Origin of the sequence: Streptomyces sp. NPDC002870, from assembly GCF_042888505.1 — a bacterium.
Lineage (GTDB): Bacteria > Actinomycetota > Actinomycetes > Streptomycetales > Streptomycetaceae > Streptomyces.
Map to the genome: position 1 here is coordinate 1 of NZ_JBIAPW010000042.1, position 48,856 is coordinate 48,856.

Consider the following 48,856-nt stretch of genomic DNA (forward strand, 5'->3'; position numbering starts at 1 on the left):
AGGAACCACGACCATCCGAAGATGGACGGGGTATCAACATATCTGGCGTTGACTTTTGGCACGCTGTTGAGTTCTCAAGGAACGGACGCTTCCTTGGGGCCCTTTTTTGGGGCCTTCCGGGCGCTTCCCTTCGGTGTTTCCAACTCTATCAGGATCTTTCGCTCATCCTGACCACCACCCTGCGGGCATGCAGAGGTTTAGACCAGTTAGGATCGCGGCTTGATAGGTGCTGCCAACCCCCGACTCAAAGTCGCGTTGGGGTCAGGCAGGGGTACGACAGTACCTGGCGCCGGGAGACGAGGCAAATCGTTTCCGGTGCCCCCTAGGTCCGCCAACTGGCAGCTCTCGTGCGGAACTAGGACTTCCTATGACTTACCCTTCTGAACAGCGCGCCGTCCGGGATCAGACAGGGACGGCGACGCGACGAATCTCCGCCCCTGGGAGGCTCCATGACCACAGTGACGTCCCCTCTTGCCGGACGTGCCATCGGACTCGCGGCCGTGCCGGACCCGGTGTTCTCCGGTGCGATGGTCGGTCCGGGGACCGCTATTGACCCCGTGCGTGAGCCGTCGGAGGCCGTCGCGCCCGTCGACGGCATCGTTGTCTCCCTGCACCCGCACGCCTTCGTCGTCGTCGACGACCAGGGGCACGGGGTGCTGACGCACCTCGGGATCGACACCGTGCAGCTCAACGGCGAGGGCTTCGAGTTGCTCGTCAACAAGGGCGACACTGTTCAGCGCGGACAGGCAGTGGTGCGCTGGGACCCATCGGCCGTAGAGGCCGCGGGCAAGTCCGCTGTGTGCCCCATCGTGGCCCTCGAGGCCTCGGCCGATTCCCTCTCCGACGTCCGCGAGGACGGCGACGTGAAGGCCGGCGACACGCTCTTCGGCTGGCAGTGACGTCGGCGTCGCAGTGACGGCGAGTTGGACATCCATCGCGGCGGCACAGACCGTCGCTCAATCGGAGACGGGTGAAATGGAGACAACGCTGCGAGGCGTCGGCGTGAGCCACGGTGTGGCGATCGGCGAGGTTCGGCATATGGGCACGGCGGTTCTGGAGCCGCCGGCCAAGCAGATTCCGACGGAGGACGCGGAGCGCGAACAGGGGCGCGCTCGCCAGGCCGTGGAAGCTGTGGCCGCCGACCTGATAGCGCGGGGCAACCTGGCTGGAGGCGAGGCACAGGCGGTGCTCGAGGCCCAGGCCATGATGGCGCAGGACCCGGAGCTCATGGCCGACGTGGAACGGCGCATCGCCGTCGGCAGTACTGCCGAGCGCGCGGTGTACGACGCGCTCGCCGCGTACCGGGCGCTGCTGGCCAGTGCCGGCGAGTACCTGGCCGGACGGGTCGCGGACCTGGACGACGTGCGGAACCGGATCGTGGCGCGGCTGCTGGGTGTGCCGATGCCGGGTGTGCCGGACAGCGACGAGCCGTATGTACTGATCGCCCGGGACCTCGCGCCCGCGGACACGGCACTGCTCGACCCCGCGCTGGTGCTCGGTTTCGTCACCGAGGAGGGCGGGCCGACCAGCCACAGCGCGATTCTGGCGCGGGCGCTCGGAGTGCCCGCCGTGGTGGCGCTGCCGGGTGCCCGGGAGCTGGCCGAGGGCACGCTCATCGCCGTCGACGGCAGCACCGGCGAAGTCTTCGTCGAGCCGGGCAAGGAGAAGCGCGCGGAGTTGGAGAAGGCCGCCGCGGAGCGCAAGGCCGCGCTGGCCGCTTCCAGTGGGCCCGGGGCGACGTCCGACGGCCACAAGGTCCCGCTGCTGGCGAATGTGGGCGGGCCCGCCGATGTGCCGGCCGCGGTCGAGGCCGGTGCCGAGGGCGTCGGTCTGTTCCGTACGGAATTCCTCTTCCTCGACGACAGCAAGCAGGCTCCGTCGGAGGAGAAGCAGGTCGAGGCCTACCGCAAGGTGCTCGAGGCGTTCCCCGAGGGCCGGGTTGTCGTGCGGGTGCTGGATGCCGGGGCCGACAAGCCGCTCGACTTCCTGACTCCGGCCGATGAGCCGAACCCGGCGCTGGGTGTGCGCGGGCTGCGCAGCCTGCTGGACCACCCCGAGGTGCTGCGGACCCAGCTGACGGCGCTGTCCAAGGCCGTCGCCGGGCTGCCCGTGTACCTCGAGGTCATGGCACCGATGGTGGCGGACCGTATCGACGCGAAGGCGTTCGCCGACGCGTGCCGTGAGGCCGGGCTGAAGGCGAAGTTCGGCGCGATGGTGGAGATTCCGTCCGCCGCGCTGCGGGCGCGCTCGATCCTGCAGGAGGTCGAGTTCCTGTCGCTGGGCACCAATGACCTCGCGCAGTACACCTTCGCCGCCGACCGGCAGGTGGGTGCGGTGTCCCGGCTGCAGGATCCGTGGCAGCCGGCGCTGCTGGATCTGGTGGCGCTGTCGGCCGAGGCCGCGAAGGCCGAGGGCAAGAGCTGTGGTGTGTGTGGTGAGGCTGCCTCCGATCCGTTGCTGGCGTGTGTGCTCACCGGTCTTGGGGTGACCTCGCTGTCGATGGGTGCGGCGTCGATTCCGTATGTCCGGGCGACGCTGGCGAAGTACACGCTCGCTCAGTGCGAGCGGGCTGCCGCCGCGGCGCGTGCCACGGACACCGCCGATGAGGCGCGGGTCGCCGCGCAGGCGGTGCTCTCCGGCGAGTAGTCGGTACGCAGTTGGTCTGTAGGTGATCGAAGGGGCTTCCCGCCGGGGACGGCGGGGAGCCCCTTCGGCGTTCAGTGGTGGCTCTCCGGATCGTCGGTGGTGACGTCGAAGCCCGCGCAGTACTCCACGCCGGGCTCGGGGGACAGGGGTTCGCCGGTGGCCGCATCTGTGCAGTAGGCGCTGAAAACCTCGCCCGCGGTGAGTGGGAGAAGGCGGCCCTGGTGGAGCCGCCAGCCGTGGAGGTGGTCCGGGGCGCCCTCGATGCTCGTGCGCAGCACCAGTCCCCCGGCGCTTTCGAGGGCGATGCCTGTCGCGAGGACGGTGACGAATTCGGCTGCCTCGGACGCGTCCAGTTCGGCGGGCTCATTCGCCGCCGCGTCGGCGTGGAGGACGGCGAGGAGCTGCTCGTCGGGGGCGGGGACGCTGCAGACGAGGTGGTGTCTGCCTGGTCCCGCCGCTTCGAGCAGTCGCATCAGGATGCGGGAGGCCCGGTCGAAGGCGGCCCGGCCGATGTCCTGGCCGCAGTCCGCGCACTCGCCGCGGTCGGCGAGGAGCATGGTCGCGTACTCCCAAGTGGCCTGGCGGACAGCCTTGTTGATCAGCTGGGGCAGCAGGCCGGCGAGAGGCTGTCCGGTGTACGGGATGCCCGCGCCGCGGCCGGCGACGTCGGCGGTGTAGCGGCTGCGGCTCGCGGCCGCGTCGGGGTCGATGCCCGCTTCGGCGCAGTACTCCGCGAAGTCTTCGGGGTCGAAGAGTGCGACGGCGGTGTGCAGTTGGCGGGAGGCGAGGGTTCTGAGCAGGGCTTCGATCTGCCGGAGGTAGCTCGGGTGGTCGTCGAAGGTGAAGGTGCGGTACTGGCGCATCGCCGTGAAGTCCTGTTCGTCGGCCAGGAGGCCGACGGTGCTGGGGACTTCGCGGCGCAGGCTTCGCTGCATGGCTGCGTTGCGCCTGGGCCGCTGCTGCCTCGAGCGCTTCGCCGGCTTGGGCTGCCCGGGCCGCTTGTGCTGCTTGGTGTACGCCATTTCTCTTTCCCCCTGAGCGCAGTTGACTACTGGTGACTCACCGTAGTCGACGGCACTGACAATGGGGTGTGACCTGCGAGTCAAGCGCCGGACGGGCTTGTTCGGGCCCGGCCGGCGCTTGGCGGCGGGCGGCGCTTGGAGGCGGCCGGCGCTACTTCCGGGTGCGGGCGAGCTCCTCGTAGAAACGCAGCAGTTCGAGGTTGTCGACCGAGCCGGGGTTGACCGCCTTGGCGAGCGCCGTGCCCTGGAGGAGGCGCTTCACCGGGACCTCGATGCGCTTGCCGGTGAGGGTGTGCGGGACGCCGGGGACCTCGATGATGTCGTCCGGAACATGGCGTGGGGAGAGCTGTTCGCGGATCGTCCGGGTGATCCGGTCGCGCAGGTCGTCGTCGAGGGCGGCGCCTTCGGCGAGGTGGACGAAGAGCGGCATCCAGTAGCCGCCGTCCGGCTCCTCCAGGCCGATGACCAGCGATTCGCGGATCTCGGGGAGGCGTTCGACGGCTTCGTAGATGTCGGCCGAGCCCATCCGTACGCCCTGGCGGTTGAGGGTGGAGTCGGAGCGGCCGTGGATGACGACGGAGCCGCGTTCGGTGATGGTGATCCAGTCGCCGTGCCGCCAGACGCCGGGGAACATCTCGAAGTAGCTGTCGCGGTAGCGGCTGCCGTCGGGGTCGTTCCAGAACCGGATCGGCATGGACGGCATGGGGTTCGTGACGACCAGTTCGCCGACCTCGCCGATGACCGGCTTGCCCTGCGGGTCCCAGGACTGGAGGTCGGTACCGAGGCAGGCGGCCTGTAGTTCGCCGATGTGCACGGGCAGGGTGGGCACGGCGCCGGCGAAGCAGCTGCAGACGTCCGTGCCACCGCTGACGGAGGCGATCCACAGGTCCTCCGCCACCTCGTCGTGCAGCCAGCGGAAGCCGTCGGGCGGCAGCGGGGAGCCGGTGGTGGACACGCACTTGATACGGGACAGGTCGTGGTCGCGGGCGGGGTGGACGCCTGCCTTCCGGCAGGCCATGACGTACGCCGCCGAGGTGCCGAAGAGGGTGGCTCCGGTGCGCTCGGCGATGCGCCACTGGGCGCCGGTGTCGGGATAGCCGGGGCTGCCGTCGTACAGAACGACCGTCGTGCCGGTGAGCAGGCCGGAGACGAGGAAGTTCCACATCATCCAGCCGGTCGATGTGTACCAGAAGAAACGGTCCTCGGGGCCGAGGTCACAGTGCAGGCCCAGCTGCTTGAAGTGCTCCAGCAGGATGCCGCCCTGCGACTGGACGATGGCCTTGGGCAGGCCTGTCGTACCGGAGGAGTAGAGCACCCAGAGCGGGTGGTCGAAGGGGACCTGCTCGAAGACCGGTTCGGTTTCGTGAGAGGTGACCGCCGACCAGTCGAGCGCGCCCTCGGGGGCCTCCGTGCCGAGCAGCGGGATGTGGATCACCGCGCGCAGGGTGGGGAGTTCGCGGCGGAGCTCGGCGACGGTCTCCGCGCGGTCGTGCACCTTGCCGCCGTAGCGGTAGCCGTCGACGGTGAACAGAACGACCGGCTCGACCTGCTGGAAGCGGTCGAGGACGCTGCGGGCGCCGAAGTCGGGTGCGCACGAGGTCCACACCGCGCCGACGGCCGCGGTCGCGAGGAGGGCGGTGACGGCCTGGGGGATGTTGGGCAGATAGCCGCTGGCGCGGTCGCCGGGGCGTACGCCGAGGGCGCGCAGTTCAGCTGCGAGAGCGCCTACCTGGCGGCGGAGCTCGGACCAGCTGATCGGGGTCGGCTCATGTGTCTCGTCCACATACAGGAGCGCCGCGTCATGGGCGCGGGCAGGGTCCTCGGCGGTGCGCAGCGCATGCTCCGCATAGTTGAGCGTGGCGCCGGGGAACCACTGGGCGCCGGGCATGGCGGAATTCGCGAGGACACGCTCGTACGGAGTGGAGAACCGCACGTCGAACCAGTCGGCGACCGCCTGCCAGAAGGTCTCGAGCTCGTCGACGGACCAGCGGTGCAGCGCCGCGTATCCGCCCTCCGCAGGGGCCCCGTGGCGCTCGGCGGCCCAGGCCTGGAAGCGGGTGATCCGGGCGGCGGCGATGCGGTCCGGGTCCGGCTGCCAGAGGGGGGCAGGGTTCGCTGCTGAGGTCATGGGGCGGCTCCCGGGTGGCTCTACGCGGTGTCTGCGTGCGTCGCGCGCACGTGCGGGGTGTGCGCGTGACGCGGCTGACAGGGACGATGCCATGTGATCGTCTTTCGCACCAGGGCTCCCCACCCATGTTCGGGCGTCGGAATATGTGCTCTCACCACGGGTGAACGGGAGTTGAACAAACCACACATCTGCTCGGCCGGATGGCAGGCTGAGCTGCATGGACGGTCGGGATCTGGTGCGTTCGGTAAGACATTTCGGAACGGTGCAGGGGCTGCGCGCCGCCCGCTCGGCCTGGCGGCAGCGGCGTACCGACGCCCGGGAGCTGCCGACGAGGGGGGCGGAACGGGCGCGGGTGCCCGGACCCGTGACCGGTGCCGAGCCGATGCCCGGGGGCGGCATCCTCCGGTTCGCACGTTCGGAGCTGCGCATCCGGGTCACGGCGGGCGGCACGGTCTTCTGGGGCTGGGACGGCGCGGGACCCGAGCCCTCGTACGCACTCGCCGGCGCGCCTCCCGAGCCGGATCCGCGTGCCGAGCTCGAGCCGGACAAGGACGGCGGCTGGCGAGTGGTGTCGGAACGGGTGACCGTGGAGATCTCCCGGAACGGCGCCGTGGAGATCCGTACCCCGGGCGGTGTCGTACTGCGCCGGGATCTGCCGCCGCGCTGGTGGGAGCCGGTGCGGGGCGGTCCGGCACGGTGGGTGCAGCGGACCGAAGTGCCCGCGGACGCACGCTTCTTCGGGCTCGGCGGGCGAGCCGGTGGGCCGCGGCTGCGGGGCGGCACATACCGGCTGTGGAACACCGACCCAAGGGGGACCTTCGGTCCCGGCGACGACCCGCTGTACATCACCATGCCCGTCCAGCTGGTGGTGGCCGACGCCGGCACCCATCTCGCCTTCCACGACAACTCGTGGGACGGCCGGGTCACCCTGCGCGAGGGCGAGGAGGGCGCGGGCTCGGGGCACGACCGGCCCGGCACCAGTGAGGTGCGCATAGACGGCGGGCCGCTGCGTTGCTGGGTGGTGGTCGGCACGCCCGCGCGCGTGCTGACCGGCTGGACCCAGCTGACGGGCGCGCCCGCGCTGCCGCCGTCCTGGGCGCTGGGGCCGCAGCACGCCCGGTGGGGTTTCGGCAGCGAGCGGGAGGTGCGCCGGATCGCCGCGGGCTACCGGGACCGGGAGCTGCCGCTGTCCGCCGTCCATCTCGACATCGACCACTACGACGCGCATCAGGTGTTCACCGTCGGCCGCGAGAAGTTCCCCGATCTGCCGGGCATGGCGAAGGATCTGCGCGAGGACGGGGTGCGGCTGGTCTCCATCGTCGATCCGGCGGTGAAGGCGGAGCCCGGGAACACGGTGTACGACAGCGGGTCGGCAGCCGGGGCGTTCGTACGCGATCCGCAGGGCAGGGAGGTTCGGGGCGTCGTCTGGCCGGGCGAATGCGTCTATCCGGACTTCACCGATCCAGCGGCCCGCCGGTGGTGGGGAGACCTCTATGAGGAGCGGCTGGCGCAGGGCTTCTCCGGGGTGTGGCACGACATGAACGAGCCGGTGTCCTTCGCGCCCTTCGGCGACATGACGCTGCCGCGCTCGGCCCGGCACGCGCTTGAGGGGAGGGGCGGCGATCATCGCGAGGCCCACAATGTGTACGGCCTCGCGATGGCCCAGGCCGGGTACGAGGGGCTGCTGCGACTGCGCCCGGAGGAACGGCCGTTTCTCTTCTCGCGCTCCGGCTGGGCGGGGATGCAGCGGTACGGGGGCACCTGGTCCGGCGATGTGTCCACCGGCTGGCCCGGACTGCGGGCCTCGCTCTCGCTGGTCCTTGGGCTCGGGCTGTGCGGTGTGCCGTACTCCGGACCTGATGTGGGCGGATTCGACGGGAGTCCGTCGCCCGAGCTGTATCTGCGCTGGTTCCAGCTGGGGGCGCAGCTGCCGCTGTTCCGTACGCATGCGGCGATCGACGCGGGGCGCAGGGAGCCGTGGGAGTTCGGGCCCGAGGTCCTCGCCCATGCGAAGGCGGCTCTCGACGAACGGGAGCGGCTGCGGCCCTACTTCGTCACGCTGGCGCATCTGGCGCGGCTTACGGGGGCGCCGTATGCACGGCCACTGTGGTGGAGCTCTCCGGAGGACCGGGTGCTGCGCGACTGCGAGGACGCCTTTCTGCTCGGTGACGCGCTGCTGGTCGCGCCGGTGCTGGAGAGCGGGACGGACCGGCGGGCGGTGCGGCTGCCGCGCGGCCGGTGGTACGACACTGCGACGGGGCGGGCATACGACGGGCCCGGGCAGGTGCTGGTGGACGCTCCCCTGTCGCGGATCCCGGTACTGGCGCGGGGTGGTGCGGTGATTCCGGTACGGGGCGCGGACGGCGGGATCGAGCTGGAGGTGTGGGCGCCGGCCGAGGGGCGCGGGGGCGGCGGGCTGGTGGTCCCCGACCCCGGGGGCGGCTGGGAGCAGGCGGAGGTGGAGCGGTACACGACGCGGCTGGTGGAAGGGCAGGTCGTGGTGAAGCAGATCAAGGGGAACAGATCAGGTCCGCCGAAGTGGCGGGTACGGGTGCGGGGGCTGGGGGCGCGGCCGTAGGGGTTCGGGGCGCGAGGCGCACACGACCGAAGCGGTACGAATCGCAAGGCGCACACGACCGAAGCCGTACGAGGCGCGAGACGCACACAGCCGAAGCGGTACGAGGCGCAAGGCGCACGCGACCGAAGCGGTTCCCGGGCGCCTTCTTCGGCTGCCCCGTCGTTCGGCGTTCGGTCGCCGGGCACTGAAGCAGACGCTGCGGAACGAGCGGCCGGGACCACCCCCGTAGGCTCCGGCGGCCATTCTCCGATATCGACGCGGCCAGGCCGTATCCGGTTCGCTGCCGAGGGATTACGGTGCGGCCATGACGCAGCAGACATTTGACTCGTACGAGGAGTTCTGGCCGTACTACGTCGCGATGCACTCCAAGGCGGCCACCCGGTGGGTCCATCTGACCGGCACGCTGACCGGTCTCGCGGTCAGCGCGTACGGGCTGGCGCGCGGCCGGAAGCGGTATGCGGCCGCCCTGCCGCTGATCGGTTACGGAACGGCGTGGCCCGCGCATTTCTTCATCGAGAAGAACAATCCCGCGACCTTCGGGCATCCGGCCTGGTCGCTGCGGGGTGACGTGCAGATGATCCGGATGATGCTGGCGGGCAGGGACCGGGAGCTGGCGGAGACCGCCGCCAAGTGGCTCGCCGAGAACCGCTGACCCGTGGCACACTTCTGACGTACCGTCAGATTGCTGTGCCCGGGAGGGATCTTGACGCGCACACCCGTGGTCGCCGGATGGTTCACACAGGACAGCGACGAGGAGGACTTCCGGCTGCTCGGCACCCGCTGTGCGGCGTGCGCGTCGGTCTTCTTCCCGCGCGAGGACTCCTTCTGCCGCAACCCCGCATGCGGCGGCGGGGAGTTGGCGCAGGTGCCCCTGTCCAAGCGGGGACGCGTGTGGTCGTACACGGACGGGCGCTATCGACCGCCCGCGCCATACGTCTTTGACCCCGATGCGGAGTGGGAGCCGTACACGCTCGTCGCCGTCGAGCTCGAGGCCGAGCGGATGGTCGTCCTCGGGCAGGCCGTGCCGGGCGTGAGAGTGACCGATCTCGCGGTGGGGATGGAGGTCGAGGTCGTGCCCGGCGTGCTGAACGAGGACGCGGACACGGTCTGGACGACCTGGCACTGGCGGCCCGTGGGGGTGGCGTCATGAGCGGCGAGGTGGCGGTCCTCGGGGCCGGAATGCATCCCTGGGGCAAATGGGGTCGCAGCTTCGTCCAGTACGGAACGGCCGCGGCCAGGGCCGCCCTGGCCGATGCGGGGATCGACTGGCGGCAGGTGCAGTCGGTGGTCGGCGCGGACACCATGCGCTGCGGCTACCCCGGGTATGTGGCGGGCGCGACTTTCGCGCAGGCGCTCGGCTGGCAGGGTGCACGCGTCAGCAGCGTCTACGCGGCCTGCGCGTCGGGCGCGCAGGCGATCAACACCGCACGATCCCAGATCCTGGCGGGCATGGCGGACGTGGTGCTCGTGGTGGGGGCGGACGCCGCGCCGAAGGGTTTCTTCGCACCAGCCGGGGGCGATCGGCCCGACGATCCTGACTGGCTGCGCTTCCGGGTTCTCGGGGCGACCAATCCGGCCTACTTCGCGCTCTACGCCCGCCGTCGCATCGCCCTGTACGGCGAATCCGCCGAGGACTTCGCGCTGGTCAAGGTGAAGAACGCGGCGGCCGGGGCGCTCAACCCCAACGCCCGCTACCGCAAGGCCGTCTCGGCCGAGGAGGTGGCCGCCTCCGCGGTGGTCGCCGATCCGCTGCGGCTGCTCGACATCTGCGCTACGTCCGACGGCGCGGCCGCGCTGGTGCTCTCCAGCATGGACTTCGCGCGCCGCCACGGGGCCGGCGAGCCGGTCCGTATCCGCGCGGTCTCCACCGTCTCGCCGACCTATCCGAGGGCCGTAATCGACCTCCCGGACATCGCGACAGACTCGGCCGCCGCCGTGGACCCGCTCCCGCAGTCGTTCCGGGCTTCGATCGCCCGGGCCGCGTACGAGGAGGCGGGCATCGGGCCCGAGGATCTCTCGCTCGCCGAGGTGTACGACCTCTCCACCGCCCTGGAGCTGGAGTGGTACGAGGACATCGGGCTGTGCGGGGCCGGCGAGGGCGCCAAGCTGGTGCGCGAGGGCGCGACCGCGCTCGGCGGGCGGATTCCCGTCAATGTCAGCGGCGGTCTCGCGTCTTTCGGCGAGGCGGTGCCCGCTCAGGCCATCGCCCAGGTCTGCGAGCTGACCTGGCAGCTTCGCGGCATGGCCGGGCCGCGCCAGGTGCCGGGGGCGCGCACCGGAATCACGGCGAACCAGGGGCTGTTCGGCCATGGCTCTGCGGTCGTCGCCGTCCGCTGAGCCGGCCCCGGGAGACGGCCTCCCGCTGCCTTACGTTCCCCGGTACCGTGTCAACACACCGGTCTTGAACTGCGCTTGCTGTCAACGACCTTGACGCCCCATCACGGCCGGTGAACACTGCCTCTTCGTCGGCATCGCCGCACTTCGGCACGCTCACCACGCTCGTCACGGACGCCGGGCCGGGTACGGGAGACTCCCCTGCCTCCGGCTCCGTCGCCATGGAACGCCATGGAGCACGCACCCTGCACGGAGGACCAGGGCCCCGTGGCCCCGGCCGAGGGCATAGGAGCCGCCATGAGCAATGGAGACATTCTTGTCGGTGAGGTCATCGGCACCGCGATACTCATCCTCTTCGGCGCGGGCGTCTGCGCCGCCGTCACGCTCCATCACTCCAAGGCAAGGGCCTCGGGCTGGGTCGTCATCGCATTCGGCTGGGGTTTCGGCGTGCTGGCGGGCGCGTACACCGCCGCGCCGCTGTCGGGTGGGCATCTCAATCCGGCCGTGACGCTGGGCGTCGCCGTCGACACCGGGGAGTGGAGCAAGGTGCCGCTCTACATCCTGGCGCAGATGGCCGGCGCGATCCTCGGCGCCGTGCTCGCCTATCTCGTCTACTTCGCGCAGTTCCAGGCCAACGCAGACAAGAAGAACGCACAGCCCACGCTCGGAATCTTCTCCACAGGGCCGGAGATCCGCAGTCCCGTCGCCAACGTGATGACCGAGATCATCGCGACGATCGGCCTGGTGCTGCCGATACTCGCCTTCGGCAAGAACGACGGCATCGGCATTGGGCAGATACCCGGGCAGGACGCCGGGATCTACGGCTCCGGCATCTCCATTCTGCTGGTGTCTCTGCTGGTCGTCGGCATCGGTCTGTCGCTGGGCGGGCCGACCGGTTACGCCATCAACCCCGCGCGTGATCTCGGACCGCGCATCACCCACGCACTGCTGCCGATCCCCAACAAGGGCACCTCCGACTGGGGTTACGCCTGGGTGCCGGTTGCCGGGCCCGTGATCGGCGGGCTGCTGGCCGGCCTCATCTTCAACGCAGCCTTCTAGGCCTTGTGGCCACTTCGACAAGAGGACGTCATGACGGACAAATTCGTCGCCGCAATTGACCAGGGCACCACGTCCAGCCGCTGCATCATCTTCAACCAGGACGGTGCGATCGTCGCCGTCGACCAGCGTGAGCACCGTCAGATCTTCCCCAAGCCGGGCTGGGTGGAGCACGACGCCACCGAGATCTGGTCCAAGGTGCAGGCGGTGGTGGCCGGGGCGATCGCCAAGGCGGGCCTGCGGGCCGACCAGCTCAGTGCCCTCGGCATCACCAACCAGCGGGAGACGACCGTCCTTTGGGACCGGTCGACCGGCAAGCCCGTACACAACGCGATCGTCTGGCAGGACACGCGTACCTCCGCGCTCTGTCACGAACTGGGCGGCACGGACGGGCAGGACCGCTTCCGCGACGCGACCGGACTGCCGCTCGCGAGCTACTTCTCCGGGCCCAAGGCGGCCTGGCTGCTGGACAACGTGCCGGGGCTGCGCGGTCGGGCCGAACGTGGTGAGATCGCCTTCGGGACCATCGACTCGTGGCTGATCTGGAACCTCACCGGCGGCATCGAGGGCGGTGTCCATGTCACCGATGTGACCAATGCGTCGCGCACGATGCTGATGAATCTGCAGACCCTCCAGTGGGATCCGGCGATCCTGGCGGCGATGAATGTGCCGCAGGCGGTGCTTCCGGAGATCAAGTCGTCGGCGGAGGTGTACGGGACGGCCGTGGGGCAGCTCGCGGGTGTGCCGGTGGCCTCGGCCCTCGGCGACCAGCAGGCCGCGATCTTCGGGCAGGCCTGCTACGACACGGGCACGGCCAAGAACACGTACGGCACCGGCAGTTTCCTGTTGCTCAACACCGGCGACCGGCCCGTGCCGTCGAAGAGCGGGCTGATCACCACGTTGGGGTACAAGATCGGCGAAGAGGCGCCGGTGTACTGCCTGGAGGGGTCAATCGCGATCACCGGCGCACTGGTGCAGTGGTTCCGGGACCAGCTGGGCATCATCCGCAGCGCCGACGAGATCGAGACGCTGGCGGCGAGCGTGGACGACAACGGCGGGGCGTACATCGTGCCTGCCTTCTCCGGGCTCTTCGCCCCCTACTGGCGCTCCGACGCACGCGGTGTCATCACCGGACTGACCCGGTACGTCACCAAGGGGCATCTGGCACGGGCGGTGCTGGAGGCGACCAGCTGGCAGACCCGCGAGGTGGTCGACGCGATGTACCAGGACTCCGGGGTGCAGATCACCACGCTCAAGGTGGACGGCGGCATGACCGCCAACAATCTGCTGATGCAGCATCAGGCGGATGTGCTGGGGGTGCCGGTAATCCGGCCGAAGGTCTCAGAGACGACATGTCTGGGGGCCGCGTACGCGGCGGGGCTGGCGACCGGAGTGTGGTCGGACCTCGACGAGCTCAAGGCGCACTGGAAGCGCGATGTGGAGTGGTCGCCGCGGATGGAGGCGCAGACCCGCGAGCGCGAGTACCACAACTGGCGCAAGGCGGTGGAGCGTAGCTTCGGCTGGCACGAGGAGGACGGCGAGTGAGCCCACGTTGACTCACGGCCCGTACCCCCGTTGACTCACGGCCCGTACCCCAGTCGGTGGGGGTACGGGCCGTGGCTCGCCGATCTTTCGGCTGATGGCGTGCGCGCGCCCGCGGCCGGCGCGGAGGTCAGGCGTCCGCGTGCTCGCGCTGCCGGTCGGCCCGGGCCAGCGCGTGCTCCACAACCGCCACCAGCACCTCCTTGGCCGACTCGCGTTGGCGCGCGTCGCACATCAGCAGCGGCACCTCGGGGTCGAGGTCGAGCGCGGCCCGTACGCTCTCGCTGGGGAAACGACCCGCCCCCTCGAAGCAGTTGACGGCGACGGTGAAGGGAATGGCGCGGCGCTCGAAGTAGTCGATGGCTCCGAAGGAGTCCTCCAGGCGGCGGGTATCGGCGAGCACAACCGCACCCAGCGCCCCCTGCGCCAGCTCGTCCCAGAGGAACCAGAAGCGGTCCTGGCCGGGCGTGCCGAAGAGATAGAGCACCAGGTCCTCGCGGAGCGTGATACGCCCGAAGTCCATGGCGACGGTGGTGGTCGTCTTAGACTCGACGCCCGCGGTGTCGTCGACAGGACGGCCCGCCTCGCTCAGCGTCTCCTCCGTACGCAGTGGCCTGATCTCGCTGACCGCGCCCACCAGAGTCGTCTTGCCGACGCCGAATCCGCCCGCGACCAGGATCTTCAGAGTCACCGGCTCGACGGGCGTCGTTCGGCGGCTAGAGCGCCCGAAGACCATTGATCACCTCGCGGAGAATGCTCACGTCCGGCAGTTCGGCCGGCGGAACGGGACGGGTTACATGCACGAGTGCGTCCTCGACGAGATCGCCGACCAGGACCCGGACCACTCCGACAGGGAGATCCAGGGTGGCGGCGAGTTCGGCGATCGACTGGGGGGTGTCGCCGCACCGCTCGACGATCTCGACATGCTCCGGCGAGAGCAACTGGTCGCGGCCGGGGTCGTCGGCAGCGGCCTCCGGCACGACGAGGGCGATCAGATCGAGACGGTGGCGGGTGGCGCTGCTCGTCCGGCCGCGGGTCATCGCGTACGGACGGACCACCGGACCGGCTTCGGCGTCGAAGAAGTGGCGCGGTTTGCGAGCGTACTGGGCGGAGTCACTCATACCGGCCGCTCACCCCCCGGGTTGGCCGGTCCGTGGAGCGGTGGCCAGGTGCACTCCGACCCGCTTGACCATGAGCGTCATCTCGTACGCCACCAGGCCGACGTCGGAGTCCGCGTCGGCGAGGACGGCCAGACAACTGCCGTCGCCCGCCGCCGTGACGAAGAGGAATGCCTCGTCCAGCTCCACCACGGTCTGGCGGACCTTGCCCGCCTCGAAGTGGCGGCCGACGCCCTTGGCGAGGCTGTGGAAGCCGGAGGCGACGGCGGCGAGGTGCTCGCCGTCCTCACGGGTCAGCTCCCGGGAGGTGCCGGTGGCGAGGCCGTCACCGGAGAGCACCAGAGCCTTGCGGATGCTGGCGACGCGGTCCACCAGTTCGTCGAGGAGCCAGTTGAGTTCGCCGGATTGCCCGGTGGTCAGGCGGTCGGCGGCGGCGTTGGGTGCTGCGGCGTGTGGTGCGGTCATCGACCGTCCCCCTCCGATGTCGTTCCAGGTGCGGTCTCGCCGGGGCCGGTGGCCGGGTCGGTGACCCCTTCGTACTCGGCCTCTCCGGCATTCTGGCGGCGGCCGCGCTGCCAGCCTCGTTGCATGGAGGCCATCCGGTTGCGTACGTGTTCCGCATCGCGTTCGACGTCCTGCCCCGCGGCCGGGGCTGTGGTCTGTTCGGCGGCTGCGGCGTCCTCCCTGAGCTGGGGGGCGAGGCTTGCCTGACGGACTCGGCGGGGCAGGCCGTCGATCGTGACGGGTGCGGGTGCGGGTGCGGGTGCGGGTGCGGCTGCGGCTGCGGCTGCCGGGTCGGGGTCGGCGGGGCCGGACCTGGGGGTGCGCACGTTGTCCGGCGACGGTGCGGGCGCGGGCGCCGCCGGGGCGGGTGCGGGCCAGGGCGCGCGGCGTGGCTCCGGAGCGGGTGCGGGCGCCGGCCAGGGCGCCGGACGCGGCTCCGGGGCGGACGGAGGCCATGGGCCGGTGCGCGGCTCCGGGGCGGGCGCGGGCTCTTCGGAACGCTCGGGCTCCGGGGCCGGGGCCGGGTGGGTACGGCCGCGTTCGTCCACCCTGCGGCCGTGGTCGGTGACCAGTGTCGGCGGCTTGCGGCGGGGCAGCGGCACGGGGCCGGAGTTGCGCTCGGACGTCTGGTCCAGCGCCTGTTGGTGCTGCTCCTCCGGGGTCGGGCGGCGGCGGTCGCGGGCCCGGGCGCGGAAGATCCCGCCGCGCTCGCTCTCGTTGTCCTCGATGTCGGCGAGGGAGTCGACCCCGCCGAGGCCGGGGCGGTCAGTGCCAGGGCGGGAGCGGTCACCGCCCACGCCGGGCCGGTCCTCGAAGCCCAGCGCGCCGACGGGTGCCTCCAGTTCGACGGGTCCGTCGAGCAGCGCCGCACCACTGAGCTGGGTGGGGACCTTGGAGAGCGTCGTGAGTTTGCGGTCGCTGCCGCGCCGCCCGGCCGGGCTCTCACTCTTGCGGTCGAGGCGGAAGCCGGTTCCCTGAGTTTCCGGGGCTTCGGTGAGCAGGGCCGCGGGGATGAAGACGATCGCGGTGGTCCCGCCGTACGGCGAAGGCTGCAGCGAGACCCGGACGTTCTGCCGCTGGGCGAGCCGGCTGACGACGAACAGGCCGAGCCGGTCGGTGTCCGAGAGCTCGAACTCGGGAGTCTCCGCGAGCCGCAGATTGGCGTCGAGCAGCACTTCGGGGGCCATACCGAGCCCGCGGTCGTGAATTTCGAGGGTGAAGCCGTTGGCGACCCTCTCGCCGTGCACCTGGACGCCGGTGTGCGGGGGCGAGAACACCGTGGCGTTCTCGAGGAGTTCGGCGATGAGGTGGGTGAGGTCGGCGACCGCAGGGCCGCCGACGCCGATGCGCGGCAGCCTGCGGACCTCGATGCGTTCGTAGTCCTCGACCTCGGCGACCGCGGCCCGTACGACGTCCATCAGCTGGATCGGCTTGCGCCACTGCCGGGAAGGCGCGGCGCCGGAGAGGATTACCAGGCCCTCGGCGTGCCGTCGCATACGGGTCGTGAGGTGGTCCAGGCGGAACAGGTCCGCGAGTTCCTCGGTGTCCTCTGTGCGGCGCTCCATGGTGTCGAGGAGCGTGAGCTGGCGGTGCAGCAGAACCTGGTTGCGACGTGCGAGGTTGACGAAGACGTCGGAGACTCCGCGGCGCATGTCGGCCTGCCGGACGGCGGCCTCGACAGCGGCCCGCTGAAGGGTGTTGAGCGCCTGGCCGGCCTGCCCGATCTCGTCCTTGTCGTAGTCGAGGCGCGGCGCTTCGGTCTCGATGTCCACATGCTCACCGGCGGCGAGCCGGCGCATCACGCTGGGCAGACGTACGCCGGAGACCTCGTGGGCCTCCTTGCGCAGCCGGGAGATGTCGCGGACGAGGTCGCGCCCGATGCGTACGGACACGATCACAGAGACCAGCAGGGCGAGGAAGCCCAGTACGCCCGCGACGCCGGCCTTGACGAAGACGCTGTACGCGGCGGGCTCGACGCGGTCCTGGTAGCGGACGCCCGCCTCCTTGGCCTCGCGGGCGAGGTCGTCGAGGACGGGGGTGGCGGCCGCCTGCCAGCGGGCTGCCTCGGACGCGCCGGACTTGTCGACGGGGCCCGCGGTGATGAGGCGTTCCTCGGCGTCGCGCAGGGGCGCGGTCTTGGGGCTGCGCCAGTACTGCTCGTAGACTTCGCGCTCCTTGGCGGGCAGTACCTCGAGGTTGGTCTCGTAGTACAGCTCGCGGTTGGCGACGAAATCGGAGAGAGCGCGGATCTCATCGGCCGTGATTTTGCGGGTGGTCAGCGAGGAGGCGATGAGGGCGTCCTCGCGGGAGAGCATCTCCGTTGCGCGGACGAGTCCGACGAGGGCGCGGCCCTGCCGCTCCATCTCGACGTCGTTGAAGGCGTGGAGCGTCAACAGGAAGCTGTGGCAGGGGTCGACGACCCTGTTGTAGAACTCCAGGGCCTGGTTGCGGGAGACGGTCCCCGTCTCCACGGAGCGGCGAAGAGCGCCCAGTCCGTCGAGTGCTTCGAGGAGCGAGTTCAGTTTCTGCTCGGTGTCCGGCCGCATGTCGTCGAGGACTCCGGACTTCTCCATATTCGCCTTGATCTTGGCGACGGCCTCGTCGGTGGCCATGCGCTGGCGGCGCAGGGTGGGCAAAGCCTCCGAAGCCCTGCGGTCCGCAAGGTAGATGAGGGTCTGGCGGCGTTCCTTCTGGATGACGTTGACAGTGTCCGCGACCGGATAGCCGACATTTTCGACCACTGAGCTGACGTCCAGAAGCTGATCGGCCTCCCGACCGGTCAGTACGGTGGCGAAGCCCCAGAGGGCGGTGAGGGAGACGAGCGGCACCAGCAACAACGCCACGATCTTCCGGCGGATGGACTTCCCGCGAAAGCGCATGGCCTCCCCCTGATCAACCCCCCGCCCGGTGCGGGAGGTGTTCCGTCAACAAACGGCGTGAGCCTACTACTGTCACACTGACAACTCGAAGGCACGTCCGGACGATTTTCGGCCGAGGACAGATGTCTTGATCACGGGTTGTCCAGGTATTCGGGGAGATGACATTCCCGCGGTGCGCGACCACACCTGGCGGCGCGTCATTTTTCGGACCGCGGCAGATGGCTGGAATTTTTCGCTGCTCGGGAATCATCCGGCCTGGTCAATCGTCATTCTGTGCGGGGGGCACGGGTGTTCGCACTACGCCGCGAGCATCGCATCGGTTCCGGTTTCGGTTCGCATTCGCTGCGGGTGCCGGAGTAAAGCAGCGGAATCCGGGCAGCCACCCTGATGTCGGACAGAGGTGGGGAGTGACAGGTCCATGGACACGGACGAGCGTCGTGGCGCAGTGCGGGCGACGAGTTATGCGAATGTCCCGCGGGAGCTCTGGGTGGAGGAGCCGGCGGTGCGACGGCGCATGGCTGATCCGGTCCGTACGGCAGCGGTGCGCGCGGTGATCATAGCGTCGCTGACGATCATTCAGGCGATGATCGCGTTTCTGTGCACGCTTGCGGGGTCCTGGCTGGCGTTTCCCATGGTGCTCAGCAGTGTGGGCAGCACGGTGGTGGCGACGTGGGCGGTTCTTGACGTCTGGGTGACCCGCCAGGTGTGGAACCAGCGCAATGGCGTGGTGTCCATACCGAGCAGCACGGCGCGCCAACTGCGCCGTGAACGCCGCCGGGCACGACGCACGGCGCGGGCTGCGGCGCGCGAGAGTGCACGGATACGGCGGCGGGAACGGAGCCGGGGGCGGCTGTCGGAGGCGTGACAGGGTGCGGGACTCCGGGCGCTCGGGGCCCTGGCCGCCGCGCCGTGGGCACCGGCCTCGGGGTACGGACGCGGGGTGCGGGGCTCGGGGTGCGGGCTCGGGGTGCGGGGCTCCTCAAGCGCCGGACGGGCTGACTTCCTCCGGTGGGACCGGCGTTCGCTTGAACATGCGGGTCGCCGTGATCTCGCCGTGCACCGTCTCCCCCGACGGGTCCTGCTGCGGCAGGCCGGGGCGCAGATGCTCCTCCACGCTGATGTACTTCAGACCCGCGCGCAGGTCCGCGTCATTGCGCAGCCGGATGACCAACGGGAATTCGGCGAGAGCCGTGGTGTCGAAGAGCCCTGTCGTATAGAGCAGCTGGACCCCCAGCGCATCGGAGACCGCCCGCTGGAGCTCCAGCAGGTACGTCGCGTTGGCCCGGCCGATCGGGTTGTCGAGGAACAGTGTGCCGGCATGCCGGTGCTTGTCCCGGCCGCGGTCGTTGCTGCGCAGAGCCGCCATCGTGCAGTACAGCGCGATGGCCGCGGTGAGCAGCTGGCCGCCGGAGAAGACGTCGCCCATCTGGCCGACCGGGACCCGCTCGGCACGCAGCACCGCGTCGGGCTTGAGGATCTCCACGGCGATGCCCCTCGGCTGCAGCGCAGCCTGAACTCCGCGCAGCAGCAAGGACATTCCGTCCCGGCGGCCCTCCCCGTACGCCGCCGCGGAGTTCTTCTTCACGGCCGCCCGGGTCGCCTCGTCGATGACCTCGCCGAGCCGCTCGGCGAGCGTCGCCTGGTCCGGCTCCTCGAAGCGGATCCGCAGGAACTCCTGTCCGGACCACTCGCCGAGCCCCTCCGGAAGGCGGGAGAGCCGCTGTGCCGAACGGAGCGTCGTCAGCGCGGACTCCACGAGACCGCGCAGCCGGTCGACGATGGTGTCGCGGTTGCGCTCCAGCTGCTCCAGCTCGTCGGTCAGCACGCGCAGCCGGGGAGCGAAGGCCTCCGCCCACTTCGCGGCGTGCTCGGGCAGTGCGGCGGCCGGCAGCTCCCGGATCTGCTGGCGTGCGGGGGTGCGCACCTGCTCGTACCGCGTGGAGTTGGCGTGCCGTACGAGGATGTCGCTCGCTTCTCGCACGGCTGCCTCGGCCGCCGACAGGTCGGTGGCGCAGCCGCGCAGTGACCGGCGGGCCTCGGCGGCCGAGTGCCGTGCCTCCTCCAGGCTGCCGGGGTACGGCTCGGGCGCCTCCTGCGCGTCGGCCGCGTCGTCGTGGTGCTCCCGCAGCAGGTCTCGCAGGAGCGCCGCGGTCTCGTCGAAGCCGCCCGCCGCGTCCTCGGCGGCGCGATGGGCCTGGAGCAGGGCGGCGTGGGCGGAACGGGCCGTCTCCAACGCGTCGGTGCGCGCCGCCAGTTCGGCCGTGGCGGTGCGCAGCAGGGCCTGAGCCTGTTCGGCGTCGGCGGGGACCAGCTCTTCGGGAAGGTCGGTGTGCGACTCGCCGTGAGGTCCCCCATGCCGAAGGCCGGGGGACGGAGCCAGCCGCTCCGCCTCGCCGCGCAGGCGGCCCAGCTTCTCGCTGGCCTCCGACGCGCGAGACTCCAGCATCTGTACGAGCGACTCGGCGCGGGCGGCCGCGGCCTGGCGGGACGGACCGTCGGCGCCGTCCGTGCCCTCCAGGAGCTGGGCGGCGCGGGTGCGGACCTTGTTGGTGAGCCTGTCGAGCTCGGCGAGGGCGGCGCTCTCGTCGCTCTCGGCACGGGCCTGTTCGGCGCGCAGGTCGGCGCCGACGCCCACCTTCTCGTACAGCTGGGATGCGGCCCGGTACGCCTCACGCAGGGCGGGCAGCGCGGTGCGCGGAGTGTCCGCGTCCGCCGCCGGCAGGTTCTCCGGGGCACCGGCGATCTCCGCGCGCTCGGCGCGCAGCGCGCGGGCCGTACGACGGGCGTCGTCACCGGCGCGCTGGGCGGCCCGGCGGTCCTCGTCGGCGGCCTTCGCCCGCTCCAGGCAGGTCGTGGCCCGGGCCTCGGACTCGGCGGCGTCGTCCGCCAGTTCGCGCAGCTTCACCTGCCAGCCGGCGCGCTCACGGAGCCGGAAGGCGAGGCCCGCGAGGGCATCGGCGGCGCGGCGGGCGCGCTGGGCCGCTTCCTGGCGTTCGTCGCGCACCCGGGCGGCGTCGGCCGCGGCCTCGTCCGCCTCGGCGCGTACGGTACGGGCTTCGGCGAGCGCCGCCTGCGCCTCCTCTGCGGCTTCGCGTGCGCTGCGGGCGCCCTGCGCGAGCTCGGCGAGCATCCCGGGCGGGCAGTCCGCGCGCCACGAGCCGAGCCGCGCGGCGATCGAACGGTCCCCGGCCAGCCGGGCCGCGAGTGCACGGATCTCCTCGTCCCGCGCGGTCGCCCGGGCCCGCAGTGCCTGCCGCTCCTCGTCGGCCGCGTGTTCGTCGTGCATGGCCGGGTTCGGCGGTACGAGGAACACGTCTTCGCCGGGGGCGCTGCCCGTGCCGGGCCCTGGCACCGGCGCGAGCAGCGCGGCGGCCGTGCCGACGGCCACGGCGGACCGGGGCAACAGCGCGGCTGCGCCGAGGACTTCGCGTGCGCGGGCATGCGAGGCGGGATCGGTGATCACCACACCGTCGACGAGTTCGGGCCGCGCGGCCAGCACGGCGGCGTGGTCGGCCGGGTCGACGGCCTGCGCGAGGTAGCGCCAGCCGGGCAGGGCGGGGATGCCGTGCTCGCCGAGGTACTCGACGGTCGCGAGGACGTCGGGCCCGGGGGGCAGCAGCCCGCCGTCGCCGAGCGCTCCGAGGATGCGGGCGTCGTCGGCGGCGGCGGTGCGCAGGTCGAAGAGATGCCGCTCGGCGGAGGCGATGCCCTGGTCGAGCAGCTCCCGCAGCTCGTCGGCGTACCGGTCCAACTCTTCGGCGGTGAGGGGCTCTTCGACGGTGCGGAGGGGGGCAGCGGTGCCGGGCGTGTTTCCGCCCTGGTGTGTCTGTCCGCTGCCGGACACCGCGGCGGAGTCGGCGCGGAGAGTGGCGTGGGCGGGGTCCACGGACGCGCCACGCGCGCTGTCGGCCGACGCGCCGGACGAACCGGCGCCGCCCGCCTCGGAGACGGGGTCACCCGCCTGGCCGGGCCCCGGCGCCGCGGATGTACCGGCTTGCGACGGCCCGAGCCCGCCCGTGGCGCCGTCGCCGGCAGACGCCGACGTGTCCCCCGCGCGCACTCCCCCGGGCGTCTGACCGGCCGCCGTCGTCCCCCGTCGTGGCGACGGCACCGCCGCATGCAGCGTCGGTGGCAGACTCAGCAGTTCCGCCAGGCGGTCGTCACCGGCGATCGAGGCCGCCGCGCGGCGCTCCGCCTCGTACGCGTTCTCCGCGGCCACGGCCGCGTCCGACGCACGGGCGGCCCCAAGTTCGGCGCGGGCCTCCACCGCGGCCGCGTCGCGCGCATGGTCCGCCGTCGTGCGAGCAGCCTCGCGGGCTGCGTCCCAGGTCCCGACGGCCGTCTTCTCCGCGTCGCTCGCCGCCAGCGCGGCCCGCGCCGGGTCGGCGTCGGGTGCGGTGTCGTCGAGCCAGCCCGCCCGTACCGCCTCGGCCGTCTCCTGTTCGACCTCGGTCAGCCGCTGCCGCAGGTGCCCGATCTCGCTGCGGGCGCGCTGCGCCTCCGTGGCCGCGGCCGTCGCGTCGCGGTGTGCGGCCTCGCCCGCCTCCAGGAGCGCCGCGGAGCGCTCCTCCTCCTCATTGGCCAGCCCTTCGCCCGCCTCCGCTGCGGAGTGCAGGGCGCGGACGAGGTCGGCGGCGGCCTTGGCACGGGCGGCGAGCGCCGGGGCGGCGTCCCGTTCGGCCTCGCGGATCGCCGCGGCGACGCGCGCGGAGCGGTCGGCGGCGGCGCGGTGGCGCAGTACGGCTTCAGCGGCCTGCCAGGCGGAGTGCAGCGTGCGCGCGTCGGCCAGCTCACGACGCTGCGCCGTGGCGCCCTTCTCCGCGACGGCCAGGGCCAACGAGGCGTGCCGGTAGGCCAGTTCCGCGGCGATCAGCGAGCTGCGGCTGCGGGCCTGCTCGGCCTCCGTCACGGTGTGCGCGGCGGCGGTGACCTGCTGGGCGAGGTCGGCCGTACGGCCTCGCTCCTGGGCGGCGCGGGCGGAGAGCCGGCGGGCCAGCGTGCGCGTACGGCGCTCGGCGCCCGCGTGGATGTCGCGGGCCCTGGTCCGGGCTTCGGCCGCCTCCACGATCCGGCCCAGCAGATCGACCGAGCCGGCCGTGAAGTCGCGTTCCGCGGTGAGTTCGGCGCGGCGGCCGAGCTTGTTGCCGAAGCTGCTGACGAGGTCGGCGAGCCCGTCCGTGTCGCGGGTGTCGGTGACGGCCCGCAGCAGCAGATCGGTGAAGTCGGAGTCCTTTTTGACGGCGAAGAGCCCGGCGGCCTCGCCCTCGTCCGCGTTCATCTCCCGTTGGTAGCGGAACAGTTCGGGATCGAGACCCACATCGCCGAGGTGTTCGTTCCAGCGGTCGTGGATCTCCTCCCAGTACACGTCGAGGTGCGGATACGCCTTGCCCGCCTCGGTGATGGCGTCCCGGAAGCCCTTCATCGTGCGGCGTCGGCCCTGCGCTCCCGACGCGCCCTCGGCGGGCGGACGGACAGCGGTCGACTCGGCCACCGGCAGGGAGTCGAGGCTGAGTCCCGGTCCCGGCCGGAAGGAGTACCAGGCTTCCGCGAACTTCCGCGGGTCGCCCGAGACCTGACGGCCACGCCACTCGCTGACCTTGCCGACCACCACCAGCTCGCCGGTGAGCGTGTGCTGCCACTCCAGGGCGACATGTCCGCAGTCGTCGGCGAGCAGGAACTTGCGCAGTACTCCGGAGCTGGCGCCGCCGAGGGTGTTGCGGTGGCCGGGCAGCATCACCGAGAAGATCAGCTTCAGCAGTACGGACTTGCCGCCGCCGTTCTCCAGGAAGAGCACGCCGGCCGGCGCGGGGCGGCGCGGCGGGCCGACCGGCTCCTCCTCGAAGAACTCCGCCTGTGTGGGGGCGGGGTGGGGCACCGGCTCGCCGACTCCGCGCAGGTCCAGCACGGTGTCGGCATAGCGCGCACCGGCAGGCCCGATGGAGTAGAGGCGGACCCGGGACAGCTCGTACATGGCGGCGGACTCTCGTAGTTGGCAGGAAGGTGTGGCAGGGGAGTTCAGCAGGGAGGTACGGGTTCAGGCGTGGAAGGGCAGGCCGGCGTCGGCCGCCAGCTCCAGGTCGTCCGCGTCGGGCGGCGGCACGAGCGTGGCGGTGCCGTCGCTGACCGGCACGACGCCGAGCTCGATGAGCTCGGCCATGGCCGCGCTGCCCGCCATGTCGCGCACCTGGAGCTGGTAGCGGGCGGTGGTGCGGTAGGCGCCTCCGGCGTCGTCACCGGTCCGCTGGAGGAAGCCGGAGTCGGTGAGGAAGGCGACCGCCTTGCCGACGATGCCGGTGGTGGATCCGGCGAGGCGTCGCGCGTCCTTGGTGGCACCGGTGGCGCTGCGCCGTGCGTAGATCCGCCAGGCGGCTTCCAGGCCGGGGGTGTCGGTGGCGGGGTCGGTGTTCTCGCCCTGCGCGTCGGCGCGCTCCTCCAGGCGGCGGCATGCGTGGCGGACGAATGCGTCGACGCCGTTGACCGTTATGCGGCCGATGTAGCCGTCGTCGGCGAGGTCCTCGGGGCGGGGGAACGCCATGGCGGCGACGGCGAGATGGGCCAGGCCGTGCAGGAAGCGGTCCGCGGAGTCGGGGGACGCGCGGCGGGCGTAGTCGCCCATGCGGACGGCGAAGACGGAGTCCTCACCGGCGGTGACGGCCATGCCGGCGCGCGGGGAGACTTCGAGGACGACGAGCCCGAGTCCGGTGGCGACGGCGTCGGCGAGCCGGGCGAAGGCCGTCTCCTCGCGGTAGCGGCGCAGCAGTTCGGCGTACTCCGCGTCACGCGCGGGCAGCAGCTTGGGCTGCAGTCCGAAGGAGACGAGCCGCGCGGCGTCGGCGGCGTCGGCGGGCGTGACGGCGGCGGTGGCGGTGGCCGGTGCGGCCGATGCGGGCGTCTCAGCCGGGCCGGTCGGGTCGCGGTCGCTCCACGCGGTGGTCGGTGCGTGGTCGTCACTCACTGGAGGGTGCTCCTTGCTGCGAATTGCTGGTGTCGGCGAGACGGCGCCTGCGGCGGGCCTGGAACTGGGGCTCCGCCCCCAGACCCCAGCACGCCCTTCGGGCGTGTCCTCAATCGCCGAACGGGCTCAAAATGAGCACCGCCGGCGTTTGAGGCGCGGGGGTCCGGGGGCAGCGCCCCCGGCGGGGTCCGGGGCGGAGCCCCGGTACTGGTGCTCACGCCGCCTCCGAACGCGCTGCCGCCATGCCCGTCGCGTCCAGCAGCGCCGTGCCCACGATCAGGTCCGCCCCGCCGAATTCCGGGTCGTCCAGTTCGGTGCCGTCGTCGACGGCGAACAGCAGCCGCTCCTCGCCCTGGCGGTAGGCCGTGCCGACCGGTGGGCTCGCCGCGTGGATGGCCAGCAGGGCGACCAGATACGGCAGTTCTGGATCGCGGCGGCGGGCCTCCGCGAGCAGTCCCGAGAGTCGGCGCGGCGCGTCGTGCTCCAGGTCGAGCAGTTCCATCGCGCTCGCCAGCTGCGCTTCGCTGAAGCGGCTGTCGTCGGGCGTGGCGATCAGATCCGGCTCAGGCATCTCCGCGCCCAGATGCTCGCGCTCCATCGGCGGGGTGAGCAGCATGTCGACCAGGTCTCCGACCCGTACGGACGACGGCGTACGCAGACCGGTCCCGCGTGCGAAGAACGCGTCCGTGACGCGGATCGCGGCCTCCATGGGGAGCGGCAGGATCGGCGCGACCAGCTGACCGTACAGATCGAGCCCGGTCCGGGCGGTGGGGCGGGCGAAGGCCTGGCGGTCCTGTTCGGCGCGGAACAGCGGGCCGGCCTCGAGCAGCCGGGACTGGAGCTGAGTGTGGCGGCGGATGCAGTCCTTGACTATGTCGACGAGTTCGGCGGCGCGCCGCTTGTGCTCGGGGTCTTCTGCCTCGTCCCTCGCCCTGCGGATGTTCGTCAGGATCGCGTTCTCATGGCGATAGCGGTCGGCGACGTGGTCGAGCGCCTCGGCGATCATGTCGGGCACCGCGTTGAGCCAGTCGACGGCCCGCACATTGCGCCGGGTCGCCTCCAGCGTTCTGCGCAGCGTCTCGGCGTACTGCACGGTGCGGTATCTGGCCTGCTCGGCCGCGAGCTGAGCATCGGCGAGGCGGCCCCTGCTGATCAGGACCTCCAGCTTCACCTCGGCCGCGATCTGCGCGCTGGTGACGTCCGTGTCGAGGGCGCCGACCAGGACGTTGACCGCTTCGTCGGTCGTACGGAGATAGACGCTGCCGCCGTATCCCGGCACTTCCTCGATGAGCTTGAAGTCGTAGTCACGCCGTGTGTAGACGCCGTCGGGGCCGAAAGTGCCGTAGACCGCGCGGAATCCGCGGTCCACGCTGCCGACGTTGATCAGGTTCTCCAGGACCCAGCGGGCGACCCGCTCATGCTCGGCAACCGGGCGCCGCGGGGCCTGGGCGGCGACGCGCGGAAGCAGTCTCGCCACTATCTGGTCATGATCGGCGCCGGTGTCGAAGTCCATGTTCAGCGTGACGAGGTCGATCGCCGCGAGGGCGACCTCCGCCATCGCGTACACGGTGTACTCCCCCGCGAGGTTCGCCTTGCGGGTGTCGAGGTCGTGCAGCGGCGCGGTGCACGCGAGCGCGCGCAGCCGCCGCGCGAGCCCTTCGTCGGCGGCCGGGCCCTGTGCGGGCCGCGGCCCCGCGCTGAGCTGGGGCGGAACGAAGTCCGTCGAGGCAGGCGAAGTCACGCTGCACAGATTAGGTCCTCGCACTGACAACGGTCGAAACGGCGCAGAAGCGACCGGCCCCGCTACGCTCCCTCTTCTTCTTCCTCCTCTACGCGATGCGCGTACGTCTCCACCAGTTGCATGCGCGAGTCGTCGAGGTAGTCCGCGAGGAGCCGCTCCGCGCCCGACCGGTCCCCCGCGCGCAGAGCTTCCAGAATCGCCCGGTTACGTACGAGATAAGGCTGGTGCAGCCGCCGCGGGTCGTCCACCACATGGAACGCCAGCCGCAGCTCGGCCAGCACGCTGCGCATCAACTCGTCCGTGCGGGCGCTGCCTGCGAGGGCGACGAGTTCGCGGTGGAAGTGGATGTTGGCCGTGGAGACACCCTTCCAGTCGCGCTCACGCTCCGACCGCTCACCGCCCGCCACGGCCGCGTCCAGCTGCTCCAGCGCGTACGGCGGCTCTCCGAGCCCGTGCACGACGGCGCATTCGACCAACTGCCGGGTGCGGTAGATGTCCACGACGTCCTGAACGGCGAGCATCCGCACGAAAACCCCGCGGTTGAGCTCGTGCACCAGCAGCCGCTCGTGTGTCAGCAGCCGGAACGCCTCGCGCAGTGTGTTGCGCGAGACGCCGAGCGCCTTGCCGATGCTGTCCTCAGAAAGGCGCTCTCCCGGCGGGAAGTAGCCCTCCGCGATGCGGGTGCGCAGGATGTCCGCGACCCGTTCCGCCGTGCTGGTTCGGCCCAACAGCGGGCGGTCGTCCGCCAGTCCGCCGATCCCGGACTCCGTCGTCCCCACAACACCCTCTCTCTCCCCCGCCGGCCGCTCTCGCCGACGCGCGAACTCCATCGTAGAAGCGTAGAAGCAAGAACAACCCGACATCACCCTTGTCGGATCGTTCAACAATCCCCTACCTTGGCGACACCGCACAGTCTCGACAGCACCCTCCTCCCCCTCTGCGAGGTGCAGATGAGCACGACCCAGGCACAGACGAAGCAGGGCGAACTCCCCGAGGACACCGGCGCGTTCGCCTGGCTGAAGGCACTCGGTCCACGCGGCCGCCGTGCCTTCGGCGGTGCGTTCGGCGGCTATGCCCTCGACTCCTACGACTACTTCACGCTGCCGCTCAGCATGGTGGCGATCGCCGCGTACTTCAGTCTCGACAACGGACAGACCGGACTTCTCACCACCGTCACCCTGGTCGTCTCCGCGGTGGGCGGCGCCGGCGCCGGGATCCTCGCCGACCGGATCGGCCGGGTGAAGGCGCTGATGATCACGGTGATCACCTACGCGGTGTTCACCGTCCTGTGCGGTTTCGCCCCCAACTACGAGACGCTGCTTGTCTTCCGGGCCCTTCAGGGCCTCGGCTTCGGCGGCGAGTGGGCTGTCGGCGCGATCCTGGTAGCGGAGTACGCCAGTGCCAAGCACCGTGGCCGCACCCTCGGCGCCGTGCAGAGCGCGTGGGCGGCCGGCTGGGCGCTCGCCGTCATCGTCTACACCCTGGTCTTCCAGTTCCTCGACGCCGACACCGCCTGGCGCGTGATGTTCTGGACGGGCGCGCTGCCCGCCCTGCTGGTGATCTACATACGACGGAATGTCAGCGACGCACCCGAGGCCGCCGCGCGTCGCACAGCCAGCACCGAGCGCGGCTCCTTCTCCTCGATCTTCAAGAAGGACCTGCTGCGCACGACGTTCTTCGCGACGCTGCTCTCCACCGGCGTCCAGGGCGGCTACTACACGCTCGCGACCTGGGTGCCGACGTACCTCAAGACCGAGCGGGGGCTCACCGTCGTCGGCACCGGCGGCTATCTGACCTTCCTGATATCCGGTGCCTTCATCGGCTATCTCACCGGCGGTTATCTCTCGGACCGGATCGGCCGGAAGAAGAACATCGTCCTCTTCGCCGTGCTGTCCGCGATCGGCATCCTCGCCTACACCAACATCCCCTCGGGGGCGAACGGTCTGCTCCTCGTCCTCGGCTTCCCGCTCGGCTTCTGCATGTCCGCGATCTTCAGCGGCTTCGGATCGTTCCTCAGCGAGCTCTACCCGACCGCCGTGCGCGGCACCGGTCAGGGCTTCACGTACAACTGCGGCCGCGGCGTGGGCGCGTTCCTGCCCACCCTCGTCGGCTTTCTGTCCGACAGCTGGGGAGTCGGCGGCGCGCTCGTCCTCGGCGCGGTGGGCTACGGTCTCGCGGTGATAGCGCTGCTCGGCCTGCCCGAGACGCGTGGCAAGGAGCTGCTGTGAACGGGACGGATGACCGGACCAAGGACCGGACCAAGGACCGGACCACGCACCGGGCGAAGGACCGGCCGAAGAACCGGCCCGCCGGCTCCGCCATGGGGCGCGTCGACGGGCACGCCTGGACGCCTGACGAGGCCCGCAAGCAGTTCCGTTCCGGAGTGACCGGGCCCACCGCGGGCCTGGCCCCCGGCCACACACAGGCGAACCTGATCTCGGTCCCCGCCGACTGGGCGTACGACATGCTGCTGTTCTGCCAGCGCAATCCGAAGCCCTGTCCGGTGCTCGACGTCACCGACGCCGGTTCCTGGTCTACGCCGCTCGCCCCGGACGCCGATCTGCGCACCGATCTCCCGCGCTACCGCGTGTGGGAGCACGGCGAACTCGTCGACGAGCCCACGGATGCCGTGCCGCACTGGCGCGACGACCTGGTGTCGTTCCTGCTCGGCTGCAGCTTCACCTTCGAGTGGGCGCTTGCCGAGGCCGGAGTTCCGATGCGCCATGTCGAGCAAGGCCGCAATGTCCCGATGTACGTGACCAATCGGCTCTGCCGTCCCGCGGGGCGGCTGCAGGGGCCCATGGTGGTGTCGATGCGCCCCGTGCCGCCCGAGCACCTCGCCACGGCGATCAGTCACAGCGCCCTGATGCCCGCGGTGCACGGCGGTCCTGTGCACAACGGCGACCCGGCGGCGCTCGGCATCGAGGACCTGGGCCGCCCCGACTTCGGCGACCCGGTGGACGTCGAGCCGGGCGACGTCCCGGTGTTCTGGGCGTGCGGGGTCACCCCGCAGGCGGCGGTGAGGGCCTCGCGGCCGCCGTTCGCGATCACGCACGCACCGGGCCAGATGTTCATCACGGACGCCCGCGACGAGCAGTACCGCGTGGCCTGAGGAGAAGCAGGAAAGACAGGAAAGGGGAGCACATGACCTGGGCGTCCATCGATCTCAACGCCGACCTCGGCGAAGGCTTCGGCCGCTGGCGGCTGACCGACGACGAACAGCTGATGTCCGTCGTCACCAGCGCCAATGTCGCCTGCGGCTTTCACGCCGGGGACGCGGCCACCATGCGCCGGGTCTGTGAGCTGGCGGCGGACCGCTCGGTGCGGATCGGCGCCCAGGTCTCGTACCGCGATCTGGCCGGCTTCGGACGGCGCTCCATGGACGTGCCGCCCGACGAGCTGGCCGCCGAGATCGCCTACCAGATAGGGGCGTTGGAGATCTTCGCGCGGGCGGCCGGGTCACGTGTCTCGTACGTCAAACCGCACGGCGCTCTGTACAACCGAGTCGTCCACGACGAGGAGCAGGCGGCGGCCGTCGTTGAAGGCGTACTGCTGTCGGGCGAGCGGCTGCCGCTGCTCGGGCTGCCCGGATCGAAGCTGCACACCATGGCGGAGAAGGCCGGACTGCCCGTCGTCACCGAGGCGTTCGCGGACCGGGCGTACACCGCGGAGGGCACGCTCGTGCCGCGCGGACAGGACGGCGCGGTGCTCAGCGACCCGGCCGCGGTCGTCGAACGGTCCGTCAGCATGGCGCGGTTCGGGGTGATCACTTCGCGTTGCGGACGGTCGGTCGCGGTGCGTGCCCGCTCGCTCTGCCTGCACGGCGACACTCAGGGGGCCGTCACGCTCGCCCGTCGGGTGCGACACCAGCTGGAGAGCGTCGGGGTCCGGGTGGAGGCCTTCGTATGAGAGCACTTCCGGTCGGCGACCGGGCTCTCCTCGTCGAGCTGGCCGACGGGGACGAGGCCGGCGCGCTCCATGCCGAACTGCTGCGTCGACGTGCCGCCGGCGCCCTGCCCGCGATCCGGGAGATCGTGCCCGCCGCGCGGACGGTGCTCCTCGACGGGCTCGACGGCCCGGAGCAATTCGCCAGGGAGCTCGCTCAGTGGGAGATTCCGCCGCTCCACGCGCGCGTGCAGGACGCGATCGAGGTTCCGGTGCGTTACGACGGGCCCGACCTGGCGGATGTCGCGGCGCTGTGGCAGGTGCCGGAGGAGGAGGTCGCAGGGATCCATTCCGCGGCCGAATTCCGGGTCGCCTTCTGCGGGTTCTCCCCCGGATTCGGCTATCTGACGGGGCTGCCGCAGCAGTACGCGGTCCCGCGCAGGGCCACCCCGCGCACCTCCGTCCCGGCCGGGGCGCTCGCCCTGGCCGGTCCGTACACCGGGGTGTATCCCCGCTCGTCCCCCGGCGGCTGGCAGCTGATCGGGACGGCGAACACCGTGCTGTGGGATCCGGCGCGGGAGCCCGCCGCGCTGCTCTCGCCGGGGACGCGGGTGCGTTTTGTGCCGGAGCGTGCCGGGATCCGCCGATGACCGACAGGGCCTTCGCCGTCGTACGGGCCGGGGCGCTGACCACTGTGCAGGATCTGGGGCGGCCCGGACATGCCCACTTGGGGGTGCCGCGCTCCGGGGCGCTCGACCCGCACTCGGCCGCTCTCGTCAACCGTCTCGTCGGCAACACCCCGAGGGCCGCGGTCCTGGAGACCACGATCAACGGGTGTGCTCTGCGGCCGCGTTGCGCGGTGACCGTGGCGGTGGGCGGCGCGCCGTGCTCCGTCACGGTCGACGGGCGGCCGGCGGCGTGGGGCGCGCCGGTGCGCATCGCCGCGGGATCGCTGCTGGAGGCGGGCCCGGCGGTGCGCGGCGTGCGCACCTATGTGGCTTTCGCCGGCGGGGTCGCGGTCGATCCGGTGCTCGGCAGCCGCTCCACCGATCTGCTCTCCGGACTCGGCCCCCCGCCCCTCGCGGACGGCTCGGTCCTGCCGCTCGGGAAGCCGGCCGGCCCGCCGGCCCGGCTCGACGGCGGCGTGCCGTGGCCCGCCCCGCCGGCCGAACTGGTGCTGCGGGTCCGGCTCGGGCCGCGCGCCGACTGGTTCACGGACGCGGCGCTGAACACCCTGGCCCGAGGCGCGTACCGGGTCTCCTCGGCGAGCAACCGCATCGGGCTGCGTACCGAAGGGCCGTCCCTCGAGCGCGCCGTACGAGGCGAACTCCCCAGCGAGGGCATGGTGCTGGGGGCGGTCCAAGTGCCGCCGGACGGCTGCCCGGTGGTCTTTCTCGCCGACCATCCCACCACCGGCGGCTACCCGGTGGTGGCGGTGGTCGACGAGCGGGATCTCGCGGCGGCGGCTCAGGCCGTGCCCGGCACGCCGGTGCGTTTCGACCCGGTGCGTTTCGACCCGGTGCGTTTCGACCCGGTGCGTTTCGACCCGGTGCGTTTCGACCTGATTCGTGACGTCTCGAATCGTGCCGTCCCGATTCGCTCCGCCCGGTCCGCCGGCTACGAATCGGGCTTGCCGTAGCCCCCGCCCCCGGGTGTGTGCATCACGAGCACGTCCCCGGGGCCGACATCCACCGAGTCCACGCCGTGCAGCTCCGTCACGCTTCCGTCGGCACGCTCCACGACGTTCCTGCCGAGCGCGCCCGCCTCGCCGCCCGCCATGCCGTACGGCGGGACGCGGCGGTGCCCGGTGAGCAGCGCGACCGTCATCGGCTCCAGGAAGCGGATTTTGCGGACCACTCCGCTTCCGCCCTTCCAGCGTCCCCGGCCGCCGCTGCCCTCCCGTACGGCGAAGGCGTCCACCCGCACCGGGTAGCGCCACTCCAGCACTTCGGGGTCGGTGAGGCGCGAGTTGGTCATATGGGTCTGTACGGCGTCGGCGCCGTCGAAGCCGTCGCCCGCTCCGGAGCCGCTGGCCACCGTCTCGTAGTACTGCACACGGTCGTTGCCGAAGGTCAGGTTGTTCATCGTGCCCGAGCCCTCGGCCTGGACGCCGAGCGCGGCATACAGCGCGCCCGTGACGGCCTGCGAGGTCTCCACATTGCCCGCGACAGTCGCCGCCGGATGTACGGGCGCGAGCATCGAGCCCTCCGGCACCCGCACCTCCAGCGGCTCCAGGCAGCCGCTGTTGAGCGGAATGTCGTCGGCGACGAGCGTCCGGAACACGTACAACACCGCTGCCATCACCACGGACTTGGGAGCGTTGAAGTTCCCTGGCTGCTGCGGCGAGGTGCCGGTGAAGTCGATGACGGCGCTGCGCTCGTCACGGTCCACCCGCAACGCCACCTGAATGACTGCCCCGCCGTCGGTCTCGTAGCGATACGAGCCGTCGCTCAGCCCTGCGACGATGCGGCGCACCGACTCCTCGGCGTTGTCCCGGACATGCTGCATATAGGCCTGGACGACATCGAGTCCGAACTGGTCGACCATCCGGCGCAGTTCGGCGATCCCCTTCTCGTTGGCGGCGATCTGGGCGCGCAGGTCGGCGAGGTTGGTGTCCGGCGCGCGGGACGGGTGGGGAGCGGTGGTCAGCAGCTCTCGCGTCTCGGCCTCGCGGAGTCGCCCGTCCCGTACGAGCAGCCAGTTGTCGAAGAGCACACCCTCCTCGTCCACGGTGCGGCTGAAGGCGGGCATGGAGCCGGGGGTGATGCCGCCGATCTCGGCGTGATGGCCGCGCGAGGCCACCAGGAAGCGCAGGTCGTTCCCCTCGAACACGGGCGTCACGACCGTGACGTCGGGGAGATGAGTGCCGCCGTGGTACGGGTCGTTGATCGCGTAGACATCGCCCGGCCGCATCACGCCCTCGTTGCGGCGCAGCACCTCCTTGATGGACTCGCCCATCGAGCCGAGATGTACGGGAATGTGGGGTGCGTTGGCGATCAGATTGCCGTCCGCGTCGAAGAGTGCGCAGGAGAAGTCGAGCCGCTCCTTGATGTTGACGGAGTGGGCGGTGTTCTCCAGGCGGACGCCCATCTGCTCGGCGATGGCCATGAAGAGATTGTTGAAGACCTCCAGGAGGACGGGGTCCACGTCGGTGCCGACAGCGGCCCTGCCCGGGCGGGGGCGCACACGCGTGAGCAGCAGATGCCCGCTCTCGTCGGCGGCCGCGCGCCAGCCCGGGTCGACCACGGTGGTGGCGTCGGCCTCTGCGATGATCGCGGGCCCCTCCACGGCGTCGCCGGGGCCCAGGTCCGCCCGCCGGTACAGGGGCGTCTGGCGCCGCTCGCCGTCCACGAACATCCGCACCACGGTGCGCGGGGCGAACTCCCCTTCGCCCGCCGTCTCTTCGACGACGTATGCGCCGTGCTCCCCCGCCGTTCCCACCGCCTCGACAGAGACCGCCTCCACGACGAGCGGCTTGTCCATGGTGAACGCGTAGCGGGCACGGTGGGTCGTTTCGAAGGCCTCCTTCATGGCGCTGACGGTGTCCAGCGGCACGGGCAGACTGGCGTCCGTTCCCGCGTAACGGAGCAGCACGCGCGCGTGCGTGCTGATCGCGGCGTCCGGGACGGCGTCGGCGCGCAGTTCGGCGCGGGTGCGGGCGGCGAGATCGTCGCAGAGTGCGCGTACGCGTCCGAGGGCGGCCTCGTCCAGTTCCGCCTCGACGGACTGCTCGCGCATGGCGGTCGCGTCGGCGAGCCCGATGCCGTACGCGGAGAGCACCCCGGCCAGCGGCGGAACGATGACGGTGTCGACGCCGAGGGCGTCGGCAACGGCGCAGGCGTGCTGGCCGCCCGCGCCGCCGAAGGAGGTGAGGGCGTAGCGGGTGATGTCGTGCCCGCGCTGTACGGAGATCTTCTTGACGGCGTTCGCCATATTGAGGACGGCGATCTCCAGGAAACCGGCCGCGACCTCCTCGGGGGTCCGTTCCGTGCCGGTCTCCTTGCGTACCTCACCGGCCAGTTCGGTGAACTGTTCACGCACGGTGTCGGCGTCCAGCGGCTGATCGCCGTCCGGGCCGAAGACGGCGGGGAAGTGGCCGGGCTGGATGCGGCCGAGCATCACATTGGCGTCGGTGACGGTGAGGGGGCCACCGCGGCGGTAGCAGGCGGGGCCGGGCACGGCGCCGGCGGAGCCGGGTCCCACGCGGTAGCGACGGCCGTCGAAGTGGAGGACGGAGCCGCCGCCGGCCGCGACGGTGTGGATGTTCATCATCGGAGCGCGCATCCGTACGCCGGCGACCTGCGTGCCGAGCTCGCGCTCGAACTCGCCGGCGTAGTGCGAAACATCGGTGGATGTGCCGCCCATGTCGAAGCCGATGACCCGGCAGAAACCGGCCTGTTCGGCGGTCCTGGCCATGCCGACGACGCCGCCGGCCGGGCCGGACAGCACGGCGTCCTTGCCGCGGAAGTGGGTGGCCTCGCGCAGTCCGCCGTTGGACTGCATGAACATCAGGCGGATGCCGTCGAGTTCGGCCGCGACCTCGTCGACGTAGCGTCGCAGGATCGGCGAGAGGTACGCGTCGACGACGGTGGTGTCGCCGCGCGGCACCAGTTTGATCAGCGGGCTGACCTCGTGGGAGCAGCTGACCTGGGTGAAGCCGAGCGCGCGGGCCTCGTCGGCGACGCGGGTCTCGTGGGCGGGGTGGCGGTAGCCGTGCAGCAGCACGACGGCGGCGGCGTGGAAGCCGTCGGCGCGGGCGGCCTTCAACTGCTCGGTGACGGCGGCCAGGTCGAGCGGGCGGACTCTCTCGCCGTGGGCGTCGACGCGTTCAGGGACCTCGATGACGCGCTCGTACACAGCCTCCGGGAGCAGGATCCGACGGTCGAAGAGCCGGGGCCGGTTCTGGTACGCGATGCGCAGCGCGTCCCGGAATCCCTCGGTGATGACGAGGACGGTCGGCTCGCCGCGCCGCTCGAGGAGGGCGTTGGTGGCGACGGTCGTGCCCATCTTCACGCTGTCGACACGGTCGGCCGGGACGGGTTCGTCCTGGCCGACGCCGAGGAGCAGCCGGATCCCGGCGACGGCCGCGTCGCGGTACCGCTCCGGGTTGTGCGAGAGCAGCTTCCGGGTCACGAGCCGTCCGTCGGGGCGTCGGCCCACGACGTCGGTGAAGGTGCCGCCACGGTCGATCCAGAACTCCCAGCGCCCGCTCATTCCCCCATTCTGGCAAGGGGACCGTCCGGTGACACGGAGGCCAGCGCGGACGAGAGGGCGTGCTCGGCGCTCAGGTCCAGGCGTGCGCTGGTGCCGCGCGCCCAGTGGCGTACCTCCGCGCCCGCCAGCCTCATCAGCTGCGGCAGCAGGTCGGTGCAGCGGCGCGCCACCCACGCGGTGCCGGCCGTGGCGAGCCACAGCACGGACGCGGACCGGCTCGGCGGGCGCTGCTCGGGCTCGCCGCCGGGCGCCGTCCCATGGGCGAGGCCGCGCTCGGCCAGCAGCTCGTGGAAGCGCCGGGCGATCATCCGGTGTCCACGCTCGCCCGGATGCAGCCGGTCTGCGCTCCACATGGACCGATCGGCGACCCAGGCGGCGTCCGCAGCATGCAGATGTACGGCGCCGTAACGGTCGGACAGGGCGTGGACGACCGCGTTGACCGCCCGCTGACGCCTGGCGAGCGGGCGGGCCAGCGGCAGGGGAAGCCCGAGCATGCTGCCGGGGTCGGGCAGACACGCGGTCAGCAGCACGGTGCCGCGGGCCACGAGCTGCTTGCACACGGCGTCGAGCTGCCGGGCCATGTCCTCGATGTCGAAGGTGCGGCGCAGGGTGTCGTTGACCCCGACGAGTACGGCGGCGATGTCGGGTTCGAACGCCAGCGCCTCGGGGGTCTGCCGCTCGGCGACGTCCCCGGTGAGCGCTCCGCTGACGGCGAAGTTCCGGAACTCGGCGGGCGCGTCGCCGCCCCCGATCCCCGAGGCGAGCAGAGCGGCCCATCCCCGCCAGTGGCCATCGACGCGATCGCCGACGCCTTCGGTGAGGGAGTCACCGAGAGCGGCGAAACGGGGCGCGCGCGAGTGGGGTTGGGGGGCGAGCCCGTCGCCGGGCGAGCGGTGGCTGACTGGCGGGGTTACGCCGGCAGCCGTGCAGGCGTGCCCGTCCACCCAGGCACCATCCCCGACCACCGGAGCCACGACGGCGGCGTTGGAGGCGTATCCGTCCACGCGGGCGCCGTGCCCCACCGCCGGGGCAACTACGGCAGCCGTGGACACGTACCCGCCCGCCGAGGAGCCATCCCCGACCACCGGAGCCACAACCGCAGCCCCGGAGCCATACGCACCCACCGGGACACCGTCCCCGACCATCGGAGCCACGACCGCAGCCTTGGACACGTACGCCACCACCTGCGCGCCGTCCCCGACCGCCGAGGCGCCCCCAATGACGCGTTGACGTTCCGCATCAAGAGCTTCGACGCGCACCTTCGCCCCGGGCCGGGAGGCCTCCGCGCCCCCCTCCGGACCCTCCGAGCCCGGCTCGTCCACCAGCGTGGCGCCCCGGCCCGCCGTCACGCCGTCACCCCTTCTCCGTGTGCACGCTCGCGCACCGGCGGGGCCTCGTGCGCCGCCAGGAACGCCTCTACCGAGCGTTGCCAGTCGAAGAGTTCGGCCCGCGCCCTGGCCGCCTCGCGGCGGTCGTTCTCCGGGCGGGCGAGCAGGCTCTGCACCGCGTCGGCGAAGTCCTCCGGAGTGTCGAGCGCCGCCGCTCCCGCGTCGCCCACCACCTCCGGCAGCGCCGACGACGCGCTCGCCACGACCGGCGTGCCGCAGGCCAGCGCCTCCAGAGCAGAGAGCCCGAAGGTCTCCGCGGGACCCGGCGCCAGGCAGAGGTCCGCGGCCGCCTGGAGGTCGGCCACCAGCTCGCGGTCGCCGACATAGCCGAGGAAGACCGCGGGCAGCCGCTCCGCTCGGGCCCTGCGGGTCAGCGCGGCCCGCAGGGGGCCGTCGCCCGCGACCACCAGGGAGGCCCGCACACCGCGTTCCCGCAGCTCGGCGAGCGCGTCCAGAGCCATGCCCGGGCGCTTCTCGACCGAGAGGCGGGAGCAGAGCAGCAGAAGCACTTCGGCCCCGGCGGCGTACTTCGCGCGCAGGACCTTGCTGCGCCGTCCCGGCCTGCAGCCGACCAGATCGACGCCGAGGGGCGCGCGCACCACATTGCGCGCCCCGATGCGGACGAACTCCCGCTCCGCCCACTCCGTCGTGCAGACGATCCGCGAATACGCCCACGCGGTGTGGCGGTTGAGCCGGTCCGCGGTCCGGGCCGCGAGCGACTCCGAGAGCCCCCACGTCCTGAGCACCCCGTCGGCCGTCTCGTGCGAGACCATCACCGAGGGGATCCGGTGGCGCCGGGCCCACTCGCCGGTCCACCGCAGGGTGGTGCGGTCGGAGACCTCGATCCGGTCGGGTTCGATGCGTTCCAGGACGTCGCGCAGCCGCCGCCGGCCTGCCAGCACCCGGTAGCCGCCGGTACCCGGCAGCTCGGGTCCGGGCAGGGTGATCACCCGTCCCTGCGGGGTGAGCTGGTCGCTCGCCAGGTCACCGGGCACGATCAGCACGGGCTCGTGGCCCGCGGCCAGATAGCCCTTGCCGAGCTCGCGCAGCGCGGTGCGCAGGCCGCCGGATGCCGGGGTGACGAAGTTCGCGAGCCGTACGATCCGCAGCCCGCTCATGCCGCCACCGCCGTACGCGCGCCGAGCACCTCGGCGTAGTGGTCGAGGAGCAGGTCCCCGATCACCGCCCAGGTCCTGCCCTCGACGGCGGCCCGTCCGGCCAGCCCGTAGGCGGCACGCAGCGCCGGGTCCCCGGCCAGCGTCGCGACCGCGCTCTGCACCGCGTCCACGTTCCGCGGCTCGACCAGCATCCCGGTACGCCCGTGGTCGACCAGGTCGAGCGGTCCGCCCGCGGCCGGCGCAATGACCGGCACCCCACTGGCCATGGCCTCCTGCACGGTCTGGCAGAAGGTCTCGTACGGACCGGTGTGGGCGAAGACGTCGAGCGAGGCGAAGATCCGGGCGAGATCGTCGCCGGTCCTGCGGCCGAGGAAGACGGCCCCGGGCAGTGCGGTGCGCAGCGACGGCTCGCTCGGCCCGTCGCCGACGACCACGACCCGTACGCCGGGCATCCCGCAGGCCCCGGCGAGGAGCTCGACATGCTTCTCGGGGGCGAGCCGGCCGACATAGCCGACGATCAGCTCGCCGTTGGGGGCGAGCTCGCGGCGCAGTTGCTCGTCCCGCAGCTCTGGCCGGAAACGTGCGGTGTCCACGCCGCGAGGCCACAGCCGCACCCGCTCCACCCCGTGCTCCTCCAGATCGCGCAGGGCGGCGCTGGAGGGCGCGAGCGTGCGGTCCGCGGCGCTGTGCACGGTACGGATGCGCCGCCACGCGGCCCCTTCGCCGGCGCCCACGTACGTACGGGCATAGCCCGCGAGGTCGGTCTGGTAGACGGCGACGGCCGGCAGGCCCAGCCGCGCCGCTGCGGCCATGCCGCGCACGCCGAGCACGAACGGGCTGGCCAGATGGACGAGCTCGGCCCGGTGGGCGGCGATCGCGGCCGCCACCCGGCGGCTGGGGAGCGCCACCCGTACTTGCGGATATCCGGGCAGTGGCAGAGAGGGGACACGCACCACGGGGCAGGGCGCGCTCCGGTCGGAGCTGTCGGCCCCGGCGACCGCCGGGGCTATGACGAGCGGGTCATGACCGCGCACGGCGAGGTGCCGGGCGGTCTGCAGGGCGCAGTGCGCCACACCATTGACGTCTGGCGGAAAGGATTCGGTGACGATGACGACACGCATACCCGAGTTGTCGTCTGGCCCGGGGTGGCTGTGCCAACGTGGATCTTTCCCCTTGGCTAACGTCCCGTGAGCGTTTGTGGCCGGGGCCGTTTCGCGTCCCGAATGTCATACGGCGGGCATGTCCGGGCCGATTCTGCTGCGTACGGCGGTTTGCACCTCTGCCTCCTCGGCCGGATCGGCTGCCAGTCGGCGCAATCGCTCGGCAACACGCACATCACCGGTCTCGGCGTGCAGCGCGCCGACTTCTCTGGTGGTCTCCTCGCAGTCCCACAGGCATTCGACGGCGAATCCGGTGGCGAAGGAGGCGTCGGTGGCGGCGAGCGCGCGGGCCGCGCACCCGCGCAGCTGCGAGGACGCGGTCTCCCGGTACACATGGCGCAGTACGGGTGCGGCGCAGCCGATGCCGAGCCGTCCGGCCCCGTCGACCAGTCTCCACAGCAGCGGTGCGTCGGGCCCGTCGGCCCGTACGGTCTCGCGCAGCGCGCCGAGGACCAGCTTGTCGTCCTTGGCGGCGCCCCGGCAGGCGAGGACACCCGCGGCTGACGCGCCGAGCGCGTCGGGCCGGTGCACCCAGCCGCGGGCCCGGTCGACGGCCTCGTCGCCGCACATCCGCTCGAACGCGGCGACGGCGGCGTCGGCGACGGTGCGGGAGCCGACCGACACCGCGGCCTCGATCAGATCGAGGACGACGGGGTCGCGTGACTCGGCGAGATAGTGCAGGGCGGCGCAGCGCGCACCGTCGGATCCTTCTCGTGCGGCCTTGACGATGGCGGGCCGGTCCTCGGGTCCCGCGACCGCCGACAGACAGCGGGCCGCGGGCACATGGAGGGCGCTGCCGCGCTCGACACCCTGGTCGGCCCAGTCGAAGACGGCCTGGATGCTCCAGCCCGGCCGGGGCCCGGTGGGTCGCAGCTGGCGCTGCCAGCGGTCGAAGGAGCCGGCTTCCCGGGCCGCGCGCACGCGGGCGCCGATCGCCTCCCGCCGGTCCTCGGCCCACAGCCGCCACGGCCGTGGTTCGAAGGCGTCCCGTACGGCGACGGCGAGTTCGGCATCGCCCTCCGGGGTCGCCGGGAAGCGGGCGAGGACCGGCGCGGCCAGCGCGCGCAGGCCGTTGTCGTCGTCGCGCAGGGCGAGCTCGTCGAGGGCCCAGGCCCAGTTGGCGCCGCCGGCGGCGTACCGCCGCAGCAGCGCGAGGGCGTCGTCCCTGCCGTACGAGGCGAGGTGACCGAGTACCGCGAGCGCAAGGCCGGTCCTGGCCTCGTCGGTGTCGAGGCAGTCTTCGACGTCGCACAGGTGCCGCTCGATCTCCTCGAGACCGCCGTGGAGATCCAGGTAGAGGCGCGCGTAGTACAGGGAGCGGTTCTCGACCTGCCAGTCGTGGCGGGGATCGTTCAGCACGCAGTGGTTGAGAGCAGCGAGCGCTTCTGCGCGCGGCGCGGCGAGCGCATGCAGCGTGCCGTCACCGCGGCCCCTCTGCAGCAGGCCGAGCAGCGTGCCGCTCGGCGCTATGACTGGATCGAACATGGGAAAAGCCTCACATCAAGCTGTCGACGCAACCGGGGAGTGGGTATGCCTAGGCCGCGAAGCAACATGTAGGGCCGCCCGTCGTCTTCCGCTTGGTGTAGACCATCTTCCTCTGCCTCTCGTCGGTGGCCCCAGGGGAACTCCCGGATGAAGTCCGGGGTAGGGCCCGACGTCATGATGACCCACCCATTTCGCCACCGCGACCACATTTACGGCACCCATCCCAGCGGCCTCTCAACGGCCCCTCAACGGCCGCCGAACAGCTCCAAGAGCTCTGTCTTCCCAAACATCCGCGCGGTATCCATCGCGGAGGGCGTGCCCGCCGCCGGGTCGGCTCCGCCGTCGAGGAGGGTGCGGATGACGGCGTCCTCGCCTTTGAAGACCGCGCCGGCGAGCGGCGTCTGGCCGCGGTCGTTGGCCCGGTCCGGCTCGGCGCCACGGGCGAGGAGCGCTTCCACGGCCGCTGCGTGCCCGTGGTAGGCGGCGAGCATGACAAGGGTGTCGCCACGGTCGTTGGTGAGGTTGGCGGGGACGCCGGCGTCGATGTACGCGGCGAGGGCCTCTGTCTCTCCTTGGCGGGCCAGGTCGAAGACCTTGGTCGCGAGTTCGATCACCTCGGGATCCGGGGCTTCACTCATCGGACGGACCGCCTTTCACTGCGTTGACCTGGGATGCACGGCAAGAGCCGCCGTACGAGTGAATCGACAGGGTACTGCCCGCACATCGGCATGACGTGGCTCGGCAGCGGCGAGAACCAGCGCAGGGGAAGCACTGTGCCGCGCAACCGCGCAGTGTGCCCGCCGATCGGTGACGCGACGTCCGCCAGTGCGGTGAAATCCCCAGAAATTCACCCATTTAGACCTTTTATCACATGGATACTTCCTGTGATCCTGGAACAACTCATGGTGACTGTCCCCTCAACCAGGAGAACTCTCATGGTCCTGTCCATCTCAGGCGTGGTGCTGCTCGCGATCATCGTCTTCCTCTTCCTCAGGAAGGACGGGCTCAAGGCGTCCCACGCGATCACCTGCTCGCTCTTCGGCTTCTTCGTCGCGGGCACCGCCATCGCCCCCAGCATCAAGGCCGGCAGTGCGAGCCTCGCCAGCCTCCTGGGCGGAATCAAGTTCTGACGCCCGCAGCCCCACCCAGCACCTTCAGTACCTTCAGCACCTTCAGGAGGCCGATGTGGCCCGGCGACCACTCCCCCGCATTCTCAGCAGCGGCAGCGCACAGATCGCCCGGAGCCGCCAGATCGCGCGCACGGCCGCCGACAGCGCCACGGACGTCCTCCACCCACTGATCGCGATCAGCCGTGGTCTGCGGCAGCTGGCCGCGACGGCCCGGCACAAGTGGGCGGCCACGCCCAAGGAACGGCGTGGTCCCACACTCTTCCTGATCGCGGCCTGCGTCCTGGTGGTCGCGGTCATCCCGTACGGGCCGATGGTCGCCCTGATCACGGTGATGGCCGCGGCCGCCTGGAAGGGCCGGGTGCGCACACCGGTGAAGACCGGGCCCGACGAAGCGGAGACCGGGCGGCTCCGGGCTCTTTACGAGGCCCTCGTGCCGTACTTCTCCGTCACCGAGGACCCGGCGCCGCTCTTCGCCCACGGCGGCGAATGGGACAAGGCCTTCAGCGACTACGAGTTCGACGACAACGGCCGACTCACCCGGCTTCGGATGACCTACCCCGCGTACTTCACCGACGGCGAGGCCGAGTCCCGGGCCCGGATCGAGCAGCTGCTGCACGCCAAGTCCGGGCGCGGCCGCGAGTATCTCTTCACCTGGGACGAGGAGGGCAACCAGCTCGTGATGAGCGTGCTGCCCGCCCTGCCCACCTCCATCGCCGCCCAGCGTTTCGTCACCGTGCCCGGCGAGACCGTGCTGGGCTTCACCGACGACGGCGCGGTGCAGCGCACCGTGCCGGTGACGCAGGGCGAGGAGACCCGGGACGCGCCCCCGGTCGTCTGGCGCAGCGGGCCGCGCTCGACAGAGCCGCACCTGCTGGCCGTCGGCGGGCCGGGCAGCGGCACCACGACCCTGCTTCGCTCGATCGCCCTCCAGGCCCTGCAGCACGGAGACGTACTGATCGTGGAGGGCAGCGGCACCGGAGAGTACGCGTGCCTGACGGGGCGAACCGGCGTGCTGGCCGTCGAGTGCGGACTGGGCGGGGCGCTGGCGAGCCTGGAATGGGCCGCCCACGAGACCGAGCGCCGGCTGATCGCCGCGAACCGCGCCCGGCAGGCCGGGCATCCCGCGCCCGACGACACCAAGCGACCGTTGTGGATCCTGCTGGACCGGCCGAGCATCTTCGGCCATCTGGCGGCGGCCGACGGGCGCACCGATCCGCAGCAGCTGCTGCAGGTGCCGCTGCGGCACGGCAAGGCGGCGCAGGTGACGGTGGTCGTGGCCGAGCAGTTCGACAGCGTGGACTCGCTCACCGAGACCGTGAGGACGCACACCCGCGCCCGGGTGGTGCTGGGCCCCGCCACCTTCGAGCAGGTGGAGTCGGCGCTGGGGACGAAGCCGCACACCACGCCGACGCCCGACGTCCCGCCGGGCCGCGGATACGCACGGCTCGGCACGGGCCCGGTGCTCCGGCTTCAGGTGCCGGCGACCCCGGACCCGTACGACGACGCCACCAGTGAGGCGCACCGGCAGGCGGTGCTGGAGCTGCTGCCGGAGCACCAGGACGGGGCCGAGCCGACTGAGCCGGTCCGTTCGCCCGATCCCGTGCCGGCGCTCCCGCCCGATCCCGTACCCACCCGCTCGGCCGACCCCGTGCCGGCGCGCTCGGGCGACCCCATGCCCGCTCGCTCGCCCGATCCCGTTCCGGCCGAGGGCTGACTTCCGTCCGCAGGCCTCCGCCCTCAGGCGACGAACGTCCGCGGCGCTTCCGTGCCGGTGGTCGCGCCCGTCGCGACGAGGCGCGCGGAGGCCGCCAGTCGCGCTGCCGCCTCCTCCGCGACCGGACCGCCCACTGTGAACGGCAGCCGTACGTAGCCCTCGAAGGCACCGTCGACACCGAAGCGCGGCCCGGACGGCACCCGCACGCCCACCCGTTCGCCGACCTCCGCGAGCCGGGATCCGGACAGCCCTCCCGTACGCACCCAGAGGGTGAGCCCGCCGCTCGGCACGTCGAACTCCCAGTCGGGCAGCTCCCGGCGCACCGCCGCGACCAGCGCATCGCGGTTCTCGCGCGCCTGGGTCCGGCGGATGGCGACGGCCTCCTCCCAACCCCCGGTCTGCATCAGCCAGTTGACGGCGAGCTGTTCCAGGACGGGCGTGCCGAGGTCGGCGTACGCGCGGGCCGCGACCAGCGAGCGGATCACGTCCGGCGCGGCGCGCACCCAGCCGATGCGCATGCCGGCCCAGAACGCCTTGCTGGCCGAGCCGACCGTGAGAACGGTGCTGCCCGCCGGGTCGAAGGCGCAGACCGGCCGCGGCATGTCGATGCCCTCGTCCAAGTGCAGCTCGGACATGGTCTCGTCGACGACGAGGACCGTCCCCGCAGAGCGTGCGGCGTCGACGAGGCGGCGGCGCTGGTCCTCGTCGGCCAGCGCTCCGGTGGGGTTGTGGAAGTCGGCCACCACATACGCGAGCCGCGGCGCCGCGTCCCGCAGCACCTGCCGCCAGCGTGGCATGTCCCAGCCGGTCAGCCCGTCCGCCATGGCCACCGGCACCAGCCGAGCCCCGGCTTCACGCATCAGCTGAAGGATGTTGGCGTAGGAGGGGGATTCGACGGCGATGCGCTCGCCGCGCCCGGCGAAGAGGTGGCAGATGGCGTCGATCGCGCCCATCGCCCCGGTGGTGACCATGATCTGCTCGGGCATGGTGGGGATGCCGCGCTCGGTGTAGCGGTCGGCGAGCATCTGACGCAGGGCGGGCAGGCCCGCCGGATAGTCGCCGTGGGTGTGCGCGTACGGCGGCAGTTCTTCGAGTGCGCCCTGGACGCTGCGGGTGAGCCAGGGTTCGGGCGCGGGCAGGGCGGCGCAGCCGAGGTCGATCATCGAGCCCAGCGACTCGGGCGGCAGCGGTTCGAGTCCGCGTGCCGGCAGCGGGTTCCCGGCCGGCACGGCCGTCCAGCTGCCCGCTCCCCTGCGGGACTCCAGGAAGCCCTCGGCGCGCAGCGCCTCGTAGGCCGCGGCCACGGTGGTACGGCTGACGGACAGCGACAGGGCGAGTTCGCGTTCGGCGGGCAGCCGGGCGGCGACGGGGACGCGGCCTTCGAGCACGAGCAGCCGGATGCCGTCGGCAAGGGCGCGGTAGGCGGGGGGCCTACGGGTGCCGGGCCCGGCCGGGCGTGGCTGCTGGGAGGTGAGCTGCCGGGCCAGCTGAGCCGTGCCCACCGCAGAGGTCCACTGCGTCATGGAAGTCAGTCCACCTTCCTCGAATTGGCCATAGATGACCTTTGTTCCGTAGCCACAGACTCTCATGCATCAGTCCACAACGACCAGAGGGGGGCGTCACTGTGTCCACGGCGTCGAGGCATCTCACCCGCAGACTGCTGCAGCTGTACATCGGTCTGACGCTGTACGGAGTGAGCTCGGCGCTCCTTGTGCGCGGTGGGCTCGGCCTTGAGCCGTGGGGCGTGCTGCATCAGGGCCTGGCCGAGCTGACGGGGCTGACGATCGGCGTCGTGTCGATCATCGTCGGCGCGGTTGTGCTGCTGCTGTGGATTCCGATGAAGCAGCGGCCGGGGCTCGGCACGGTCTCCAATGTCTTCGTGATCGGCGTGGCGATGGACGGCACGCTCGCGCTGGTCCCGGACGCGCGGGGGCTCGGGGTGCAGATCGGGCTGCTGATCGGGGGCATCGTGCTCAATGGCGCGGCGACGGGTCTGTATATCTCGGCGCGGTTCGGACCCGGTCCTCGCGACGGTCTGATGACGGGTCTGCACCGCGTCACGGGCAGTTCGATCCGGCTGGTCCGTACGGCCATCGAGGTGGCCGTAGTGGCGACCGGTTTCGTGCTCGGCGGTTCGGTGGGGGTGGGCACGGTCGCATACGCCCTCGCCATCGGGCCGCTGGCGCAGCTGTTCCTGCGCGTCTTCGCCATCTCCGATGAGGAAAACGGCAGCACGGTCGTCGCCGGCGGGACACCGAGGCAGGCGATACTGCGAGAGTGACGCGCACTCTCCACCCCTACCTGGACCATCCCTCCACTCTGGCCTTCGCCCACCGCGGCGGCGCGGCGGACGGGATCGAGAACACCGCGGCCGCGTTCCGGCGGGCCGCCGACATCGGTTACCGCTACTTCGAGACCGATGTGCACACCACCGCGGACGGCAAGCTGGTCGCCTTCCACGACACGACGCTGGACCGGGTGACGGACGCGAGCGGCAAGGTCGCGGCGCTGCCCTGGAGCGAGGTCCAGCAGGCCAGGGTGGGAGGCAGGGAACCGCTGGCGCTCTTCGAGGAGCTGCTGGAGGAGTTCCCGGAAGCCCGCTGGAATGTGGACATGAAGGCGGAGCCAGCGCTGGTCCCGCTGGTCGACCTGATCCGCCGCGCGGGCGCGTGGGACCGGGTATGCGTCGGCTCGTTCTCGGAGGGCCGGGTGGCGCGGGCGATGCGCCTCGCGGGCCCGCGGCTGGCGACCTCGTACGGAGTGCGCGGCGTGATGGGGCTGCGGCTGCGTTCGTACGGAATTCCGGCGGCGCTGCGGATGGGCGCGGTGTGTGCGCAGGTCCCGGAGTCGCAGAACGGCATCCGTGTGGTGGACCGGCGATTTGTGACGGCCGCGCACGCACGGGGTCTGCAGGTCCATGTGTGGACGGTGAACGACGCCGATCGGATGGCAGCACTCCTGGACCTCGGAGTGGATGGCATCATGACCGATCATCTGGAGACGTTGCGCACGGTACTGACCGACCGGGGAGTCTGGGTCTGAACCCCGCGCGTCTGCACCACGGGACGAGCGAGGGGGCGCGGGGTGACGGCCGACACCGCGGACCGGACGACCGGGACGAGTGAGCGCAGGCGCGAGCAACGCGGCTGGTACTTCTACGACTTCGCGTGCTCGGTCTACTCGACGAGTGTGCTGACCGTCTTCCTGGGGCCGTATCTGACGTCGGTGGCCAAGGCCGCCGCGGATGCCGACGGCTTTGTGCATCCGCTGGGCATTCCGGTAAGGGCGGGATCGGTCTTCGCCTATGCCGTGTCCGTCTCGGTGGTGGTCGCGGTGCTGCTGATGCCGCTGGCGGGTGCGGTGGCCGACCGTACGGGACGCAAGAAGCCGTTGCTCGCGGTGGCCGCCTATGTAGGGGCGACCGCGACGACGGGGATGTTCTTCCTCGACGGTGAGCGGTATCTGCTGGGCGCGTTCCTCCTGATCGTCGCGAACGCGTCGCTGTCGGTGTCGATGGTTCTCTACAACGCCTATCTGCCGCAGATCGCGGAGCCGGACGAGCGCGATGCGGTGTCGTCGCGGGGCTGGGCCTTCGGCTATACGTCCGGCGCGCTCGTGCTGGTACTGAATCTGGTCGTCTACTCGGGCCATGAGTCGTTCGGTCTGTCCGAGTCGGCGGCGGTGCGGATCTGTCTGGCGTCGGCCGGCGTGTGGTGGGGCGCTTTCACGCTCGTGCCACTGCGGCGGCTGCGGGACCGGCGGGTGGCGCCGAGCGGCGAGGGCGCGGTCGGGTCCGGATGGCGGCAGCTGACGGCCACGCTGCGGGACATGCGCAGGCATCCGCTGACGCTGTCGTTCCTGCTGGCCTATCTGATCTACAACGACGGGGTCCAGACGGTGATCTCGCAGGCCTCGATCTACGGCTCGGAGGAGCTGGGCCTCGAGCAGACGACGTTGATCACCGCGGTGCTGCTGGTGCAGGTGCTCGCGGTGGCGGGTGCGCTGGGGATGGGCCGGCTGGCCCGGACGCATGGGGCCAAGCGCACGATCCTCGCCTCGCTGGCCGTATGGACGCTGATTCTGGCGGCGGGATACTTCCTGCCCGCCGGGGAACCCGTCTGGTTCTTCGCGCTGGCGGGCGCGATCGGGCTGGTTCTGGGCGGCAGTCAGGCGCTGTCGAGGTCGTTGTTCTCACACCTGGTGCCGCGCGGCAAGGAGGCCGAGTACTTCTCGGCGTACGAGATGAGCGACCGCGGCCTGAGCTGGCTGGGGCCGTTGGTGTTCGGCCTGGCGTACCAGCTGACCGGCAGTTATCGGGACGCGATCATCTCTCTGGTGGTCTTCTTCGCGCTCGGTTTCGTACTGCTGGCGCGGGTCCCGGTGCGGCGTGCGGTGGCCGCCGCGGGCAACCCCGTCCCGGAGCGGATTTAGACGTTGAAGTGAAAGGCCGCTAGTGTACGCCTTTGGCCTGCCAGGCGGACCGTTACTGCGTGCTGAAAAGTGAAATCACTGGGTGACACTTTCTGTCAGATGTGACAAACCGGGCAATGGTGGGTACAACAAGGGGCGGCACGACGGGCGACGCATGACCCGGAACGGGAATCTTTACCGCCGACCGGACGTTGACCGGATGACGACGACAGCGACACCTGTCCTGTGGGCGACAAGCCCGGGAGGCACGATTCATGAGTGAGCGAGCTCTCCGCGGAACGCGACTCGTGGTTACCAGCTACGAGACGGACCGCGGCATCGATCTGGCCCCGCGCCAGGCGGTGGAGTACGCATGCGAGAACGGCCATCGATTCGAGATGCCGTTCTCGGTAGAGGCGGACATTCCGCCGGAGTGGGAGTGCAAGGCGTGCGGCGCCCAGGCACTCCTGGTGGACGGCGACGGCCCCGAAGAGAAGAAGGGCAAGCCGGCGCGAACGCACTGGGACATGCTCATGGAGCGGCGCACCCGCGAGGAGCTGGAGGAAGTGCTGGCCGAGAGGCTGGCGGTCCTGCGTTCCGGCGCCATGAACATCGCTGTGCATCCGCGGGACAGCCGGAAGTCCGCCTGACCGCGTAACACCGCACGAACAGCGACATAGAGCAAAGAGCCGCGGGGGGGGGGGGGGGGGTGGTGGGGGGGGGCGGGGGGGGGGGGGGGGGGGGGGGGGGGGGGGGCGGGCGCGGGGGGGGGCGGGGGGGGGGGGGTGCCCGCCCCCCCGGGGGGGCCCCCGGGGCCTGGGGGGCCGGGGGGCCCCCTCGCCCGTTCAG

At 71.5% G+C, this 48,856-nt stretch carries 37 protein-coding genes; 20 read left to right on the plus strand and 17 right to left on the minus strand.

Going from position 1 to position 48,856, the window contains the following annotated elements; all coding sequences use genetic code 11:
* Positions 1-449: 449 nt before the first annotated feature.
* Entirely contained in the window at positions 450-899 is a 450-nt protein-coding gene (locus ACFYWY_RS33585; protein WP_389193761.1) for a PTS glucose transporter subunit IIA, read from the plus strand.
* A gap of 76 nt (positions 900-975) precedes the next feature.
* Positions 976-2,646: a phosphoenolpyruvate--protein phosphotransferase gene (gene ptsP, locus ACFYWY_RS33590; protein ID WP_389193764.1), complete on the plus strand. Its 1,671-nt coding sequence runs from the start codon at positions 976-978 to the stop codon at positions 2,644-2,646.
* 71 nt (positions 2,647-2,717) lie between these two features.
* On the opposite strand, the gene ACFYWY_RS33595 is transcribed toward ptsP, so the two are convergent.
* Together ACFYWY_RS33595 and ACFYWY_RS33600 are read right to left on the minus strand one after the other, a co-directional pair.
* A complete protein-coding gene (locus ACFYWY_RS33595; protein ID WP_389193766.1) occupies positions 2,718-3,668 on the minus strand; it encodes a hypothetical protein in 951 nt (316 codons plus the stop codon).
* A gap of 151 nt (positions 3,669-3,819) precedes the next feature.
* Positions 3,820-5,796: an acetoacetate--CoA ligase gene (locus ACFYWY_RS33600; protein ID WP_389193769.1), complete on the minus strand. Its 1,977-nt coding sequence runs from the start codon at positions 5,794-5,796 to the stop codon at positions 3,820-3,822.
* 217 nt (positions 5,797-6,013) lie between these two features.
* On the opposite strand from ACFYWY_RS33600, the gene ACFYWY_RS33605 reads away from it, so the two are divergent.
* The 6 genes from ACFYWY_RS33605 (at position 6,014) to glpK (ending at position 13,309) form a co-directional block, all read left to right on the plus strand.
* Entirely contained in the window at positions 6,014-8,374 is a 2,361-nt protein-coding gene (locus ACFYWY_RS33605; protein WP_389193771.1) for a glycoside hydrolase family 31 protein, read from the plus strand.
* Positions 8,375-8,678: 304 nt separating this feature from the next.
* Positions 8,679-9,026 carry an Mpo1-like protein gene (locus ACFYWY_RS33610; RefSeq protein ID WP_389193774.1) on the plus strand — a complete coding sequence of 116 codons (348 nt, stop codon included), beginning with the start codon at positions 8,679-8,681 and terminating at the stop codon, positions 9,024-9,026.
* Positions 9,027-9,092: 66 nt separating this feature from the next.
* Complete coding sequence (locus tag ACFYWY_RS33615) at positions 9,093-9,524, plus strand: Zn-ribbon domain-containing OB-fold protein (protein ID WP_389193934.1); 432 nt, start codon at positions 9,093-9,095, stop codon at positions 9,522-9,524.
* Positions 9,521-10,711 (plus strand): lipid-transfer protein, encoded by a 1,191-nt coding sequence (locus ACFYWY_RS33620; protein ID WP_389193777.1) that lies wholly within the window; start codon positions 9,521-9,523, stop codon positions 10,709-10,711. Before ACFYWY_RS33615 ends, ACFYWY_RS33620 begins: the two co-directional genes overlap by 4 nt.
* A gap of 294 nt (positions 10,712-11,005) precedes the next feature.
* A complete protein-coding gene (locus ACFYWY_RS33625; protein WP_389193780.1) occupies positions 11,006-11,767 on the plus strand; it encodes an MIP/aquaporin family protein in 762 nt (253 codons plus the stop codon).
* 30 nt (positions 11,768-11,797) lie between these two features.
* Positions 11,798-13,309, plus strand: coding sequence for a glycerol kinase GlpK (gene glpK, locus ACFYWY_RS33630; RefSeq protein WP_389193783.1), 1,512 nt, complete (start codon positions 11,798-11,800; stop codon positions 13,307-13,309).
* Positions 13,310-13,436: 127 nt separating this feature from the next.
* On the opposite strand, the gene ACFYWY_RS33635 is transcribed toward glpK, so the two are convergent.
* The 4 genes from ACFYWY_RS33635 to ACFYWY_RS33650 are packed head-to-tail and all read right to left on the minus strand — an operon-like array spanning position 13,437 to position 17,807.
* Positions 13,437-14,042, minus strand: a complete 606-nt coding sequence (locus ACFYWY_RS33635; RefSeq protein ID WP_389193785.1) for an ATP/GTP-binding protein — start codon at positions 14,040-14,042, stop codon at positions 13,437-13,439.
* Complete coding sequence (locus tag ACFYWY_RS33640) at positions 14,023-14,427, minus strand: DUF742 domain-containing protein (RefSeq protein ID WP_389193788.1); 405 nt, start codon at positions 14,425-14,427, stop codon at positions 14,023-14,025. The genes ACFYWY_RS33635 and ACFYWY_RS33640 overlap by 20 nt, the downstream gene beginning before the upstream one ends.
* A gap of 9 nt (positions 14,428-14,436) precedes the next feature.
* On the minus strand, positions 14,437-14,889 hold the full coding sequence (locus ACFYWY_RS33645) for a roadblock/LC7 domain-containing protein (RefSeq protein WP_389193791.1): 453 nt from the start codon (positions 14,887-14,889) through the stop codon (positions 14,437-14,439).
* Complete coding sequence (locus ACFYWY_RS33650) at positions 14,886-17,807, minus strand: nitrate- and nitrite sensing domain-containing protein (protein ID WP_389193794.1); 2,922 nt, start codon at positions 17,805-17,807, stop codon at positions 14,886-14,888. The genes ACFYWY_RS33645 and ACFYWY_RS33650 overlap by 4 nt, the downstream gene beginning before the upstream one ends.
* Before the next feature lie 418 nt (positions 17,808-18,225).
* Here ACFYWY_RS33650 and ACFYWY_RS33655 point away from each other — a divergent pair, with 418 nt between their 5' ends.
* Entirely contained in the window at positions 18,226-18,672 is a 447-nt protein-coding gene (locus tag ACFYWY_RS33655; RefSeq protein WP_389193797.1) for a hypothetical protein, read from the plus strand.
* A gap of 114 nt (positions 18,673-18,786) precedes the next feature.
* Here ACFYWY_RS33655 and ACFYWY_RS33660 read toward each other — a convergent pair whose 3' ends face one another.
* The 4 genes from ACFYWY_RS33660 to ACFYWY_RS33675 form a co-directional block, all read right to left on the minus strand.
* Complete coding sequence (locus ACFYWY_RS33660; protein ID WP_389193800.1) at positions 18,787-23,778, minus strand: hypothetical protein; 4,992 nt, start codon at positions 23,776-23,778, stop codon at positions 18,787-18,789.
* Between the two features lie 63 nt (positions 23,779-23,841).
* Positions 23,842-24,762, minus strand: coding sequence for a hypothetical protein (locus tag ACFYWY_RS33665; RefSeq protein ID WP_389193803.1), 921 nt, complete (start codon positions 24,760-24,762; stop codon positions 23,842-23,844).
* Between the two features lie 214 nt (positions 24,763-24,976).
* Positions 24,977-26,503, minus strand: coding sequence for a hypothetical protein (locus ACFYWY_RS33670; protein WP_389193806.1), 1,527 nt, complete (start codon positions 26,501-26,503; stop codon positions 24,977-24,979).
* Positions 26,504-26,565: 62 nt separating this feature from the next.
* Positions 26,566-27,333 carry a GntR family transcriptional regulator gene (locus ACFYWY_RS33675; protein ID WP_389193809.1) on the minus strand — a complete coding sequence of 256 codons (768 nt, stop codon included), beginning with the start codon at positions 27,331-27,333 and terminating at the stop codon, positions 26,566-26,568.
* Between the two features lie 120 nt (positions 27,334-27,453).
* On the opposite strand from ACFYWY_RS33675, the gene ACFYWY_RS33680 reads away from it, so the two are divergent.
* The 5 genes from ACFYWY_RS33680 (at position 27,454) to ACFYWY_RS33700 (ending at position 32,027) form a co-directional block, all read left to right on the plus strand.
* Positions 27,454-28,731: an MFS transporter gene (locus ACFYWY_RS33680; protein ID WP_389193812.1), complete on the plus strand. Its 1,278-nt coding sequence runs from the start codon at positions 27,454-27,456 to the stop codon at positions 28,729-28,731.
* Between the two features lie 92 nt (positions 28,732-28,823).
* On the plus strand, positions 28,824-29,615 hold the full coding sequence (locus ACFYWY_RS33685) for a putative hydro-lyase (protein WP_389193937.1): 792 nt from the start codon (positions 28,824-28,826) through the stop codon (positions 29,613-29,615).
* A 32-nt stretch (positions 29,616-29,647) separates the two neighbouring features.
* Positions 29,648-30,412, plus strand: a complete 765-nt coding sequence (locus ACFYWY_RS33690; protein ID WP_389193814.1) for a LamB/YcsF family protein — start codon at positions 29,648-29,650, stop codon at positions 30,410-30,412.
* Positions 30,409-31,038, plus strand: coding sequence for a 5-oxoprolinase subunit PxpB (gene pxpB / locus ACFYWY_RS33695; RefSeq protein WP_389193817.1), 630 nt, complete (start codon positions 30,409-30,411; stop codon positions 31,036-31,038). Before ACFYWY_RS33690 ends, pxpB begins: the two co-directional genes overlap by 4 nt.
* A complete protein-coding gene (locus ACFYWY_RS33700; protein ID WP_389193820.1) occupies positions 31,035-32,027 on the plus strand; it encodes a biotin-dependent carboxyltransferase family protein in 993 nt (330 codons plus the stop codon). The genes pxpB and ACFYWY_RS33700 overlap by 4 nt, the downstream gene beginning before the upstream one ends.
* On the opposite strand, the gene ACFYWY_RS33705 is transcribed toward ACFYWY_RS33700, so the two are convergent.
* The 6 genes from ACFYWY_RS33705 to ACFYWY_RS33730 form a co-directional block, all read right to left on the minus strand.
* Positions 32,006-35,602 carry a hydantoinase B/oxoprolinase family protein gene (locus tag ACFYWY_RS33705; protein ID WP_389193823.1) on the minus strand — a complete coding sequence of 1,199 codons (3,597 nt, stop codon included), beginning with the start codon at positions 35,600-35,602 and terminating at the stop codon, positions 32,006-32,008. The two genes, ACFYWY_RS33700 and ACFYWY_RS33705, sit on opposite strands and share 22 nt — an antisense overlap.
* On the minus strand, positions 35,599-36,951 hold the full coding sequence (locus ACFYWY_RS33710) for an SGNH/GDSL hydrolase family protein (protein WP_389193826.1): 1,353 nt from the start codon (positions 36,949-36,951) through the stop codon (positions 35,599-35,601). Before ACFYWY_RS33710 ends, ACFYWY_RS33705 begins: the two co-directional genes overlap by 4 nt.
* Positions 36,948-38,108 (minus strand): glycosyltransferase, encoded by a 1,161-nt coding sequence (locus tag ACFYWY_RS33715; RefSeq protein ID WP_389193829.1) that lies wholly within the window; start codon positions 38,106-38,108, stop codon positions 36,948-36,950. Before ACFYWY_RS33715 ends, ACFYWY_RS33710 begins: the two co-directional genes overlap by 4 nt.
* Positions 38,105-39,229 carry a glycosyltransferase family 4 protein gene (locus tag ACFYWY_RS33720; protein WP_389193832.1) on the minus strand — a complete coding sequence of 375 codons (1,125 nt, stop codon included), beginning with the start codon at positions 39,227-39,229 and terminating at the stop codon, positions 38,105-38,107. The genes ACFYWY_RS33715 and ACFYWY_RS33720 overlap by 4 nt, the downstream gene beginning before the upstream one ends.
* A gap of 105 nt (positions 39,230-39,334) precedes the next feature.
* Positions 39,335-40,753 (minus strand): HEAT repeat domain-containing protein, encoded by a 1,419-nt coding sequence (locus ACFYWY_RS33725; RefSeq protein ID WP_389193835.1) that lies wholly within the window; start codon positions 40,751-40,753, stop codon positions 39,335-39,337.
* Positions 40,754-40,998: 245 nt separating this feature from the next.
* On the minus strand, positions 40,999-41,391 hold the full coding sequence (locus ACFYWY_RS33730) for an ankyrin repeat domain-containing protein (RefSeq protein WP_389193838.1): 393 nt from the start codon (positions 41,389-41,391) through the stop codon (positions 40,999-41,001).
* A 297-nt stretch (positions 41,392-41,688) separates the two neighbouring features.
* Between ACFYWY_RS33730 and ACFYWY_RS33735 the strand changes: the two genes are divergently transcribed.
* Positions 41,689-41,883 carry a hypothetical protein gene (locus tag ACFYWY_RS33735; protein WP_389193841.1) on the plus strand — a complete coding sequence of 65 codons (195 nt, stop codon included), beginning with the start codon at positions 41,689-41,691 and terminating at the stop codon, positions 41,881-41,883.
* A 55-nt stretch (positions 41,884-41,938) separates the two neighbouring features.
* Positions 41,939-43,597: a hypothetical protein gene (locus ACFYWY_RS33740; protein WP_389193844.1), complete on the plus strand. Its 1,659-nt coding sequence runs from the start codon at positions 41,939-41,941 to the stop codon at positions 43,595-43,597.
* Positions 43,598-43,620: 23 nt separating this feature from the next.
* Here the strand turns inward: ACFYWY_RS33740 and ACFYWY_RS33745 are convergent, their stop codons facing one another.
* A complete protein-coding gene (locus ACFYWY_RS33745; RefSeq protein ID WP_389193847.1) occupies positions 43,621-45,120 on the minus strand; it encodes a PLP-dependent aminotransferase family protein in 1,500 nt (499 codons plus the stop codon).
* Between the two features lie 101 nt (positions 45,121-45,221).
* Between ACFYWY_RS33745 and ACFYWY_RS33750 the strand changes: the two genes are divergently transcribed.
* The 4 genes from ACFYWY_RS33750 (at position 45,222) to ACFYWY_RS33765 (ending at position 48,657) form a co-directional block, all read left to right on the plus strand.
* Positions 45,222-45,878 carry a YitT family protein gene (locus tag ACFYWY_RS33750; RefSeq protein ID WP_389193850.1) on the plus strand — a complete coding sequence of 219 codons (657 nt, stop codon included), beginning with the start codon at positions 45,222-45,224 and terminating at the stop codon, positions 45,876-45,878.
* Positions 45,875-46,639 (plus strand): glycerophosphodiester phosphodiesterase, encoded by a 765-nt coding sequence (locus ACFYWY_RS33755; protein WP_389193853.1) that lies wholly within the window; start codon positions 45,875-45,877, stop codon positions 46,637-46,639. Before ACFYWY_RS33750 ends, ACFYWY_RS33755 begins: the two co-directional genes overlap by 4 nt.
* Positions 46,640-46,681: 42 nt before the next feature.
* Positions 46,682-48,028 carry an MFS transporter gene (locus ACFYWY_RS33760; protein WP_389193856.1) on the plus strand — a complete coding sequence of 449 codons (1,347 nt, stop codon included), beginning with the start codon at positions 46,682-46,684 and terminating at the stop codon, positions 48,026-48,028.
* 254 nt (positions 48,029-48,282) lie between these two features.
* Positions 48,283-48,657, plus strand: a complete 375-nt coding sequence (locus ACFYWY_RS33765; RefSeq protein WP_161311542.1) for an RNA polymerase-binding protein RbpA — start codon at positions 48,283-48,285, stop codon at positions 48,655-48,657.
* The last annotated feature ends 199 nt before the right edge of the window (positions 48,658-48,856 follow it).

Bases quoted from the DNA above. Each gene is read 5' to 3' on its own strand.
- ACFYWY_RS33585 (WP_389193761.1), top strand. From the start codon at position 450: ATGACCACAGTGACGTCCCCTCTTGCCGGACGTGCCATCGGACTCGCG.
- ptsP (WP_389193764.1), top strand. From the start codon at position 976: ATGGAGACAACGCTGCGAGGCGTCGGCGTGAGCCACGGTGTGGCGATC.
- ACFYWY_RS33595 (WP_389193766.1), bottom strand. From the start codon at position 3,668: ATGGCGTACACCAAGCAGCACAAGCGGCCCGGGCAGCCCAAGCCGGCG.
- ACFYWY_RS33600 (WP_389193769.1), bottom strand. From the start codon at position 5,796: ATGACCTCAGCAGCGAACCCTGCCCCCCTCTGGCAGCCGGACCCGGAC.
- ACFYWY_RS33605 (WP_389193771.1), top strand. From the start codon at position 6,014: ATGGACGGTCGGGATCTGGTGCGTTCGGTAAGACATTTCGGAACGGTG.
- ACFYWY_RS33610 (WP_389193774.1), top strand. From the start codon at position 8,679: ATGACGCAGCAGACATTTGACTCGTACGAGGAGTTCTGGCCGTACTAC.
- ACFYWY_RS33620 (WP_389193777.1), top strand. From the start codon at position 9,521: ATGAGCGGCGAGGTGGCGGTCCTCGGGGCCGGAATGCATCCCTGGGGC.
- ACFYWY_RS33625 (WP_389193780.1), top strand. From the start codon at position 11,006: ATGAGCAATGGAGACATTCTTGTCGGTGAGGTCATCGGCACCGCGATA.
- glpK (WP_389193783.1), top strand. From the start codon at position 11,798: ATGACGGACAAATTCGTCGCCGCAATTGACCAGGGCACCACGTCCAGC.
- ACFYWY_RS33635 (WP_389193785.1), bottom strand. From the start codon at position 14,042: ATGGTCTTCGGGCGCTCTAGCCGCCGAACGACGCCCGTCGAGCCGGTG.
- ACFYWY_RS33640 (WP_389193788.1), bottom strand. From the start codon at position 14,427: ATGAGTGACTCCGCCCAGTACGCTCGCAAACCGCGCCACTTCTTCGAC.
- ACFYWY_RS33645 (WP_389193791.1), bottom strand. From the start codon at position 14,889: ATGACCGCACCACACGCCGCAGCACCCAACGCCGCCGCCGACCGCCTG.
- ACFYWY_RS33650 (WP_389193794.1), bottom strand. From the start codon at position 17,807: ATGCGCTTTCGCGGGAAGTCCATCCGCCGGAAGATCGTGGCGTTGTTG.
- ACFYWY_RS33655 (WP_389193797.1), top strand. From the start codon at position 18,226: ATGGACACGGACGAGCGTCGTGGCGCAGTGCGGGCGACGAGTTATGCG.
- ACFYWY_RS33660 (WP_389193800.1), bottom strand. From the start codon at position 23,778: ATGTACGAGCTGTCCCGGGTCCGCCTCTACTCCATCGGGCCTGCCGGT.
- ACFYWY_RS33675 (WP_389193809.1), bottom strand. From the start codon at position 27,333: ATGGAGTTCGCGCGTCGGCGAGAGCGGCCGGCGGGGGAGAGAGAGGGT.
- ACFYWY_RS33680 (WP_389193812.1), top strand. From the start codon at position 27,454: ATGAGCACGACCCAGGCACAGACGAAGCAGGGCGAACTCCCCGAGGAC.
- ACFYWY_RS33685 (WP_389193937.1), top strand. From the start codon at position 28,824: ATGGGGCGCGTCGACGGGCACGCCTGGACGCCTGACGAGGCCCGCAAG.
- ACFYWY_RS33690 (WP_389193814.1), top strand. From the start codon at position 29,648: ATGACCTGGGCGTCCATCGATCTCAACGCCGACCTCGGCGAAGGCTTC.
- pxpB (WP_389193817.1), top strand. From the start codon at position 30,409: ATGAGAGCACTTCCGGTCGGCGACCGGGCTCTCCTCGTCGAGCTGGCC.
- ACFYWY_RS33700 (WP_389193820.1), top strand. From the start codon at position 31,035: ATGACCGACAGGGCCTTCGCCGTCGTACGGGCCGGGGCGCTGACCACT.
- ACFYWY_RS33705 (WP_389193823.1), bottom strand. From the start codon at position 35,602: ATGAGCGGGCGCTGGGAGTTCTGGATCGACCGTGGCGGCACCTTCACC.
- ACFYWY_RS33715 (WP_389193829.1), bottom strand. From the start codon at position 38,108: ATGAGCGGGCTGCGGATCGTACGGCTCGCGAACTTCGTCACCCCGGCA.
- ACFYWY_RS33720 (WP_389193832.1), bottom strand. From the start codon at position 39,229: ATGCGTGTCGTCATCGTCACCGAATCCTTTCCGCCAGACGTCAATGGT.
- ACFYWY_RS33725 (WP_389193835.1), bottom strand. From the start codon at position 40,753: ATGTTCGATCCAGTCATAGCGCCGAGCGGCACGCTGCTCGGCCTGCTG.
- ACFYWY_RS33730 (WP_389193838.1), bottom strand. From the start codon at position 41,391: ATGAGTGAAGCCCCGGATCCCGAGGTGATCGAACTCGCGACCAAGGTC.
- ACFYWY_RS33735 (WP_389193841.1), top strand. From the start codon at position 41,689: ATGGTCCTGTCCATCTCAGGCGTGGTGCTGCTCGCGATCATCGTCTTC.
- ACFYWY_RS33745 (WP_389193847.1), bottom strand. From the start codon at position 45,120: ATGACGCAGTGGACCTCTGCGGTGGGCACGGCTCAGCTGGCCCGGCAG.
- ACFYWY_RS33765 (WP_161311542.1), top strand. From the start codon at position 48,283: ATGAGTGAGCGAGCTCTCCGCGGAACGCGACTCGTGGTTACCAGCTAC.